Here is a 54,129-nt window from a genome sequence, read left to right as displayed (position 1 = left end):
GCCAGCCGCGCCGGGCTTGAAACTGTTGAGCCAGGCTTTCTGAATCATTGTTCGGACGCGCCGAGGGCACGCCCGCGGCGCACCCTTTCACTTTGACGGAGGTTTTCGCCATGTACCGTTCTCTGTTTTCCCGAGACATCTTCGCGGAGATGGATCGCCTGCAACGCGATGTGCAGCAGGCCTTCGACCTGTCTCCCACGATCCGCGGCTTCGCTCGCAACGGCTTTCCTGCACTGAACGTGGGCAGCACCCCGCAGGCCTTGGAGATCTACGCCTTTGCGCCGGGCGTGAACCCTGCCTCGCTAGAGGTGAACCTGGAGCGTGGCCTGCTGACCATCGCCGGCGAGCGCAAGAGCACTTTGCCTGAAGCCGGGGGCAAGTCGGCCGTGCACATCAACGAGCGCTTCGAAGGCGCATTTCGACGCGTGATGATGCTGCCCGACGACGCAGACCCCGAGGCCGTGCAGGCCAGGCTGAAGGACGGCCTTTTGCACATCACCGTGCAGCGCCGGGCCTCTGCACAACCACGCCGGATCGCCATTCAGTGACGACGAACGCAACGAACACAAGGAGATCTCATCATGAGCAACACCATCCAGAACTCGCCCGACCAGGTCGCACAGGAGATGACGGCGCAGAACGGGCAATCCCGCTACAGCGACGCGGCGCTCACGCCCCCCGTCGATGTGATCGAGGACGAAGGCGGCATCACGCTTTATGCCGATCTGCCGGGTGTCAGCCGGGACAAACTCAATCTTCATGTGGAAGCGGCAACGCTCACCATCGAGGCCGAGTCGGCGTTGGCGGTGCCGCAAGACTTGAAGACGAGCCACACCGAGGTAGGGCTGGGGCGCTTTCGCCGAGCCTTCACGCTCAGCAAAGAGCTGGATACGCAAGGCGTGACGGCCGAACTCGCGCAGGGCGTGCTGAAGCTGCGGATTCCCAAGGCAGCGCATGCCCAGCCACGGCGCATTGACATCCACGTCGCCTAGATGCGGAGGCGGGCGACCACTTGGCTGCCCGCCCACTGCCTTGAAGGTTGAGAGTTTCCCCCTGCAAACCCAAGGAACTTAGAAAAAGGAGTTGATCATGTCTTCACGGTTTGGCTCTTCCCTCGCGGGGAACGAAGGACGGATTCGCACCGCGATGAGCCGAGGCGCCAGCAAGCCCTTCATGAGCGAAAAACAGATCGAGGCGTACCTTATCGCCCGGGATCTGCTGCGCGCTATCCAGCGAGCTTCGTCGGCTTCGCAGCACGGCCAAGCGTTCAACTTCCTCGCAGGCACCCAAGGAGATCATCCCTGCCCCCCGCACTCGCAGGGCGGCCGCGTCAGCAGTCCGAAGATACCCGACCACTGAAGGGTTTCCTGTGCACATTGTCCACTGCGGTGCGCATGTTGTCGTGCGTCCCGCAGCGCGCCAGACCGCCCAGCGCTGCGAACGACCTCGTGTGGGCATCGAACAGCATCTCGTGTCCTTGGCTCGGGCACACCCACCAGCCAGAACATACTGTCGCAGTACCGGCGTCCTCACGCCCCCGCGTTCCCTTGATCGCCAAAGTCAACGGCCCCTTCGGTACAAGGGCATCCTTTCAGCGCAGCCATCAGGGCACACGACTGTCGACTTCGACTCGCGCCGCATGCCTGTACCAGCCTCTCAAGGAGCGATTCGAGGTCGCGTAACTCTGCCATCTTGGTGCGAACATCCGCAAGCTTCTGCTCGGCCAACGCTCGTGCCTGATCGCAGTCTTTCTCTTCGTCCAGCCTCAGCAAGCTGAGGATTTCATCGAGGCTGAATCCCAGTCGCTGGGCGTGCCTGATGAATCGAACGCGCCGCAAATCGCTTTCGCCATAGCGACGAATGCGGCCAGCCAGCCTCTCCGGCTCGGGCAACAGACCTCTGCGTTGATAGAACCGGATGGTCTCCACCCCAACGCTTGCCGCCCCCGCAAAAGCACCAATGCTCAGGTTACTGGTTTCCTTGTCCATGAGGCTTGACTCCGTACCTAAGTACGGATTTAAGCTTACATCAAATGCAAGCCGTTTAGAAAACAAAATGCCTCATGTACCCGGCTTTCCCCCAAGTTGCATGGCGACGGACATGCCTATGCATTCTGTGCATGGACCTGTGGCCCACCTGGGCAATTCTGTGCAACAGAATGCCGGCGAAGAGTTGTGGCCGCTGTACGAAGGGCAGCCGACCGTACTCACCACGCCGGTCAAGCGATATACCTCTGTGGCCGACCTTGACGTTGATCGCTACATCGGGGTCGCAGTGGAAGCGTTGGTTAAGACTTCCTCTGACTCGAATGATGGGTGGCCACTACGTGTCCTCACCGAGGATCAGGGAACGCCCACGACGATGTATTCGGTGTTCTTGCACCAGGCCTCCGGACTGATGGAGCGCATCGCCGATTTTTCGCTCTGTCGCCAAGCCGTTGAGTACGCAGAGACGATCATGGCCTTTCAGCTGGAAAGGGGTCAGCGTTGGGCAAGAAGCGGTCGGATATTCGATCTCTATTGTTTGACCAATCGCATAAGAAATCCGCTTTTCCTCGGGCGCTACTCCCAGCCGGGTGCACTGCGATGGGAGGAGGATCCGGCCAATGCCATGGTCTTCAACGGAGTTGCAGGCCGGGGCGAGACCCCCTTCGTTGTCTGGGGAAATCAACGCTTGTACAAGCAGTCTTGGCTTTCTGCGCAAGTGTTGTACACACGAAACCCGCCACGAAAACGCTAAGAAACCTGACTGCCCGATCCCTTGGAGTCGGGCGAGGGAGTACGCATTCCGCACGCAGGCATGGCTTCGATTCGCCCCCGCGTCCCAACCATTGCTCGACGAAGTTCCACACTGCCGGCCGCCACCGATCGGAACAATCAAGACCAGCGGGTCAAACAGAAACGAGCCTGATCATGGCAGGCTCAACCAATACTGAAGAGATTTCAAATTTTCCGGCCCGGATCTTGACCGCCGGGGTTCGCTCAGATGGGGACGAAGGAGTCAAAAAAGAACTCGAAGCGAGCGGCTATGTGGTCGACAGATATGCGAATGATGTTGCTGTCCGCAGGCAAGCGACTGCAGGCAACTGCTCGCTGGTTATCCTCGACGCAGCGCCATCCGATAGGGGGTACATCGTGCTCCTGCGAGCAATCAAGCGCTCTTCAACGGTTCCTGTGCTCGTTCTTTTTAAACGCGGCAAGATCGCCGACCTTCTCGAGGCTTTGAACGAGGGCGCAGACAATTACTTGGTCAAGCCTGTTGCGATCTCGAAGCTTTTGTTTTGCGTCGAAGAGCTCATGCAACGAACGAAAGCAGCAAATTCGACCGTCCTGAGACTCGCCGATCTTGAGCTTGATTGGTCAAGTCGAAAATGCTTTCGAAATGGCTCCGACTTGAGCCTGAGTACCCAAGAGTTCAGCATGCTGCGCACGCTATTTCTCCGCCAGGGGCAAGTCGTCTCTCGCGCTGTATTGGCTCAGGAAGTGTGGGGAAGGAAATTCGACGAGAAGTCCAACATGGTCGAAGTTGCTATCGCGCGCCTGCGCAAGAAGCTTGACGGCTCGTTCGAACTGAAGCTTGTGAACACGGTGCGTGGCGAGGGCTATTTCCTGGGGCCCAGGTCTGACATCCCAAGCGGCGCCTCGGACCATCTATTTGAAGAAACGCGATCTCGGGACGGCGACGCAACGGCCACGCAAGCGACCCTCATTCGGGTTTCGCAAGATTTTGACCCGCCTCGTGGCATCGAAGCGTTTGCGCTCGAAACTTAGCGAGGCGCAGTACTTGCAGGTGATCCATTTCATGGCGTGTCTCCTTTCGTGGCCAACGGGCCTCCGGTCGAGACCTCCGCAGTAGAGTCCGCAACCTCCAGCCATTTCGGCCCCTCCCCGGTGGCCAGCCACCTGGCATTCACCCCAAAGTAGTCGGCAATAGCAAACAGCTGCACCGGATCAGCGCTGTGAGTTCGACCTGAGCGCCAGTGGGTGACCGTCGGACGGCTTACGCCGCAACGGCGTGCAAGGTCAACTTTCCACCCGCGGTCCAATTCGTCAGTGAGTGCCTTGAAGCGTTCCGTAAAATTGCTGCTCATCGCTCTTTTGGCGGTCTGGGACAAATGCGATAGATACTCCATTTTGTGTCCTCGTTTTGCCATGATCAAACAATCGAATTCAGAATTCACGCTCATGCGAAGCAGCCCGTTGGCCTGCCGACACCACTGAACAGCCGTATCGACAAATTGGTTCTGCACAACTGAATGCACCGGATCGCCGAACGGACGCCCCAGACGCTGGCAGCCTGTGTGAAAAGAGACAGACGATAAATCGATTCGCTGATGTCGGACGCTGGATCGAGCATCAATTTGGAAGGCGTAGACCAGGGTGGCACGCGCTCTGTGACCTCTGGCAACGAACCTCACACAAAGTCTGTAGGCCCAACCTGCGCGCCAAGCGTTTGAGCCTCATCCGGGCAGTTCTTGCCCTGCAGGAGTAAAAGTGAACTTCCATCGTTCCGTCTATTTGAAATACGTTGCTGGCGGCTTTTTGCTGACTGCAGCGCTGTTCGGTGGCACCGCAGCCGTCGCCGGCGTAAGTTGGTCCATCGGCGTGGGCGTGCCCGGCGTCGTGGTCAGTGAGCCGCCCCCCGTGTACTACGAGCCTGCCCCGGTATATGCCCCGCCAGCTCCGATCTACTATCGGCCGCCGCCTCCGGTCTACTACCGTCCACCCCCGCCCGTCTACTACAGGCCGGCACCCGTTTACTACGACCCTCCGCCCCCCGTCTACTACGGGCCGCGCCATCATCACGGACACAGGGATTGGGATGATGACAGGGACTGATGTCACTGTGGATCATTGAAAAGCTGCACGCCGCAAGGCTCATTCGCGCAATGGTGCACTGAGCATCGGCCTCGGGTGGATCTGCGCGAGACCGAAAACTGAATTCGGACAAGGGTGCCGCTCCTTCGGACTCATTTTTTTCGACGCCGGCCCAACATGACATGGATCGGCAGGGCCGCGGCGGAGATAAGCCCCGCCATCAAGTGGATCTTCTTGATCCAGGGGGCGTCCTTACAGCGTGCGCCATCGCACCTGCGGTCTGGCAGCTTTATCGCGGCTCCATTTTGGGCGCACGCGACCTCGCCCCACGCTGAACGAGCATGACGGCAACTTGGAAAACTTTTGGCAGATTAGACTGCTGCCATGCAAGACATCATTGCCGGCTTTCTTCGCTTCCAGGCGGAAGTATTCCCCACTCGCAAGGAGCTCTTCAGGGAGTTGGCAAAGAGCCAGACCCCGAAGGCGTTGTTCATCTCGTGTTCGGACAGTCGGATGGTGCCCGAGCTCGTCACGCAACGAGAACCGGGGGATCTCTTTGTCATGCGCAACGCAGGCAACATCGTTCCTTCCTTCGGTCCAGAACCCGGTGGCGTCTCGGCAACCGTTGAGTTCGCTGTATCGGCATTGAAGGTCAGCGACATCGTCATCTGCGGGCATTCTGATTGTGGCGCCATGAAGGCGATTGCAACCTGTGCCTGCCTGGACACGATGCCTGCTGTGAAGTCTTGGCTGCGCTACGCCGACGCAGCGCGCATGATCAACGAAGCAAAACCGCACGCGGACGAACGCTCGCGCGTGGATGGCATGGTGCGGGAAAACGTACTCGCTCAATTGAACAACTTGCGAACGCACCCGTCGGTTGCGCTGGCACTTGCCCAGGGTACGCTCACGCTGCATGGCTGGGTCTACGACATTGAAAGCGGCTCGATCGACGCGCTGGACATGGGGACGAATCGTTTTGTGCCGTTGGCGAACCATCCAGCGGCTGGAAAGCCTGATAGCGCCTGACTAGGGGCCACCAGATCTCGTGCGGCAATGAGCGCGAACGCCTTTGATTCTGGCGCTATGGTGAACGCCAGCTGACCCGGTGGCCAGCCGCTGTTGCATCGTGACGGGCATCGTCCTCGGTGTGCAAATAGATGCTGGTCGTGCTGATGTTGGCGTGGCTCAGGTTGTCGCGAACCACTCTCAGGTCGGTCCTACCGCCCCGACCATGCGACAAACCACAGCCAGAGCCACCCCGCGACCGCCGACAACGTGAACATCAGCACGAGTGCCGTCGACGCGCGGCCGAGCCAGCGCGCACAGACGCTGATCTAGTCGTCGCTCCGGGTGCGGCACTCTTGCCAGACACCCAGCGGCAACATGTGCCATACCAGCCAGGACAGGCCCACCAGCAGCACTACGTCGTCCAGGTAGCTCGGCATCGGCAACACTTCTGGAGTCCAGTCCACGGGACTCGCGGCGTACACGAGAACGAACAGCCAGATGGCCTTTGCCACGCGCGGCGTTTCACGGTGCAAGCTGCTCAAACACAGCGACAGCAAGGTTCCTGCGCAACGGCGCGGCCACGCAGTGGGATTCATGGATGTTCTCTCCTTACCGAAGCCACAGCCACAAACCGACCCCAAATGCGATCCATACTGCGACAACGAAGGCGATACCCCATGGGCTGCGCGGCTTGCCTTCGCCACGGCGCATCCAGTCGTCCGGCTGCACGCGGCATTCGGCGAGCACGTCCTTGGGCATCAGCCGGATCGCCAGCCAGATCAGCCCGGGCAACAGGAGCGCATCGTCCACGTACCCCAACACCGGGATGAAGCCTGGGATCAGGTCGATCGGGCTGAGTGCATAGGCAACGACAAAGGCCGCCAGCGCCTTGGGCAGCCACGACGTGCCCGGATAGCGGCACGCCAACCACAGGGTCACGGCGTCGCGCTTGACGCGACGGGCCCACTGGCGGATGTTTTGCTGGATCGTCAACTGTGACTTCCTTGTGGATACGGACGGGATCGGCTTGTGTCGCTTGATTTTTATCGATACATTGATGATGTAACGACCGCTACATTATTAATGAATCAAGAAAAAAGACCCAGCTGGCTCCTATTGACCTACAAGGTGCCCGCTGAACCTTCCAAGTTCCGCGTGGCCATCTGGCGCCGCATCCGAAGCCTGGGCGCTGTCTACTTGCAGAACAGCATCTGCGTGCTGCCGACCACGACCGAGCATCAGCGCCAGTTCCGCATGGTCCAGGCCGACATCGACCGCGCCGGCGGCGAAGCGGTGATCTTTGAAACCATGGCGCTCGACGCGAAGCAGGAGGAGCGCGTCGTGACCTACTTCAAGCACGACCGCGATCAGGACTACGAGGAGTTCCTGGACAAGTGCGTCGACTACAAGAAAGAAATCGAGAAGGAGGTCATGGCCGATCACTACACCTTTGCGGAGGTGAAGGAGAACGACGAAGACCTCAAAAAACTCAAGAACTGGCTGGAGCGCATCAAGACGCTGGACTTCTATGGCGCGCCAGCCCGCGCGACGGCGGAGCAGCGTCTTGTCGAATGCGAAGAACTGCTCGAGGTCTACGCCAACGAGGTGTTCGAGCGTGAGCAAGGCGCGAAGGGCTCGCCGCTTGTGAAGCCAGCCGCGGCGAAGAAAACAGCCGCAAAGGCCGCCTCGAAACGTACCGGCAAGCGAAGCGGCAAACCATGAAAACCAGCGATACCTCCCTGCTCAAGATCCCCGCGGGCATCTGGGTGCTTGGGTTCGTCAGCATGCTGATGGACATCTCCTCGGAGATGATCCACAGCCTGCTGCCACTGTTCATGGTGTCGACCCTGGGGGCCAGCGCCCTGGCGGTTGGTTTGATTGAGGGGGCGGCCGAAGCCACGGCGCTGATCGTCAAGGTCTTCTCTGGAACGCTGAGCGACTACCTGGGCAAACGCAAGGGATTGGCAGCCTTCGGCTACGCCTTGGGTGCCCTGTCCAAACCGCTGTTCGCGCTGGCGCCAACGGTAGGCCTGGTCCTAGCGGCCCGATTGTTGGATCGTGTGGGCAAAGGGATTCGAGGTGCGCCGCGCGACGCATTGGTGGCTGACATCGCGCCGGCGCATCTGCGGGGCGCGGCCTTTGGGTTGCGCCAATCCATCGATACCGTGGGGGCCTTTCTCGGCCCGCTCCTGGCAGTAGCCTTGATGCTGCTCTGGGCGAACGACTTCCGGGCCGTGTTTTGGGTGGCGGTGATTCCGGGCGTGATGGCGGTCGCGCTGCTGGTCTTTGGCCTTCGGGAGCCAGAACGGCATTCGACGGAAAAACGGATCAACCCCATCCGCCGAGACAACCTGAAACGCCTCGGTGCCCCGTATTGGTGGGTGGTCGGCATTGGTGCGGTATTTACTCTGGCACGCTTCAGTGAGGCCTTTCTGGTGCTGCGCGCACAGCAGGGCGGCATTCCGATCGCATTCGTGCCGCTCGTGATGGTCGCGATGAACGTGGTCTACGCCTTGACGGCCTATCCGTTCGGCAAACTGTCTGACCGTGTCAGTCATACCGGACTGCTGGCGGGGGGTCTGATCGTGCTCGTTGTAGCGGACCTAGTGCTCGCCAGCAGCGCCCAGTGGTGGGTTGTTCTCTCGGGCGTCGCGCTGTGGGGCATTCACATGGGCATCACCCAAGGGCTGTTGGCCACCATGGTGGCGAATGCTTCGCCTGCCGATTTGCGTGGCACCGCCTATGGCTTCTTCAATCTGGTCAGTGGCCTGGCAATGCTCGTCGCCAGCGTGGTGGCGGGAGTGTTGTGGGACCAGGTGGGTGCGTCGGCAACGTTTTACGCGGGCGGGGCCTTTTGCTTGCTCGCGCTGGCAGGGCTGGCAAGGCAGCCCATGCCACAGACAGAGAGAAAAGTCGGGCGTGGTTCCTGAAAAGCACCCAGAGGTGCACCTACCCGGCTCGCCCCTCGGTCATTCGACAGTCAGGACTACGATCTCAAAGCATCTCAACAACACGTCACGCTTTTCAGCAGCATCGGAATCAGTCCGAGGATGGCGACCAACGCCGTCATCCGCATCGGCCTCAGCCTATGGGGAGCGGGACACACTGCAGAACGCAGACGCATTTAGAGCGGCTTCGACTTCCCAGTTGCTCAATCTTTGCGATTTTCACGCTCGCTCTCTTTTCGCCGCAGATCGGATTTCTTCAGCAGATCGTCCACAAGTGTGCGATTCGACGGGTCACCTTTGTCTGAAGATGGTCGCCGCGCCCATCGATGAAAGTGGGATGCCAGGCGGCGAAATGCCTGTGACAGTGCGCCAAGGAGCAATACGGTTGACTTCATTTTCATCCTTCTGAATAGGCAGATACCGAGCTCTCGCGTTCATTGCGATCGGACTTCGCAGGCAGAGATGCGCACGCCGCTGCCTGTGCGCGATTTCATGGCCCAGTGGCCAGCGCACGAGCGGACATCAGAACAGGCTACGGCGAGCGCCAACCAACCCGGTGCCCGGCCGCCGTCGCATCGTGACGGGCATCGTCCTCCGTGTGCAAATAGATGCTGGTCGTGCTGATGTTGGCGTGCCCCAGGTTGTCGCGAACCACTTTCAGGTCGACTTTTTCGCTCAGATGGCTTCCGGCAGTGTGCCGAATCCAGTGCGTCGACGCCTGCTCAAGGTGGGTCGCTGCAGCCTCGAAGTCGGAGCCCCGCAACCGCAGCGCGGCTGCGGCCGCGTGCATCACTCCCTTGACGAGCTCGTGAATGGCGCTTCGTGCCATCGGCTTGATCGGGGCGATCAGCGTCATCAACAGCGGTGTGCCTTCTCCCTCCTGTGGAAGCGGGCTCAAAGCATGTGCCTTTCGGTAGCGCATCAACTCGGTCACCAATTCTCCCGTGGCCGGCACCAGGCGGGTCTTGTTCCCTTTGCCGGTGATTTCGAGCCACCAGCGCTCGCGTCCGTCGGCGCCCCGACGGCCGAAGAACCCGCCCATGCGGGCGTTGCAGATCTCGGACACGCGCAGCCCGCCGACGTAGAGCAGTGAGAACAGCCATCGGCAGCGCGAAGCGTGCAGCCTTTCACGGTCGCTGCCCCGAGGCATGACTTCGATTGCAACCTTCACTGCGTTCCAGTGTTCCTCCGGCAGAAAGCGGCTCACACGTGGGGCCGCCTGTCGGCGCTTGCGCCGGCTCAGCGCCAACGGATTACCGGCCAGGTGTCCGGCTTCTACGAGCCACGAGAACATGGCGTTGAGGATCGACAGCGCCTGGCGCAGACTCGAGGGGCCCAGTGGGCCGGCAAAGGGCCGCCAACGAGGCGAGTTGCGCGCCGGCTTCTGGCCCGGCGCCATGACCCAGCGCTCGGCCGGCTGCGGATCGCCGAGGAAGCGCTGGTAGAGCAGCAGATCCTCGTGTGTGAGGTCTGAGAGCGCTGCGCCGCGCTGCAGGACGCACCACAGCAGAAGGCGTTCGGCTTCCTTGCGATAGCTGGCGAGCGTGGCGGGCGAGTCGGCGTAGCGGGCCAGCCAGGCCAGAACGGCCGAACGGTCGTCAACCGCGGCCAGCTGCGATCGCGAACCGACGCGATTGCGGCCGCGGCTGCCATCGAGGTGGGCCGGCACCATCATCTGATCCAGGCTGACGAGGGCATTCATTCAGAGCTACGCGCAAAAGGAGAACATCGCCAAGTCTATGGACATTAGATTACTAATGTCCATAGACTGAGCGTTAATTCAATAAATTCAACGTATTACGTTGTATTATTTATTCATGAACACTGAAATCGAACTCCAGAGCGACATCGAGGCCCTCCGGGGGCGATTTACGGAAACGAAAGACCTCTATCGCGAGGTTTGCGCGTTGCTGTTCTTCCGCTATGGCATCACTCCCACGGCCAGCAAGCTGTACCAGTTTGTGCGCAAAGGCTCGATGAACGCGCCGGCGGAGGCGCTGGCCAGGTTCTGGGAAGACCTGCGCAGCAAGGCGCGTGTCGAAATCGACCATCCGGATCTGCCGCCCGAACTCAAGACGAGTGCAGCGGCAGCCATCGCCGATCTATGGCGGCAGGCCACGGCCGCCGCGCGCCACGAACTCGCCGCGCTGCGCCTCGAGGACCAGGCCGCGGTCGAGCAAGCCCAGGGCGAGGAAACTCGGGCTCGCCAAGCGGCAACTGAGGCGCTGGCCAGCGCCGATACCCTGCGTCAGCAGCTGAGCGCGGCCCAGGAATCGCTCCAGCAACGGCAAACGGACCTGGAGGCAGAACGGCGTGCCCATGCCGGCGCCGTGGCCCGGCTGCAGGAGTTGCAGCGCCACCTCGAGGAGGCGCGCAATCAGCAGGAGCGGGTTCGAGCGGATTTCAGCGCCGAGTTGGCCAAGGCACGAGAGGCCGTGGACGTCGCGAACGGCCGCTCGGATGCCGCCGAGCGACGCACGCTGCTCGAGATCGACCAAGAGCGTCAGGCCCGGATCAAGGTCGACAAGCAGCTCGAGGCGCTGCGCGGCCAATTGGCGCAGACCGAGGGCCGTCATCGCGAGGGCATGCTGGCTCAGGCCGACGCGATCGCACGGCTGCAGGTCAAAGCCGATGCAGCCGAAGCTTCGCAACGGGAACTCACCACCAGCCACCGAAGCCTTGCCATCGAGCTTCAGGCCGCGCGGGAACAGCTTGCCGCAAGCCAGCAGGAAGCGTTGCAATATCGAGCTGAAGCGCAAACGCTACGCGCCCTGCTGGATCGGTTGTCGCCAGCGCACCCAGCACCGCAACAGGAAGTTCCGGCTTTGAAGGCTTCGAAGAGCAGCGCTCGCAAGGCCCGATGACGCCCTGGCCTTCACCATGAAAAAACCGCCCTCGGGCGGTTTTTTCTTCCCAAGCAGAAGCCAAGCGAATGACGCCACAAGGGAGGAGTGGTGGGCGCAATCATAAGCGTTTCAAACCCCAGAAACCTTGAGCTCCAGAAAGGTGAATGGGGCAGGCAGAGAGCATCACGAATCCGCAGCTCCGGCCGCCTTGCGCAGGGCACGCAGTTCCAGCCGCGCAGACTCGCGGATCTCATCCCGGTCCAGCTCGACAGCCGTGTCATCGACCCAGGTTTCCCAGAGGCTTTCGAGCCAGGCCTGCCGGGTGCTGAACCCTTCGACAGCATAGTCGAGCCAACTGGCGTACCCGGCGGGCGGTGGTAATGGCTTTTGAATGGTGAAAAGGAATTCTCCTTGGTGACTCGGAACAAGGCTGAGATCATCCGGCACGACAACGATGACAGGCAAGTGGAATTTGCGCATGCCGTGATCGCTGAATCAACCGACAAAGGAATATCAACGCGATGATCGGCTGGTGGATAGTTGTGGCGGCTCAGACCCCTGAGGAACGTGATCAGGCAATCGACACCAAACTGGCGCTGCTGGCGAATTGGGAGGTTGGGCCACGCGGAATCGATTGGCTGCACCGACTCGTCAAAGCAGGCAAGGCCAGCCAATTGGCTTTCAGTGGCTACCCGAACCGCTTTACTGCGCAGGCGTGCGATGTCCTGCCGCTGCTTGCCGGCGGTCCGCCGGCACACCAAGGCCCCGCCATCATCGGCGACGACTACGTCATGCCGGCGAACTGGAAGGGCAACCTGATCTTTCACCAGGACAAAATCGCGGCCTGCCCATCCGACCAGCTACTGACCATCGACGCTTGGGATCTGTCCTGAGGCCTCTCGCAAGCCCATGAAATGACGCCCAAGTGCAGCGTTCTTGACCAGCACATTTCACTCCCCGACCTCATCATGGCCGACCAAGCGCGATGCAACAGTGTCGTGACGTGGTGGAGTAATGAATTCGGAGAATCACGATCCATTGTTCTCAGCCGGGCGCAGCGACATGGTTGAATTTGAGGAGTTGGAGGCGCGGTTCGCTCTGGTGCCCCATCAACTCCTCTTCCATTTGACTTTTGATGGATGCCGAAGCCGACTTCATCGTGCCCTCAAGGCGCAGGCCCGCCTTTCGGGCCAAGGCAATCGGGATCGCGCTGTGCACTGCCTGCGAACCGCCAAGCCGCGACCCGCTCGTTGAATGCCACCAGCGGGACATCCGTGATCCACGGATTGGCGATCGATGCGTTGGACGGCCCGATCAGCCAGGTCGTGCGGGGCTGGCAGAGCGCTTTGGCCAGTTGGGCACGCCCGACCAACGTGTGCGCGGCGCGCGCCGGATCGAAGCGCGCCGCATCGGTGATTTCCTTGCGCCAATCGTCGTGGGCGTTGATGTTCGCAGCCTGCCAGTCGCTTGCGATGCGCACCGGCTGGCGAAATCGCCAATAGAACGGAATCTCATAGAAGTAGCTGTCGAGCATCAGCACCTGATCGCCAGGCGCCACGTGCAAGCTGGCAGGCAGCCGAAGCCGGGCTCCGGGCGGCGTGGCCATTGCCGCGATGGCGCCGACGAGCACGATGCACAGGCCGGCAGCGACCGCAGCGGTTGCGTGCACACGGCTGCGCAGTTGCCCGTCGGGCCTTCCCGCGGACATGCGCCGCGCGATCAGGTAGGCCATCGGCGCGAGCGCGGGCAGCACGTAGCCGATGAGCTTGGAACGCGGCAGCGAGAAGAACACCACCACCACGGCGAACCAGATGATCATGAGCCAATCGATGTCGGACAGGCGCCGTTGTGCCGGTCCCGGCGCAATGAGCTTCGGCCTCGGCACCAGCATCCAGGCGAACCATGGCATTGTGAGCACGGCGAGCACCGGAAGGTAGAACCACACGGCTTGCTGGTTGTTGAAACCCGATGAAGCGAAACGTCTGAAGTGCTGGGTGATGACGAAGTAGTCGAAGAAGTCCGGAAACTTCAACTGCATCGCCACGAACCACGGCCCGGCGACCGCCAGCAGCACCACCCAGCCCGGCAGCCACAAGGCAAGGCGCAGCGCCGCCGGCCGGCGCGTGGTCAGGCACCAGAGCACCAGCACCAGACCGGGCAGCAGCAGCCCGATCAGCCCCTTGGCCAGCAGGCCCATTGCCGCAGCAAGGAACGCCCCGGCCAGCAGCGTGCGCCAAGGTTCGTCGCGTTCGCGCGCGAGGATCGCCCCGGTCCCCAGCAGAACCGTGGCCGCGATGCAGCCCGCCACCAGCATGTCGAGGTTGGCGAACTGCGCGCCCAGAAAGAAGAACGGCGTGGTCACCAGCACCAGCGTGCTCAGTTGCGCCAGCGCCGGCGTGGACCAGCGTCGCAGGAACAGCAGCAGTGCACCGACCGCGAGGCCCGCGCCCAGGATCGACGGCACCCTTGCCACGCCTTCGTGCGGTCCCGCAACCGCCATCGCGGCCGCACTGATCCAGTAGAACAGCGGCGGCTTGTGGAAGAACGGCAGGCCGTCCAGGCGCGGCACCAGCCAGTCGCCCGAGTGCAGCATCGACAGCGCTACACCCACGTAGCGCCCCTCGTCGGGTGCCGTCAGCGGCCGTATCCACGCCGTCAGTGCGAGCCACGCCACGCAGATCACGACCAGCCAGGCCGCGCGCAGCGGTGGCCACGCCGAAGTCGAGGGTCGACGGGCTGCATCGGGCGTTGCCAGGTCGCCGTTGGCGAGCCAGGGAGGTGTTGGGTGCTCCGTCGTGTTCATGACGGCCTCCAGTTGGAGGGGCCGGCCCGCTTGCGGCGGGTTCGCGTTTGCCGACGAATTGCAGTGCCATCCGAATGCCTCCATTGGACAGCCGCCAGTACGCCGGCCAGGAACAGACCGAGCAGGAGCCCTGCGGCGATGTCCAGCGGAAAGTGCACACCGACGTAGACACGCGACCACGCGGTAAGGGTTGCCAGGACAACAAGCACCCATCCAACGCGGCGCAGTTCACCCCGCATCAGGAACGCAGCCGCAACGAAGAACATGACCGTGGCATGGGTGCTTGGCAGAGACCCGCTTGCGTCATGACTGATGTAGCCCGGTTCCAGGCCCAGGACGAACGGCCGCTGGAAGTTCAAGGCCGACGCCAGAGCGTGCGACAACAGCGACGCGGCGACTGCGCCTGCGATCACGACGAACAGATGGGTCCGCTCGGATGGCTTCTTCCATCCCGCCCAGAGCAGGACCGTTGCGCTGACGGGACCGCCCCAGAGGGCCATCACGCGCCCGGCAAGAAGTACCCATGAATCTGGATCTTCCCCTGCAGCGATCCAATGCAGCAGCGCAACGTTGAGTGTGTTCACGATGTGCCCCGCCTCTTGGCTTTGCTTGCCTGTCCAGGCATGCGGCCGATGAAACGGGCGTGCGCGTACGGGGTGCTCGCCGAGCACCATGAAATCGAAGTCATATCAACCTTTCGGCCAGGAACAAGAAGGCCGGCCGCGCGAGCGCGCAACCGGGGGTGACGTCAGGCGACGTCGCTTGTCAGGCCGTCAAGGGAGGTGCAGTGGGTGGCGGTTGAGTCCGCCAAAGCGCAGTCGGAGGGGGAGCCCCTCCGGGGTATGGCACGAGCTCGCACATGGCGCGCTGTGCGGGTAGAAAGAGCCGCATCAGAACCACCACCAGGGGCAGCACCAGGAGCACGAGAGCCATCATCGTTTCGATGCCGTGCTGGAATGCAATCGGCGTGTCGACATGTGCGCCGGCCGGAACGTACAGCGTCGTCTCCAGCTCCTTCTTGTGGTCCGCCCGGTCGTCGGGCGAGAACAACGCCATGGCTTCCACATTGCGCACACGAAACCCTGGCTCGTCTTCCCATCCGTCCTGTCGGAAGTGGATGAACAGGAACGGTTGCAGCATCGATAGCACCACGCCAGCAAAGCACCACCACAGGTAATATGTTGCAGAAAGACGACGAAGATGGGCGATGCTCACGCAAAAATTCTATCTTTTCCTTGCTGTGCTTGGCTGACCATGCCATTCAGCTTTGGCCTGCAGTTGAAAAAATACGGCCGACTCGAAAACATGGAGAGCCGATCACGCGAGCTATGGCGAGGGGCCGGTTCCGCGTGTCCAACATGAGCAGTCGTTCTTTTCTTAATGACCTAAAACTGGCCTTATCCAGGCTTGACCTCGAATCACGGCAGACCCGGTCGTCTTAGAAAAGGAAAGTAAAGCACGCTTAGCCTTGCCCGCCATTTCCGGCGGCGACGGCACGGCTCAGTACGAGCTAAGTCTGCCTACGTAGCTTCTCCCTGTGCAAATCCCTGCACTTTTCTGGAGAGACATCATGTCCCGCTACACCAAACTTTCCCTGCTGGCTATTGCCATCGCTGCAACCGGCGCGGTCGCTTATGCCGCCAAGGGCGGGATGGAAAACGACGCCCTGGCGATTACCAAGGCCAAGATTCCGCTCACCCAGGCTGTCACCGTTGCCGAGCAGCATGCCAATGGCAAGGCATCGCGCGCCGAGTACGAAAACTCGAAGCAAGGCTGGGTCTACGACGTGGAAGTCGTCAGCGGGGCCAAGGTCTTCGATGTCCGGGTCGATGCCGACAAGGGCGCCGTCATCTCGTCTGCCGAGGACAAGGCGGATCACGATGACGACCACGACAAGCAAGACTGACCGCCTGCCAGTGTGGCCGGATCGCGCGTGACGCTGTGATCCGGCCCGGAGACTTCATGGAACACCTCAACCAAACATTCTTCCTGTGGCTCAACGCACCCGAACACCCGAACGCTCTGGTGGTGACGCTGGCCACCTTCTTTGCGGAATGGTTCATCTGGGCCGTCCCGATCCTGATCGGCATCGGCTGGCTGCGCGGCAACGAAAACACTCGCAAAGCGCTCCTCGTCGCTACCGCGTCCGGCCTGCTCGGGCTGCTGACCAATCAGATTATCGGCCTAGCTTGGTCGCATCCCCGGCCTTTCATGATCGGACTGGGTCATACGCTCATTCCCCATGTTGCCGACTCGTCATTCCCCAGCGATCACCTGACGCTGTGGTGGTCGGTTGCCTTCAGCTTTCTGCTACAGCGAACAGTACTAAAGGCTGGTGTCGCTTTGGCTCTGTTTGGCCTCCCCATCGCCTGGTCACGCATTTACCTGGGGGTTCACTTTCCGCTGGACATGCTTGGTGCCATCGCGGTCGCGGCGCTCAGTGCCGTGCTGACGTTGCACGAAGCACGGTGGTATCTGGGGCCGATCTACCGGCTGGCGACCCGTATCCATCGCCTGTTGTTCGGCAGGCTGATCGCGCTGGGATGGGTGCACGAGTGAGCCTATGGATGGGCTAAGTCTGCTTGGTCAGACTGACGTCAATCCCTTTCACCTCGGCAGGAGAACACCATGAACAATTTGCCCACGGTCAGAGCAAGCGACTGGCTCAACAAAGTCCCTGAAGTCACGCTGTCGTTCTGGATCATCAAGATCATGTCCACGACGGTGGGCGAGACGGGGGCTGACTTCCTGGCGGTCAACGCGGGTTTTGGCCAAGGCTTGACGCGCACCGTCATGGGTGTGTTGCTCGCAGTCGCCTTGTTCACGCAACTGCGTACCCGCCGCTATACCCCTTGGATTTACTGGCTAACGGTCGTGTTGGTCAGCGTGGTCGGTACCCAGATCACCGATCTGTTGACCGACGGCCTGGGCGTCAGCTTGTACATCAGCACATCTGCGTTCGCCGTGGCGCTCGCCGCGATCTTCTTTGTCTGGTATCAGGTTGAACGCACCTTGTCTATCCACGACATTGTGACGCGCAGCAGGGAGCTGTTCTATTGGTCAGCCATCCTCTGCACGTTTGCGCTGGGCACTGCTGCCGGCGATCTGGCGACCGAGGCACTGGGCTTGGGCTTTACCTGGGGCGCAGTCGCCTTCGGCGCGCTGATCGGCATTACCTATGCCGCCTGGCGTATGGGTGGGAACGCCGTGCTGACCTTCTGGATCGGCTACATCCTGACCCGCCCCTTCGGCGCTGCCCTCGGCGACCTGTTGACGCAAGCCAAGACTTACGGTGGCCTCGGAATGGGGGCCATGTGGACCAGCGCGCTGTTTCTCTCGGTCATCGTCATGCTGGTAGCCGTTGCTCAGATAGGCATGAACGCAGGCCGCTCCGCCCAATCCGCCGAGTAACCCTCTTCCCAATTTCCAAGGAGAAATCATGCCCAATCAGCACTCTATCGGCCGCCTTATCGCCGCCGCGTCGGCGGTGGCGCTCGTGGCTCTGTCCACTGGCTGCTCCAAGCCTGCCGACCAAGGCGGCACGAGCACCGCCCCCGCACCGTCTGCCAACGCCAGCACGGTATCGCAAGGCAAGGCTGTCTCCAAGCTGGGCGACCTGACCGCATTTCGCAGCATCGCTACTGACGTGGCCACCATCGTAGACAAGGGAGATCTGCCCGCCGCCAAGACCCGCATCAAGGATTTGGAGGTGGCCTGGGATTCGGCCGAGGCCGGACTGAAACCGCGTGCTGCCGACGACTGGCACGTTCTCGACAAAGCCATCGACCAGGCGTTGTCGGCGTTGCGTGCCGATACGCCAAACCAAACTGACTGCAAGGCTGCGATGGGTGCTTTGCTGAAAACCTTCGACACGCTCGAAGGCAAAGCCTGATCCGTGGGAGTGTCCAATGAGAACATCCACTGAACACGCCTTGGCCAAGGTGCCCGAAGTCACGCTGGCTTTCTGGCTCATCAAGATTGCCGCCACGACGCTTGGCGAAACAGGCGGCGATGCCGTCTCGATGTCCATGAACCTGGGCTATCTGGTCGGCACCGGCATCTTCGCGGTGATCTTCCTGGCTGCCGTCGTCGCGCAGGTCAAGGCCAAGGACTTCCACCCCTTTCTGTACTGGACAACCATCATCGCCACCACCACGGTCGGCACGACGTTGGCCGACTTTGCGGATCGTTCGCTCGGAATCGGGTACGCTGGCGGTTCGAGCTTGCTGCTGGCCTTGTTGCTCGGCTCGCTCTTCGTCTGGCATCGCACCCTCGGCTCCGTGTCGGTGAGTACCGTCAGTTCGCCCAAGGCGGAAGCCTTCTACTGGCTGACGATCATGTTCTCCCAGACGCTGGGTACGGCGTTAGGTGACTGGATGGCGGACACAGCGGGCCTGGGCTACACCGGCGCGGCCGTTGTGTTCAGCGGGCTGCTCGCCCTGGTGGTGGCGGCCTACTACTGGACGGGCGTGTCCCGCACACTGCTGTTTTGGGCGGCGTTCATCCTGACCCGCCCGCTGGGTGCCGTGGTCGGCGACTTTCTGGACAAGCCGCTGAGCGCGGGCGGTCTGGCGCTGAGTCGCTATTCGGCGTCGGCCGCGCTGCTGGCCTTCATGCTGACCGCGATCCTGCTGTTCAGGCAAAGGGCAGCCCGAACTGCGCATTGAAAATACGGTCAGCCCAGCCAATATGGAGGAAACAATGTCATGAGAAAAAGTCCTGATCAGTATGACAAATTAAGCAAAGCCTTTCATTGGATTACGGCGACGATTGTTGTTACAGCATTCGTGTTAGGGCCTGGCGACTTCGGGCGAATAGTTGATGGTGGAGTCGATCCAGCCACACGAAATGACATCGTTTGGCATGAATCTTTGGGTGTCGCCGTATTTGTGCTCACATTCTTGCGCTTGATTTGGGTTGCAGTACGTCCTGGTGCTCCACGACATCAGATGCCTACCTGGATGCTTGGCCTTTCCCGATTGGTGCATTTTGCGCTGTGGGCATTACTTCTTTCGCTGCCGATTTCTGCGCTGCTGGCTCTGGGAAGTGAATCTCATCCTTTGACGTTATTAGGGGGAATGCGAATTAACGTGTTCCCCTTTGTTAGGAATTCTTATTTTTCCAACCTTGCAGATTGGGGCGAGATTCACAAACTGCTTGGTGATGTCATCATATGGTTGGCAGGCATTCATGCACTAGCTGCCATATATCACCACATCAGACTAAAAGATAAAGTTCTTGTCTCGATGCTGCCGTAATGTGGGCGTAATAATTCCAAGAGGAGAGGGAATGCGGGTATTGCTGGTCGAAGACGATCCCATGATCGGTGAGGCGATCCACGGCGCATTGAAGGATGCGTCTTATGCCACCGACTGGGTGAAGGAAGGGCAGACCGCCCTCACGACACTGGGTTGCCAGCACTATGACCTGGTTCTGCTCGACCTGGGCCTGCCAGGCAAGGATGGACTGGAGGTGCTGTCTAGCATCCGCGCCAAGGACAACCCGGTTCCTCTACTCATCATCACGGCGCGTGATGGCCTGGATGATCGTCTGCGCGGCCTGGACGGCGGAGCCGACGACTACGTGTCCAAGCCCTTTCAGATGGCAGAACTTCTGGCTCGGATGCGCGCCGTTCTGCGGCGCAAAGGCGGCACGGCTACGCCAGTGCTCACCAATGGCGTGGTGTCGCTCGATCCGGCCACAAAAGAAGCCAGCGTTAACGGTGGCTACCCGGTGCAACTGTCCAACCGGGAGTTATCGCTGCTGCAAGCTTTGCTGATTCGGCCGGGAGCCATCCTTTCGCGCAGCGAACTGGAAGATCGCATCTACGGCTGGGGGGAAGAGGTTGAAAGCAATGCGGTCGAATATTTGATCCATGCACTGCGGCGCAAGCTCGGCAGCGAAATCATCAAGAACGTCAGGGGGGTCGGATGGATGGTCTCAAAAGGCGCTTGAACGAATCAGTTCAGCTCAAGTTGTCCTTCACCCTGTCGCTGGCAATCCTCGTGGTGGCCATCGTGGCAGGCGCATTCTCGTTCCTGTCCGCTTTCGACGAGGCCCACGAGCTACAGGACGACGTACTGCGCCAGGTCGCGCAGCTCATGGATCATCAGCGCCTGTCGCCGACCACGCCGACCACCGATACCCGTCTCAAGGATGCCGATGAAGAGTCGCGCGTGATCGTCCAGCGCTTGGGCGAGGCCAATCCCTCTGCGTCAAGTGTGGATACAGGCGGAACACTCCCGCTCCCGACAACCCTGGCCGATGGGCTGCATACGCTAGAAGTTAGCGGCGAGGCCTTCCGCGTGCTGGTCATGACCACAACTGCCGGCGAACGCATCGCCGTGGCGCAGGAATCCGGCTTTCGCAATGAAATTGCCCGTGATGGGGCGCTACGTACAGTGATGCCTCTCCTGATTCTCGCGCCAGTTTTGCTGCTGATCGTCGCCGACTTGGTACGCAAGATGTTCCGGCCAATTGCTGCGCTATCAAAGGAAATCGACCTGCGTGGCAATCAGGAATTGCACCCCGTCGAAGACCGTCACCTTCCGCTCGAAGTGCGCGCGTTCGCCGTGGCGATCAACCGCCTGCTCTCACGTGTCGGCGAGTCGATGGAATCGCAACGTCGCTTTGTGGCGGACGCCGCGCACGAGCTACGCTCGCCGCTGACCGCGCTTTCGCTGCAAGCGGAACGACTGGCAGAAGCGGAAATGTCCGGCCTGGCACGCGAACGGCTGACAGTGCTGCGCCAAGGCATCGAGCGTGGCCGGAGCCTGTTGGATCAACTTCTGACCTTGGCCAAGGCGCAGTCGGCCACCGACTTGCCGCAGTCGCCGGTATCTGTCCAGGGCATCTATCGCCGCGTGCTGGAAGACCTCATGCCGTCAGCCGAAGCCAAGCACATCGACATCGGTGTCGAAGGCACGCAAGACGCCAAAGTGTGGGCGAGCGAATTGGACATGATCGCTGTGGTCAAGAACCTGGTCGATAACGCGATTCGCTACACGCCAGAGGGAGGGCGGGTCGATCTTTCGGTGGATGTGTCGGACGGGAAAGTCGAACTGCGCATCCAGGACAACGGGCCAGGCATCCCATTGGCCGAACGGGACCGCGTTTTTGATCCTTTCTACCGCACGCTGGGCAGCGAGCAGATTGGCTCGGGCCTGGGGCTGTCTATCGTGCAGACGACTGCCAATCGCATCGGTGCGCAAATTGATCTCGATTTCTCAGATCAAGCGAAGCAAACCGGCTTGAGCGTCACCGTCCTCTTTCCGGTCCTCACATCGCCTCCAGCGACCTAATTGCGTCCAGCTAGGCTACGCACCAACGCAACGTCAGGGGAGAGGGCACAATTTCCCGACGCTAACGGCGATTTGATCCTGTCGTACACGTTCAGCGAAACCGACCTATTGGTCAAAGTCAGCGTGCGCGGCTCGACTTATGCACTCGACGGCCTACTGTACTGCGAGTCCGACTTGCAGCTCGAAAAGCACTACACCGATACTGCGGGCTTCACCGATCATGTCTTTGCGCTCACACGCTTGGCCGCCTACCCAGAGGTCGGCGACCATGACGCCTAGGGGGCCTGCGATGCAGGGACTCGGCAATTGACCTGCACGTGCCGCCGAAACTGCAAATCCCAAGCCGAGCTCAAGCGCTTACTTTGAACCAACCAGCGGATGAACAGCAAGCGCATTTAGCGGAATGCGAAGGTAGGCGACCCCGTTATCGTCCGGGGGCGGAAGCTGCCCGCCGCGCACGTTCACCTGAATCGACGGAAGGATGAGCGTCGGAACATCCAGGGTGGCGTCACGAGCCGTCCGCATGGCGACGAAAGCGTCCTCGCTGACGCCGTCGTGTACGTGGACGTTATGGGCGCGCTGCTCCGCGACAGTGGTCTGCCAGCGTGGCGATCGAGATGCGGGCGGATAGTCGTGGCAGACATACATCGCAGTCTCGGGTGGCAGGTCCAGCAGTCGGTGCATCGAAGCGAACAGCTGGCGCGCATCGCCGCCGGGAAAATCCGCACGTGCGCTGCCAACGTCGGGCATGAAGAGCGTATCGCCGACAAAGACGCAGCCGTCCACTAGGTAAGCCATGTCTGCTGGAGTGTGGCCCGGCACCAGCAACGCAGTGGCCTCTACCTCGCCAATCTTGAAAGTCTCTCCGTCCCCGAAGAGGTGGTCGAACTGGGTGCCGTCCGGCAGGAAGCTGCGCTCGAGGTTGTAGAGCTTCTTGAAGGTCGCCTGAACGGCGCGGATGTTCTCGCCGATGGCGATCTGGCCGCCGACCTGCCCTTGGACGTAGCGCGCCCCGGACAGGTGATCGGCGTGCGCATGGGTTTCCAGAATCCAGTCGACCTGCAGGCCCTTGTCCCGCACATAGGCCAGCAGTCGATCAGCCGAAGCCGTGCCCGTGTGCCCCGACTTGAAGTCGTAGTCCAGAACAGGGTCGATAACAGCAGCGCGCTGCATTGCATGGTCCCAGACGACGTAAGAAACCGTCCAGGTACCGGGATCGAAGAAGCCTTGGGTCGTCGTGCGGGTCGCCATGAGGTGTTCCGTGAGTGCGATGTTCAATCGATTGACTAATATTATATATTTCAACATAATATGTCAAACAAAACTATTTCATCCTTTCCATGAAGCCTTCGCCCCTCGTCATCGATCCCGAAGCCCTGCGCGGCGCTGCCGGCAAGGCGGTCGGCGCCCTCAAGGTGCTCGCCAACGAAGATCGTTTGCTCTTGCTGTGCCAACTCTCGCAAGGCGAGATGTGCGTGAGCGACCTCGAGCAGGCGCTGGGCATTCACCAGCCGACCCTTTCGCAGCAACTCGGTGTGCTGCGCAACGAGGGGGTGGTCCAGACGCGTCGCGAGGGCAAGAGCATCTTCTACAGCGTGGCCGACCCGTCGACGCTCGAAATACTCGAGCTTCTCTACCGTCTCTACTGTCCAAAGGAAGAATGATGTCCATCGACTGGAACCACTTCACGCCACTCGCCGCACTGGCCGGTGGCGTGCTCATCGGCATCGCGGCGGCGATGTTTGCATTGCTCAATGGCCGCATCGCCGGAATCAGTGGCGTGCTTGGTGGCCTGCTCAGGTCGGTCAAAGGCGATCGCGCCTGGCGCATTGCCTTCGTCCTGGGTCTGATCGGCGCGCCCGCAGTCTACTTGCTGGTGACGGTGCTGCCCAAGCCACAGATTGATGCCGGTTATGGCGCGCTGATCTTGGCCGGGTTGCTCGTGGGCATTGGTACGCGCTACGGCTCCGGTTGCACCAGTGGCCACGGCGTCTGCGGCCTCTCCCGCATGTCGCTTCGCTCGCTCGTCGCCACTGCCGCATTCATGGGCGCTGGCTTCGTCACAGTGTTCGTCACGCGTCATCTACTCGGTATCTGAGGAGACTTTCATGATTGTTTTCGCCTCGCTTCTCGCCGGCCTGGTCTTTGGCCTCGGCCTCATCTTGTCCGGCATGGCCAACCCGGCCAAGGTGCTCGGCTTCTTGGATCTCGCCGGGAACTGGGACCCCTCCCTGGCCTTCGTCATGGCGGGTGCCATCGCTGTGGGCGCGCTCGCCTTCGCGCTGGCCAGCCGCCGCGCCGTGTCCTTCCTGGGCGCCGAGATGCGACTGCCTTCAGCGCGCCACATTGACCGCCGCCTGGTCCTCGGCAGCGTACTCTTCGGCATTGGTTGGGGCGTCGCCGGCTTCTGCCCAGGCCCGGCCCTCGTGTCCCTCGGAATGGGCGGGGTCAAGGCGCTCGTCTTCGTGGCCGCGATGCTGGTGGGTATGGGCGTTTTCGAGGTTTTCGAACGCCGCAAGCGCGCGCTCGCGCCTCATCCTGTCTGATGTCGGCCGATGACGAACATGGCGATCTGGCTTGCTGTGCTGGCCACCGTGGCCATCCTAGCGTCCTATGAAAACCAGGAGTGCTGGGCCTATGGTCCCGGATGAAGTGTCTGGCACGCTGCGGACGGTCGCTGGTATACCCTGAACTCAAACCGCTGTGAAATGCACCGAAACCGAGATCACCCCTTGAGGGCCATGACGTACGACCAGGCCAGACGTGCCAGCACCGCGAGGGTTCACGGTCACAATGAGTCGGAGCCGCCCGGGTTTTCCAAGACATAGAGGGCCGACGTACGGGAGCTATCGCAGGGGGCGATTCCGCGTGCCGGGTGCCCGCATAAGCCAGTCCTTCTTAATGACCTAAACGCTTATGAGCTAAAACTGGCCGTATCCTGGCTTGACCTCATGTGAGCACGGTGTGGCGCCTCAAGAATCACAGCACGCTCTGCAAGCCGATTCCGTCGAAGAAATTTCTGGCACTGCCCCGGCCCTCACGCTCCAACTGCTGTTCCAGGAGAGCCTGTTGAGAGAGTTCATCGCAACGATCCCCGTGCGCATTGGCCATCCTCCTGTCTCTCCAGACGGCTGAATTCTGGGTCGACGGTCCACTCGTCGACCTGACTAATTCACGCGTCCCAGTGTGTGACATTTCGTGCAATTCTTCACATTTGGATGCAAAAGAACAGGCGCCTTTTCGCGAAACCTCTCATTCGGCGAAGTCGGCGCGCATCATCCGCTCCCTCCCGTGCTCCGGGTCCAGGCAGCGGCAACCTGCCGACACCCAAGTGGCACTCAACCAGCAAAAAGATTGGCTCGCAAGAGCCGTCGATCAGCTCCGAGAGGGTATTTGTCATGAAAAGAATCCATCTCTCCGTACGGAGAGAATTTCTTGGCACTTGGGTGACCGTTGCGGAAAAGATCCGTGCGCGAGACAGGCGCGGCACCTCGCGCGCGACGATCGCGGCCGCCGCCACGTTCCTTGGCGCGGCCAACATGGCATGGGCCGGCCTGAGCGTCAACGACGGATCGCTTTGCCTGGCGCAGAGCGGGCCTCCCCAGACCTGGACCTGCCAGGTCCCCAACCGCACGGGTGGCTTCGCCATCATCCAGGGCCTGCCCGATGACGGGTCGGGTGCGTCGCCGAACTGGCCCGCCGTTGCGACCGCGGCTGCGACCCAGCTCGGAGCCGGTGCGCTGCTGATCGGCAACACGGCCACCGTTGCGACTGCTCCAGGAAGCATCGCCGTGGGCAACGGCGCCAAGGCAACCGCGGCCAACGCCCTCGCCCTCGGCAACAACGCAGTGGCCACGGCCGCCAACGGCGTAGCGCTGGGTGCGAATTCGACGGCCGACCGCGTGGGCATGGCAGGCCAGAAAGAGTTGTTCTCGAACACGGTGGTGAACTCGACGCAGGGCGCTGTGTCGGTGGGCAGCGCAGGCAACGAACGCCAGATCACCAACGTCGCGGGCGGCACGCAGGCCACCGACGCGGTGAACGTGCGCCAACTGCAGGCCGTCCAGCAAAGCGCGGTTCGCTACGACACCAACGTCGACGGCTCCATCAACCACAACAGCGTGACGATGGGCAATGGCGGCTCCACCGGGCCGGTGGCGGTGCACAACGTGGCACCGGGCGTCGCCCCCACCGACGCAGTGAACGTGCAGCAATTGCAGAGCAGTGCAGCAAGCACCACGGCATACACGGATGCCAGGGTCAACCAGCTGGGCCAGTCGATCGACGACATCGGCAAGAAGGCGTACGCCGGGGTCGCCGCGGCCCTGGCGATGGAAAGCGCGCCCTACATTCCGGGCAAGGTGACCTATGCAGCGGGAATGGGGCACTACGAGCGGCAAACCGCGGTGGGAGTCTCCCTGCGCAAGACCGCCGACAGCGGCCGCTGGAGCGTGACCGGTGGCGCATCCGCGACCGGGCGCGGAACCCTCGCCTTGCGTGTCGGCATCGGTGGCGTCTGGGACTGAGCATTGCCAGCGTCACTCTGATCATTTCCGATCAACCAGCTTCACGACCGAACTCATCAATCTCCGCAAGGCTTTCGCGACGTCGCTGTGAGCCAGTGGCCCCAAAGAAAAAGGCCCCGCAGGGCTTTTCTGGCATCCATTGCTGGATAGCCTGGCGAGCTTCTGTTACCCCTGCGCCGCAGGACCCCTAAAGGCAGCACGTCCGTATTGCACTCGCTCTCGAAACGTCTTGCCGGCATTTTACGGGTGAACGATGGAGGTCAATCGTCTCAGCCACGGCATTCCATTCTCACGACGCATCGCCGTCCCCTCCAACGCACGGCGCACGGAGTTGGACGCTCGGCCAAAGCAGCCCTGGCCTTGTCGATTAGCAACGGCCTTTCTTAGCCTGTCCCGGAGGGCAATGATGGCCGCCGGGACGGTCGCCGTCGCCGTCGTGGTCGTCGTAACGGTCATGCTCACGTCTTTCCCGGCGTTCTGCGCGGCGCCAGTTGCCCTCCCTCCAACGCCAGCCACCATCGTCGCGCACCCATTCACCCGGCGCATAGGCGTAGTTCGGCCGTGCAGCAACAAAATACCCGGGATGCCACGCGTAGGCGCGCTCGTTCCATTGCCAATAACCCGGCACCCAGACCTGACCAGGCCTGGGGCGTGGCAGACTTTCGTAGCGAGGGGCCGGCGGGGGCAGTTGCACGATGCCAGGCACGTTGATGTTGACGGATACCTGTGCCAGAACGGGCAAGGCCGATGCAGCCAACGTGGCGGCCAGCAGAATGTTGGTGATCCTCATGAGAGTCCCGTGGTTGTTGTGTGTGAACCCTAACAACGCAGCGGAACAGAAAATGAAGACGGGCTAATCCGTGCAACTGCGACTTCCGCCACAAATCAAGCTGCAGAAGGGCCCATGTACCTGGATCGGATGCGGGTCGCCAGCACCTGCGCGATACGCGTTGGCCCGGCGCCAAATTGGTGGGCCACGCATGGTGGCTGTACGCGGCTGTCGCGCTACCGGGCCCCCCACAACCGGCAGCCAGTCGGTTTTGTTCGAAGCCCTTTGTCGCGTCCAGTCACTGCAATTGAGCTCCGGCTGGTGCGGTGCTTTGCATGTTCGCCAGGGTCGTAGCGGCCTGCTGTTGGCGTTTGCCGGTCACGAAGAATCGCTTAGCGCCGTTTTCACTGGCAAAGTAGTTAGCGCATGTGCGCCGCACGCCGGTGCCATCGCTCAGGTAGTACATGATGCCGCCCAGCATCGGCGAATAGGATTTCGTCGTGCTCACACGCACGAGGTAGGTCATGTACTCGGTCACCGTGCTTTCATTGCCGTTTGCGTCGACTACGTGAAAGCAGCCGGTCACGATGGTCACCCTCTCATAAGTTGCCACTGTTACCTCCAGATGAAGAGCTCGTTCAAGGTCAGGGGTCCTTGCGTGAATGGATTCGGCAGCCCTATCAGGGCAATCCCAACAACGATTCAAAGCAGGCCAGAGTTGTCGCCTAGCCCACCACCAGGCCAAGGCGGTCGCAATGGAGCTTAAGGCCGGCAAAGATCGTACGGGCGTTCGGATGATGGACATCGGGACCCGGCAGGTAGATTCGAGGGCGAGTGGTCGGCATGGCGTTCACGGCTCCAGTGGTGGCGGACGTCACGCCGCCCGCCTTGATGGAGCGACCTCAGGCGCGCGCTGCAGCAGCGCTTGCGCATATCGCTCGATCGCGAACTTGAACGTCCCCCGGAAATTGATGTGCCCGAAGTGCACCGGACCGATCCGGCGCAGCCAGGCATCGTCAATGGCCATGGCGTCCTTGCGCAGGCGCTCCACCACGTCGTTCATGCGGTGTGTATTCCAGGCCAACACGATGTTGGTGAGCAGCGCGTGCGAGCCCGAGATGGCCTTCATCTCGTCGCCCCGACGGCCGCGCTCGGTGGGCAGCTTGCCGGTGTAGACGGCGCGCTGCAGCAGGTGGACCGACTCGCCGCGGCTGAGCAGCGTATGAATCTCGCGCCGGAAGTCCTCGATGGTGATGTAGTCGCAAAGAAAGATGCTGCGCAGCAGCCGGCCCAGGTGGTCGGCGGCCTTGTAGGCCGGATCGCCCTTGGCTGCGCTGCCAAGGTAGCGCAATGCGAGATTGGCGTCGATCTTGCCGATGCGCACCGAGGCGATCACCCGCAGCAGTTCGTCCCAGCCGGCACGTATGGCCTTGAGCGATACCCGTTTGACTGTCACCCGCTCGATGCCTTCGGGAGCTTCGAACCCGGTCGGCAGGTGCAGCTTGCGTTCGGAGAGGTCCCGCAGTCTGGGGCACAGATCGAAGCCGAGCAGTTTGGCGACCGCCATGGCCGGATTCGTATAGCCGTGGGTGTCCACCGCCAGCAAAGACAGCCGGATGCGGTCCTGGCTGCGGTTGTGCTGCTCGACGCCGTTGACTGCCACCCCGGCCTGGCGCTCGTTGTGCACGATGGGCTGGTCGTAGCTGATGCCCCAGCGATCCAGGATGTGGGTGTAGATGCCCACGGCAAAGGTGCGCCGGCGCGGATCGACACGGGCGTTCCACAGGTGGCGTGAAGCATCCAGCGCCATCATGTCCGAAGAGGCCTTCTCGCCGCTGCCCCAGTGTGCGGCCATCGGAATGCGGCCCTGGAATTCGACCACCCGTTCATTCGCGCGCCGCAGGCGGCCGTGGGTCTCCAGTGCGCGCATCGCCACGGAGACCTTGGGCATGTCCAAGCCCGGAATCATGGCAGCCACGCTCTTGGCATCGATGTCCGTGCCGTGGGCGAGCAAGGCGGCGTACAAGGCAAGCAGTTCGGCCACGGTCTGGGCCCGGTGACCCAGCAGCGCTTCGCTGAAGTTGCACAAGGCATCGATCTCCAGTAGGAGGTCAGGGAACTGCACATCGCCGATCCATTTGTAGATCAACTCGCGCATGCGGCGCGGCTCGCCGTCGTCGGGCAACGCACTGACCGGAGGCAGGTGCAGCATGCCGTCGGCGCCAATCTCGACCTTGCCTTTCTCGCAGGCTTCAGCGACTGCGGCGACGCCGGCGCGCAGGTTGTCCTGCAGCCGCTCGAGCAAGTCGTCGACCTTGGCTGGCGCGCCGAGCAAGGCGATGTACCTGTCCCGGTTCCGGGCCCACTCCTCGGGCGAAATGAGCATCTGATCGCGTGAGCGAAAACTCAGGGAATGGTCGATCCAGGCCGCGCCGCTACGCAAGCTCTTGCGCATGGACATCATGGTGCAGGCGGCGAAGGCCTGCAGGCCGCGCTTGGGATCGGCATCGCGCACCAGTTCGCGCCAGGCGGGGCCGACGTCGGGCAAGCTGAAGTCCGCCGGCAGTTCACTGGCCTTCGTGTCCCGAAGCTCGCGCCAGGCGGTCCATTGCTGGAAGCCCGCGTCGTTGGACTGACCACCGAACGCCAGGCCTTCCATGCCGCCGAGGAAGGCGGCAACGCGCTGGTGGTCCGCGGACAGCGCCTGGCGCACCTGAGAGGAAAAGCTCTTGTGCGGAACGTCCAGCAGTTCGCTCAACAGCCGATCGGCTTCAAGGCCTCGCGCTTGCCAGGTCTTGGTCGTGTCGCGCAGGACTTCGCGAGCGATGGTCGCTTGTTGACGCGCCACGGTGTCGGGCTTGCCCCGGATGGCCAGGGCCTTTTGCGCGGCATCCCGAAACAGCTTCTGGCTGCGCCGGCTGCTCTGATGCATCACCACGTCGGTGAATTCGAGCAGGCTCACATGCAGGAAGCACACGAGCTCAATGGTCTGACGCGATTCCTTGAGTTCACGCGTCTTGGCCGGACGGCGGCCCTGGACCTGCTGGGCATAGGCCCGCTGCTTGGCCAGAGCAAGTTTCTCCAGGGCCCATTCGTGCACGGCCAAGGACTTGAGGTAGCGGATCTTGTCAAGGGTTTCGGCGAAGGTGCTGGGGCCGTCCCGTTTGGGTGGGGTCTTGAGCCATTCGAGGTGAGTGGCAATGCCGTCAGGGCGCAGGCTGTAGGCGGAGTCCCGGCAGCGTTTCAGTGCTGGCGTCGGCACAGCGGCGGTGATGGTTTTGAGGATCCCGGCCTCGACAGTTGCGAAGGCATCGCGTGCCCAGTCGCGCACTCGGCGTTCCCCGGGAATCAGGATGCGGTGATCGTAGAGCCAATGGTTGGCCGCGGTGACCAGATCGTCGGCGTGCGAGGCCTCGGCCGCTTGCAAGTGGAGCAAAGCCGTGACTTCGGCCTCTGCGGCCCCGCCCAGGTCGCTCAGGCCCAGGTGGTTCCGAGTCCACAATTGATGCTCATACAGAGTCGGGCGGCGTTGATACAGGCTGCGCAGGCTGGCAATGGACAGGGCCGGCGTGGCAAGTTTTTGGGAAACGTACGCCAGCAGGTTGCGTGGTAGCGCCGCGAAACGATCCAGTGGGCGGCCCGACGCGCGCAAGAACAGAAGTTGAAGTGCGGCGGCACCCCGATGTGGCACCCTGAAACGCTCTCGGATGGCCTCGACGTCTTCAACTGTGAGTTGAAAGAACTGCTCGAGATCGAATTCCGTCAGTCGACTGGGCAAGCTCTCCCGGCCGACGAACCGATAGGCGTACGTGGACATGAACGACATCTCCTCATGAACTCAGGGAAATGTACAACGCCTGAAAGAAGCCACGAATTGCACAAAAAGCGCCAGTTCAGATCGCCCAGAAGCCGCATCAAACAAGGCTTTGATGGCGAACCGTGTCAATCTGCACGGAAAGCACGATTACCCCCTGTAGAGCGCATAGGCCAGGCCGCTGCGTGCAGTGGGCAGCGGCGGCCCTGAAGTCCAGGTGTTGCTCGCCGGGTCATAGATATCGTGGAGATCGGTTCGATCGCCCGGCCCGGTGAACCGGCCACCGATGACGTGAATCTTGCCCCCGGCAGCAATCACTGCCGCGTGATCCCGCGCCTTCGGCAACGGTGCCAAGGCCGTCCACGTGTTCGTGGCCGGGTCGTAGACCTCGTTGGTCGGGACCGTGGCGTTGGCGGGGTTGCGCCCGCCGATCGCATACACCTTGCCGTCGAGCACCGCCACGCCCACGGAGCCGCGACCGGCGCTCATCGGCGCGAGCGTTCGCCATGCGTCTGCGCTCGGGTCATATTCGAGGACCGTTGCCTGCCCGTCCTTGTGCACCGCGCCGACAAAGCCACCGACGGTGACGATCTTTCCGTTCACCACCGCGACACCCAGATGGTCGAGCGCGCGCGGCATGGGGTGGCGCACGCGCCAGGTGTCGGTGGCGATGTCGTAGGCCTCATTGAGAGCCACAGAGGTGCCATCGATCATCCCTCCGAGGGCGTAGAGCTTGCCGCCGACCTCCGCCAGCGAAAGCTCGGCGCGGGACGTGATCATCGGCGCCTTCCGGACCCAGGTGCCCACGGCCGGGTCCGCCTGGCAATGTCCGGCCAAGGCGACAACGCCAAGCACGATGGCCATGGTGCGTGTGACGAGAAATCCGAGCATCTGCATAGGCGTTTCCTGTTTGATCCACTGCCCCGTTCCAGGTCGACACCTTCCTCTATCGCGGCTGCAACATCAAGTCGACCTGATCGATCCAATGCCGGAATGCCGCCATCTGATCGGTGACGAAGCGGCGCGTCGTCTCGTCGATGCAAGCTCCGTCCGGCCCGAACTTGCTCGCTGCGTGGGCGATGAAGACTTCGGGCTTCGACAGGACCATGGCGTCCATGAAAAGCAGCACCTTGCGCAGCTCGTACTGCACGCGGGCCCCGCCGACCGGGCCTGGCGCTGCGCTCAGGATCGCAACCGGCTTGTGGCGCAGTGGCTGGTCGGTGCCGCGCGATACCCAGTCGAGCATGTTCTTCAGCATGCCGGGAATCGAGAAGTTGTATTCCGGCGTTGCAATGAGGATCGCGTCCGCGCGCCGGATGCGATCGCGCAGTGCCTCGACCGGCGCGGGGATTGCATGAGCGAGCACGTCGGCGTTGAACGGCGGAATGTCGCGCCAGTCGACCACGTCCAGCGTCATGGCTGCCGGCATGCTCTGGCCGGCCAGGCGCAGTGCCATGCCATTGAGCGATGCGCTGCGCAGGCTGCCGCAAAGCCCGACGACATCGATGGGGCGCAGGGGCGCCACGGCCTTGGCATCGGCGCTCATTGCCGGGGAATCCCGGCTTGGGCGACGACTTCGCTCCAGCGTTTGATTTCGCGCTCGACCATCGATTTCATCTGGGCCGCAGAGGACGGGGCGGCCTCGCTGCCCAAGGATGCCAGCATCGCCTTGACGCCGGGATCGTCAAGCACCAGGCGCACGCTGCGATCGAGCAGTTCGACCACCTGCGGCGGCGTACCGTGGGGCGCAGCGAGTCCCAGCCAGGACCGGATCTCGAAGCCCTTCAGCACGCTCGCGACGGCAGGCACCTGCGGCATCGACGGCCAGGGCTGCGCGCTGGTGACCGCCAGTGCGCGCAGCCGGCCCGACTGGATGTGCGGTGTCGCAACGGTCAGGGTGTCCGCAAGGATATCGACGTCGCCGGCAATCACCGCCTGCACGGGTGCGCCGCCGCCGCGATAAGGCACGTGCAGCAGCTTGACGCCCGCGCTGACGCCCAGCAGTTCGCCGACCATGTGCTGCGTCGAGCCCACACCGACCGACGTGAAGGTGACCCGGTCCGGCGTTTGCTTCGCAGTGGCGAGGAGTTCGGCGAGATTGCGGGCCGGGTGGTCTGCACGCACGGCGACGACGAAGGGAAAGCTCGTCACGGTCGAGATGAATGCGAAGTCCTTCACCGGGTCGTAGGGCAGCGTCTTGCGCAGCACGGCCGACACCGTGTGCGCACCGGTGAGCATGACGATGTTGTAGCCGTCGGGCCGGGCCTTGGCCACGAAGTCGGTGGCGATCAGGCCGCCCGCCCCGCTTTTGATTTCGACAACCACGGGCTGCTTCAACTTCTCCTGCATCTTCTGGGCGAGCAGGCGTGAAACGACGTCTGCATTGCCGCCCGCGCCGAAGCCGTGGTTCAACTGGATCGGGCGGCTGGGGTAGCCGTCCTGTGCGCGCGCCGAAGGCAGCAGCGCGAGCGCAGCAGCGGTGGCGACGAAGCTGCGCCGGGTCGGGGTCTTCATGGTTGTCTTGTCTCCTGTCGTTGTTATGTGTTGCCGGCCTTGAACCCCTTCCAGGCCGTGTCGTAGTCCGGCTGGAGGTTGGCGGCAGAAAGCGCCTGCACCGTGGGGCGAAACACATGGCGGCTCTCGAACATGAAGGCCAGGGTGTCGTCCAGGCGATGCGGCTTGAGTTCGGCGGTGCTGGCACGCTCGAAGGTGGCGGCGTCGGGGCCGTGCGGCAGCATGCAGTTGTGCAGGCTCACGCCGCCAGGCACGAAGCCTTCGGCCTTCGCGTCGTAGACGCCGCGCACCAGCCCCATCAGTTCGCTCATCACGTTGCGGTGAAACCACGGCGGACGAAAGGTGTCTTCGGCCACGAGCCAGCGCGGCGGGAAGATCACGAAATCGCAGTTGGCGACGCCGGGCGTGTCGCTGCCGGAAGTCAGCACGGTGTAGATCGACGGATCGGGATGGTCGAAGCTGATGGTGCCGAGGGCCATGAAGTGCGCCAGGTCGTATTTGCAGGGCGTCAGGTTGCCGTGCCACGCGACCACGTCCAGCGGTGTGTGGGCCTGCCCGCCTTCCCAGAGATGGCCCATGAACTTGTTGACGATGCGCACGGGGCCAGCGTCTTCCTCGAAGGCCGCGACGGGCGCGAGGAAGTCGCGTGCATTGGCCAGCCCGTTCGATCCGATCGGCCCGAGTTCGGGCAAGCGAAAAGGCGCGCCGTAGTTCTCGCAAACGTAGCCCCGGGCCTCGCCCTGCGGCAGCGCGACGCGCCACCGCATGCCGCGCGGCACCAGCGCGATCTCGCCGGGGGCGACGTGCAGACGCCCCAGTTCCGTGTGGAGCAGCAACGCGCCGGACTGCGGCACGATCAGCAGCTCGCCGTCCGAATTCACGAGGTAACGCCGGTCCATCGAGCGGTTCGAACGATAGATGTGCACCGCCGAGCCGACCTGCGCGTGCGGATCGCCGTTGCCGGCGATGGTCAGCATCCCGTCGATGAAATCCGCGCCTCGGTCCGGCATCGGCCAGGGGTTCCAGCGCAGCCGGTTGGCCGGTGTCTCCGCTTCGGTGAACGGACCGCTGCGCCAGCCGCCGTCGTCGATGCGGGCGAAGGCTTCATGCATGGCGCTGGGGCGCCTTCTGTACATCCAGGTGCGCAGGTTGTGGTTGCGCGGTGCCGTGAAGGCCGTGCCGGACAGCAGCTCTGCATACAGCCCCAGCGGCGCCTGCTGCGGCGAGTTGCGGCCCACCGGCAGGGCCCCGGGGATTGCTTCGCTGGCGAACTGGTTGCCGAACCCGCTTTGGTAGCCGAGCGTTGTGTCGTCCTGCGCGATGTGTGCTGCCATGCGGTCTCCGTCTTTCTTGTCGTCAGTCCTGCCACTGCGGTGTGAAGAAGGTCGTCGGAATCAGGATCTTCGATTCCTGGCTCTGCAGCAGCGGGAGCATTTCCGTCACGTAGGCTTTCCATCCGGCATCGGCCATCAGAAGCTCCCGTCGCTCAGCGCGTTCGTTCATGTCGAGGTAGGCCCACATGTGGATCACCTGGTTGAGCGCGCCGGTTTCGGTGCGGTAGTAGCCGACCATCCGGCCGAGGATGCGGCGCTGTATGGCCAGGCCCTTGGCTTCGTACAACGACAGGTAGGCCCGCCACTGGCCGGGATGGGTGGTGTAGGTGCGTTGTTCCACGAGCATGGTGTATCGAGCCGCCCTTTACAGGCTGTGCCCTCCGTCGATGACGATCCGCGTGCCCGTGGCCGTGCGCAGATGCGTCACGCAGGCCAGCACCGCAAGCGCCACGTCTTGCGGCGTGACGATGCGCCCGAGCGGTGTGGCGGCGGCCTTCTTCAGCAGTTCGTCGCGGTTGCGGCCCTGCACGAAATCGGTGTCGACCGCTGCGGGCGACACGCTGACGAAGCGCACCGGCCCGAAGGCCCTGGCCATCGACACGGTCATCGTGTCGAGTGCGGCCTTGGCTGCGCAGTAGGCGATGTTGCTGCCCAGCCCGGTGAATGCGGACACGGACGACACGTTGACCACGACCGCGTCGGTGGACGCTTTCAGCAGCGGCATGAGCGCACGCGTGATGGCGTAGGGGCCGCCCACGTTGGCGGCGAGTATGTCGTCGAACAGCGCCGGCGCCAGCGCGTCCAGGTCACTGTGCATGATGCGCCGCGTGAAGCCGGCCGAGTTCACGAGCACGTCGATGCGGCCGAAGTCGCGATGCAGGATGTCCGCCATTACGGCGTGCGCCGCACCATCGGTCAGCGGAATCTGCAATGTGCCGTGGCCGACGCCCGGCAGTTCTTCGCACAGCGCCTGCGCACGCGCCGCGCCTTCGTTGTAGCCGATGACGACCGTGGCCCCTGCGTGCGCAAATGCGCGCACGCAGGCCGCGCCGATGCCGCTGCTTCCCCCGGTGACGATGGCGACCTTGCCTTGCAGCGCGCAAGCGCCGTCCTGTGCCGTGCTCATTGAAATCTCCCGCGATGCGCTCGTTTCTTCATGAATGAATGCCCTTGGTCGTTGCGTTCCACGTGCGAGCCCTTCTGCTTTGAACGAGTGCTGTCCGATAGACGGGGCATCGCTATGGCTCCAGCGGGAATTGTTTTCTAATGAGTCGCTTCAAACCAGTCGTTTGTCCATCAATCGAACATGAAAACGCCCTCCGATGCAGGCTCGCTGAAACGAGGCGTGGTAATTCTCAAATTGCTGGCCACTGCAGGCCCGCGCGGACTGGCGCTGACCGAGTTGTCCGAGAAATCGAAGATCCCGCATCCCTCGGTACACCGCATCCTGGGCCAGTTGGCAGCGGAGCGGCTGGCAGTCTTCAACGACGAGCTGCGGCGCTACAAGCTCGGCCCGCTGGCGTTCGAGCTGGGCGTGGCCAGCTCGACCATGCACGACATCCGCGACCTGTGCGAGCCCGCGATGGACACGCTGGCGCGAGAGACGGGCGATACCGTCTACCTTGTCGTGCGCAGCAGTTTCGATGCGGTCTGCATGCATCGCCGCGAGGGCGCGTTTCCCATCCGCGCGCTGGTGCTGGAGGTCGGCAGCCGAAGGCCGCTGGGCGTGGGCGCGGGAGGACTGGCGATCCTTTCGGCCATCGACGACGAAGAGCGCGCGGACATCATCGAGCGGGTCGGCCCGAGCCTCTCTGCCTTCGGGAAATTGTCGACGCAGGATCTGGCGGAAGCCTGTGTGCAGGCACGCGCGCTGGGTGCCGCGGTGATCCAGAACCGCGTGAGCCTGGGCGTCAAGGCGGTCGGCGTGCCCTTCAGGGATTCGATGGGGCAAGCCGTGGGCGCACTGAGCGTCGCGGCCCTGTCGCAGCGCCTGAGCCAGCGACGCATTGCCCAGGTGGCCGACATGCTGCGCAGTGCCACGCAGTCGGTCGAGATCCTGCTGCGCAAGCGGAAGGCCTGAGACAGCGACAGCAGCCGCCTCTTCAGCCGCCGCCGTGCTGCCGCAGGAACGCTTCGATTCGCGTCACGAGGTAGGCCGGCGTTTCGAGCATCGGGTAGTGGCCGCTGTTCGGCAGCAGCTCGATCTGTGCATGCGGGTACATGCGGGGAAAGGTGGCTTGCACAAAGTCCGACGACACGCCCGCGTCGTGCTCCCCCACCAGCACCAGCAGCGGCGCACGCAGTGCTGCGGCCTTGTCGGAGAAATCGGTTTTCGAGAAGGCGTGAAAGTAGTTCTCGAAGGCCACCGTGTCGGCCGTGCTGCGTTGGTGGGCCAGGATCGACCGGGCCAGGGCAGGCGTCAGGCGCGAGCCCAGCGAAGTCTCGATCACGCCCAGCGCCGCCTGATCGCTCTGGCCTGCGGACGCAAACACCGCCGCGACTTCTTCAGGCAGCGGCACGCCGGAGGCCGGCACCGGTGTCACGCACACCGCCGCCTGAATGCGGTCGGGTGCATCGATTGCAATGCGCTGCACCACCATGCCCCCCATGGAGTGGCCGAGCAAGGCAAAGCGCTCCCACCCCAACCGGTCGGCCAGCCCGAGCATGTCGGCGGCAATCTCCGCGATGGTGTGCTCGCCCTGGATGGTGCGGGAGGCACCGTAGCCGCGGTAGTCGGGGAAGACATATGTGAACCTCTCCTCGTCCAGCAGCGGATAGATCGGCGCCCATATGCCATGGTCGCCGAACCAGCCATGCGCGACCATCACCCGCTGGGGGCCGCTGCCCCGGATCTCGTGGCCCAGACTCATGTGCGTTCTCCTTTGCCTGTGTGCGTGTGCGCGCGTGCTGCTTCAGTCGATCTTGATGCCTGCGGTACCGATGACCCTGCCCCATTTCGCCGACTCGTTCGCGATGATGCCCGCGAACTGGGACGGCGTGCCGCCGATGGCCTCGACGGTCTGGTCGTTCAACTGCCGGCGGACTTCAGGGTCGGCCAGCACCTTCTGCAATTCGGAAGACAGTCGCTCGACCACGACGCCCGGCGTGCCCGCAGGCGCATGCAGGCCGAACCAGAGCGCCGAGTCGAAATCGGCGATGCCCGATTGCGCAAAGGTCGGCACCTGCGGCAGCGTTGCGATGCGCTGCCGGCCGATGACCGCCAGCGCCTTGACCCGTCCGGCGTTGACCTGCGCCAGCACCGGCGCCGCCGGCGTGAAGGCCAGGTCCACCCGGCCGGCCATGACATCGGTGAGTGCCTGCGCACCGCCCTTGTAGGGCACGTGGGTCAGGCGCACCTGGGCCACCTGGTTGAACAGCTCGCCATACAGATGGGTGAAGGTGCCGTTGCCCGACGAGCCGTAGCTGAACTTGCCGGGTGCATCCGCTGCCGCAGCGACCAACTCCTTGACGGTGCGGCTGGGCAGGTCGGCGCGGGCGATCAGCAACGCAGGCGCCTCGGCGAGCAGCGTGACCGGCGTCAGGTCTTTCGTGAAGCTGAACCGGAGATTCGGGTACAGGCTGGTGTTGATGACATTCGCGGTGGTGCTCAGCAGCAGCGTGTAGCCGTCCGGCGCGGCATGGGCCACGGCTTCGGCGGCGATGCTGCTGCCCGCGCCTGGCCGGTTCTCGACAATCACGGGTTGCCCGAGGCCTTGTGTCATGCGCGGACCGAGAACGCGTGCGATCAGGTCGCCGGTGCTTCCGGCCGGGAACCCGACGATGATGCGGATCGGCTTTTCCGGGAAGGTGGCGGACACGGCGGTGGTGCATGCGCTCGCGAGTGCGAAGGCTGCGGCCAGAGGCGCGAGAAGAGGCGCAAGAAATGAGAGGCGCATGGCGATGTCTCCTTGTTATGTTCCCCGGGCGCGCCGCTTCGGCGCCGCCGTTCAGCACGAGCCCAGCACGTTGGCCAGCAGGCCCGCCCCGTAAAGCACCGCATTGGATTCATAGTGACGCGGTGCGGTCGCCAGGAACTGCTTGACCGCCTGCACGGCTGGCGCGGGGAAGGACAGCAGGCGCTGCACCAGCGCATCGCCTTCCGCCTGCAGGCGCCCGCTCTCGACGATCCGACCCACGATCCCCGCGGCCAACGCCTCGCGAGCGCCGATGGGCTCCGCGCCGAAGACCAGATGCGCCAGCGCCTTGGCCGGCATCCGGTCCAGCAGCGGGGCCATGGCGATGCATGGCGGAATGCCGCGTTCGAGTTCGCGCAACGCGAAGCTGCTGCCTTCCTCGCACAGCGTGAGGTCGCACCGGGCGGCCAGCACCAGGCCGATGCCCCAGGCGCGTCCGGCCACCAGACCGAGCACGGGTGCGCGGCAGCGGCCGAACGCTTCGTACAGCGCCTGAATCGGCCCCGCGTCATCGCGCAGCACGTCCGCTGCATTGACCCCGGCACCGGGCGGCGGGGGCGCCATGTCTCGGCCGAGGCAGAAGTCCGCACCTTCCGCGCCCAGCACGATCACGCGGCTCTCGCGCACGGCATCCAGCGCTTCGGCCAATGCCAGTGCCATGGTGTTGGTCAATCGGTTGCCGGCCTCTGGGCGCCGCAGCCGGATGGTGGCCACATCGCCTTGCACCTCGCGGCCGATCCAGGAAGATTCGGAAGTGCTCATGGCTTTTTCTCCTGCAGGCGCTCGGCCATCCAGTCGCAAACGAGGCTCAGTGCCGGCTCCGGCCGGTCGAGGTTCACATGGGCTGCACCGCCCTCCTCCTCGGTGAACACGCGCAGTTGCTTGTGGCGCGAACTCACCGCCTCCAGCAGTCGCTGCGCTTCCGAAGGCGGTGCGTGCCGGTCGTTGGCGCCGTGCACGATGAACAGATCGCACTCGATGCGGTCGGCCACGCCTTCCAGGCGGAAACTCTCCAGCTTGCGGAATGCGCTTTCCCAGTCCGGCACGCCGAGTATTCGCAGAATCTGCTTGCCGGTGGTACCCAGCGGCGCGTTGTTGCCCAACTGGGTGGCGCCCTGCCCCGGCACGTAGCCGACACGCCGCACCATGCACGCATGGGTGTCGAAGACCGCGCCCATCACCGCGCAGGCCTTGATCCGTTTCTCGAATGCGACGGCGCGCGGTGCGTAGTAGCCACCCCAACTGGCCGCCACCAGTCCGATGCGTGCAGCGTCCACTTCCGGGCGCTGCAGCAGCCAATCGACGCAGGCCGTCACCGGTTTCTCGAAATCGTGGCGTGCGGTGAGTCCGTGCACGCGCAAGGCCGAACCCTGGCCCGGACCGTCGAAGGCGAGCGTGGTGATGCCGCGGCGCGCGAGATTCAACGCCACGTAGAACATCTCTTCCTTGTTCGCGTCCAGGCCATCCGACAGAAGCGCCACCGGTCCCGGGCCGCGACGGCCCACGGCGGGTACGAGGTAGGCCGGGATCACGCTGCCTTCGAAGGGAATGTCGACCAACTCGATGGCGGGATCGCGATGCTGCGCGAAGGTCGCGAAGCAGGACAGGTGCCTGGCATAGGCCTGCTCGGCGCGAGGGTCGTCCGGGTCCAGCAGCCCTTCGGCCCACTGGTGATAGACCGAGGCGCGCAAGGAGAAGTCGCTGGCACTCACGCGGTGGCCACGGGCAAGCGCGTCGGCCGCAGATTGCTCCAACTGGCGCCCCAGCTCTCCCCATGTGCGATGCCAGGCCTCGACATCGCCGGAGGGCTGCACGCGCGCAGCCTCCCGCAGACGGGAACATGCCCAGTCGATCTCTCCGAACAGTCCGCCTGCGGCGATGGCGCGGAGCACGGCAAGAGACCAGCGGTAGTTTTCGGGGAAGTAGAAGAACATGGTCTTTCGAGCTTGGGTGGCGTCTGTCGGGCAGATTGTTCGCGCACCTCTCTTTCGAGGCCATGGGTTTGTCCGATAGATGAACATGAGAATCGCCAACGGGTGCGCGTGGAGGCGATCTCCTCGGAAAACCGCGACGAACCAGCGGGGATGGCGAAGCGCATCGATATCTGCAGCGTATGAAAAACCAGCTGAAAAAGGTATTTCCGAATATAAAAAGCCTTGCCTACGATGCCCGCATGACAAGCAGAGACAAGCTGCAGGAGCACCCTGCATCGATGGGCTTCGGCATCCGCATGGCACGCACGCCCAGCGTCCTTCCCGTGTTCACCACCAGGGCCGTCTTGCGCGCAAGCGCTTGGGTGGCAGCGAGCGGGCTGTGCGCCGTGCTCGCAGCCTGCGGAGGTGGTGGCAACGGTGGCGGCGGCTTCCTTCCGATCCTGCCGCCCGCGCCCGCCCCTGCGCCGGCCCCCCCGGCACCACCAACTGCGGGACCCACGGCCGAGCAGCTCAAGAGCACATGCAACACGCTCAACGGGCAGGTCATCGAGGGTGTGTCGATCACGAAGACCACCCGCTTCGAGGCCAAGGCGCCGCTCTACGCATCGGGCTTCTGCCAGCTGCTCGGCACGCGCGCACCGTTCCTCGACATCGAGATCGACGTGCCGGACAACTGGACCGGTCGCTACTGGCAGCAAGGCGGTGGCGGTTTCGACGGACGCATCCCCTCGGCGGTGACGATGGACACGGGCGGCGCCGTGATGGCAGTCGATGCCACGCTCGCACTCAAAGGCGCGGTGTATGCGGCCTCCAACGGTGGCAACCGGGCCAGCGTCCCTGCGCAGGCCGCACCGGGCGTGTGGGTGAGCGGCACACCCGAAGGCCAGCAGTCGGCCATCGACTATGCCTACGCCGCCGGCGGCACCACGCTGCGCTTCGGCAAGGCCGTCGCCAAGGCCTTCTTCGGCAAGGCACCGAGCCGCAGCTATTTCAACGGTTGTTCCAACGGTGGCCGCAACGCCTACATCGCCGCACAGCGCTGGCCCGATGAATTCGACGGCATCGTCGCCGGCTGTGAAACCATGGACATGGGCGGGGCCGTCACCGGCCTGATGAACACGGCCGCCAAGGCGGCCACGCCGGCAGAGATCGGCCCGGCCCAGTACGCCGCCGCCTACACGGCGGCCGTGGCGGCCTGCGACGCAAGCGACGGCGCAACCGATGGCTACCTTGCGAACCCTGGCGCGTGCACCTTGCCAGCCGCGTCGCTGCAATGCGGCCAACCCGGTGCGAATGCCGACCCCACGCTGTGCCTGTCGGCTGCGCAGGTTCCCACGCTTGCGGGCCTGCTCGGCAACCTGACGCTGAGCACCGGCGCTACCGCCTACAGCAGCTACAGCTGGACCAACTTCGCGCCTGCGTCCACCATTCCCAGCGTGCCGGCGCTGGGCGTGACCAGCTATGGCGGCCTGGGCGGCGGCTTTGCGTTCCTGGCAACGAACGATCCCCTGTGGTTCGGTGCCCCGCCACCGGGCACGGCGCTGGCTCCCAACCTGGCGAGCTTCGACATCAACCGCGACTACTACCTCTTCAGCAGTGGCCTTCTGCGCCTGGGCGCCGACCACGACAAGAACGCCATCGCGGCCTACGTGGCGTCGGGCCACAAGCTGCTTTCATGGCACGACGCCGGGGACCCGTTGCTGTCGGTCAACGATCACGCCCGCAACTTCGCCACCATGACCCATTCCGCCAAGGGGATGGGGCTGGCCGACCCTCGCAGCAACGCGCGCATGTTCATCGTTCCCGCGTCGACCCACGGGGCGGGAGCCAATCTCGCGGAGGTCGACTGGCTCGGCGCCATCATCGACTGGGTGGAGAGCGGCAAGGCACCGGATCAGTTGACCTACAAGTTCATGGCCGGCGCCACGGCCCGGACGATGCCGGTCTGCGAGGCGCCGAAGTATCCGCGCTACAACGGCACGGGGGACGTCAACGCTGCGGCCAGCTTCACCTGCACACCGTGACGGCCGGAAGACAAAGCACGCAAAGCAGGCGGGGGACTCGCTCCTCGCTTGCATCGTCGCGAGCCGGGTCTACTCAGCGCTGCGCCCCAAGGGATTCGACACACGCCCTTCCCTCACGAGGTGCCGGGCAGTCCCGCGAACCTGCACGTGTCGAAGGCGTGCCCTTTGGGTGATGACGAACGGACACGATAGAAATGCGCCGAGCGCAATGCCGAACGCAATATCCGCCGGGAAGTGCACGCCGACGTAGATGCGCGCCCAGCCCGTGGCAACGGCTAGCAAGCCGAACACCCAGGCCGTCCGGCGAAGCGAGGCCCGCGCCATGAAGGCGAACGTGATGAAGAACATCACGCTGGCATGTGTGGAAGGCATCGAGCCATCGGCAGTGTGCAAGATGTACCCAGGCACGAGGCCTTGTGCGAAGGGACGCTGGAAGCCGATGCCGGCCGCAATGAAGTGCGAGATGACCGAGACCCCGATCGCAGCCATGGCCACCGTCAATATGTAGGCCCGATCCGAAGGCTTCGCGAATGCGGCCCAGCAAAGCACTGCGGCGCACAAAGGGCCGCCCCACACGGCAACCACGCAACCCGTGAGGAGTGCCCACGAGCCCGGGTCCTCACCTGCCACTATCCAATGAAAGAGTTGAAGGTTGATTTCATTCATGGGTCCGGTCCGCAATGAAGATGTCGCGACGAAGACTCCCTCGAAAAAAGTCTATGTCTCGCACCTGCAGGGCACCTGACCTGCGGCTCAGGAAGCCGGGAATTTTGTGAATGCAGCGTAAAGCTGCGGACAAGGAAGGAAAGCGTGGGTCGATATGCAGGCGGCGCGCACGACGGTGCCTGATCGCAGGCTTATGCGGCTGCGTCGGCGGGCGTTGGTGCATGCACCGGTCGCCGACGCCAGGCATCGATGCTCCAGGGGCCTGCACCGGCGGCGGCGATGAACAGGAAGACGAACGAGAACAGCACTGCCGCCTCTCCCTGGTTGAGCGAAGGCGTCAGCACGAAGCCCTTGGACGCATGGCCGATGAAGTACGCGAAGGCCAGCTGGCCCGAGAGCACAAACGCGACCGGCCGCGTGAACAGGCCGATCAGCAGCAGGATGCCGCCGAAGAACTCCAGCACGCCCGCCGCGCCCAGCAGCGAGACGAGTTGGAGGTTGTCGAAGAACGCCACGTGCGGAAAGCCGAAGAGTTTGGCCGAGCCGTGCTGGATCAGCAGGTAGGCCGAGACAATGCGCAGCACCGAGAGAGCGGGCGGAACCAGGCGGTCTGTGTTGGGAATGGTCATGGCGATGAGAGCTTTGGAAGGTTGAATGAAAGAAGAAAAGGCTTTGAAATTCTGTGGTGGCGCCCCGCGCATTCAAAGTTCGAAATTCGTGCTTCGACCCTCGTTTTCTTCAGACATGCCCGCTTCATCCGCCGGATGCGACGACCGCGATCCCCCTGAACTGTCCCGGCTTCGCCGGCGCCGCGGGCCTTGGATAGCGCTCCGGCGAAAAGCGGTGCATCAGTTCGGCCTCCCGAACCGCCGCCAGTTCGAAGTTGGCGTGCTTCACATGGCCGTAGCCGCGGATCGCGAGTGGCACTGCGGCGATGTGCGCCGCGAGCTTCTGGTTGCCTGGTGAAAGCTCGGCCACCAGTTCGTCGAGGCGTGCATCGAACTGGTCGATGAGCGAGCGCTCCAGCCGGCGCTCCTGTGTATAGCCGAAGACATCCAGCGCGGTGCCGCGCAGGTGCTTGCCCAGCGCCAGCCACTTCATGGCCGGAAGCATCCATGCCCCGAGCCGGATCTTGGCGGGTGGCTGTCCGTTCGTGCCGCGCGCGAGCAGCGGCGGCGCCATGTGGAATTCGAGCTTCAGCTCGCCTTCGAACTGGTCGTGCAGCTTCTGCAGGAACGCGCCGTCGGTGTAGAGCCGCGCCACTTCGTATTCGTCCTTGTAGCTCATGAGCCTCAGCAGGCTGCGCGCTGCGTTGCGCGTGAAGGGCAACGCAGCGTCGCCACCGGCCAGGGCCGCTTCGCGCGTCTGCAGGGCGCGGATGCGGGCCTCGTAGCGGTCGGCCCAGGCGGCGTTCTGATAGCCGGTGAGATGCCGGCGCGCGTCCGCCAACAGGGCTTCCAGCGGGCGTTCGTCCGCCTGTTGTGCCTGCGTGTCCATGGGCACTGCGCGCAACTGATCGAGCGCCGTGGAATCGCCCGCCGCAAGCCGCCCGAGCGAGAACGCCGACTGGTTTGCGGCCACCGCCACACCGTTGAGTTCGATCGCATGCATCAGCGCTTCGAGGCTGAGCGGCACCAGCCCGCGCTGCCATGCATAACCAGCCGCGACGATGTTCGCCGCCAGCGTGTCGCCCAGGAATTCTTCAGCGAGGCTCTGCGCGTCGAAGGTCTCGACCTGCTCTTCGCCGGCGACGAAGCGCATCTTCTCCAGCAGCAGGTCCACGTGCAGATCGGCATCCGGATTGCGCAGCGATTCGGCCACCGGAATCTCGTGGATGTTCGCCAGGATGCGCGTGCGGCCATGCCGTACGGTTTGCAACGCATCGGCCGATGCGCCGACCACCACGTCGCAGGCCAGGATTGCGTCGGCCTGCTGCGTGTCGATGCGCACCTGGTGCAGCCGGTCGCGCGAATCGGCCAGGCGCACGAAGCTCAGCACCGAGCCGCCCTTCTGCGCAAAGCCCATGAAGTCGAGCACGCTGGCGGCCTTGCCTTCCAGGTGCGCGGCCATGGCGATGACGGCACCGACCGTCACCACGCCGGTGCCGCCCACGCCGGTCACGAGCAGGTCGTAGGGCGCGGTCCACACATGCGCGGTGGGGTACGGCAATGCGGCCACGCGATGCAGGAACGCGTCGCGCCCCGCAGCCAGCGCACCGCTCTTGCGGCGCAGCTTGCCGCCGGTCACGCCCACGAAGCTGGGGCAGAAGCCCTTGGCGCAGGAATAGTCCTTGTTGCAACTGGTCTGGTCGATCTTGCGCTTGCGCCCCATCGACGTTTCCTGCGGCAGCACGGCCACGCAGTTGCTTTGCACGGTGCAGTCGCCGCATCCTTCGCACACGGCCTCGTTGATGAACAGGCGCTTGGGCGGATCGACCAGCTCGCCCTTCTTGCGGCGGCGACGCTTTTCTGCGGCGCAGGTCTGTTCGTAGATGAGCACCGTGACGCCCGCCATCTCGCGCAGGCGGCGCTGCACATCGTCGAGCGCTGCGCGGTCGTGGAACTCGGTGCCTTGCGGAAAACGATTCTTGATGGCGTCGTACTTGTCGATGGCATCGCTGACGACGACCACCTTGCGCACGCCCTCGGATTCAACCTGCCGCGCGATCGCGTCCACGCTGATCACGCCGTCGATGGGCTGGCCGCCAGTCATCGCGACCGCGTCGTTGAACAAGATCTTGTAGGTGAGCGTCGTCTTGGCCGCCACCGCCTGCCGGATCGCGAGGTAGCCCGAGTGGTAGTAGGTGCCGTCGCCCAGGTTCTGGAACACATGCGGTGTCTTCGTGAACATCGCGTGCGAGATCCAGTCGACGCCCTCCCCGCCCATCTGTATCAGCCCGGCCGTGCTGCGGTCCATCCAGTTGGCCATGAAGTGGCAGCCGATGCCGGCGCGCGCGGTCGAGCCTTCGGGCACCTTGGTGCTGGTGTTGTGCGGACAGCCGGCGCAGAAATACGGCAGGCGCTTGACCGAATCGCTCGCGTTGCCGAGCAGCTCGGGCGGCGTGAAGTCGCGCACATGCTGCAGGTGGTCGCCCAGGTCGTGGTTGTCGGGAAAATGCGCGGCCAGCCAGTGCGCGACCAGCTCGATCAGCCGCGAGGGGCGCAGTTCGCCGAGCGCCGACACCAGCGGCCGGCCGTCGCGGTCGTGCTTGCCGACGAGCACGGGCCGCTCGTGCGCCGGCGCGTTGTAGAAGATGTCGCGCAGTTGCGTCTCGACGACCGCGCCCTTCTCTTCGACGATGAGGATTTCTTCGAGTCCCTGCGCGAAGGCCTTGATGCGCGTCTGCTCGAGTGGAAAGCTCAAGCCGATCTTGTACAGCCGCACACCGGCGCGGGCCAATTGCTCCGGCGAGAGTTCGAGCCGGCGCAGCACCTCCATCAGGTCGTGGTGCGCCTTGCCGCAGGTGACGATGCCCACCTTTGCGTGCTCGCTCACGATCACATGGCGGTCGATGCTGTTGCGGCTGGTGAAGGCGGCCACGGCCGCGAGCTTGTCTTCGAGCCGCGATTCGATGCGCAGCGACGGCAGGTCGGGCCAGCGGTAATGCAGGCCGTCCGGCGGTGCGCGGTGGCCGGTGGCGGTGCTCACGGTGTCCGCGTCTTCCCAGGCCATGACGCGCGCGTTGACCGCGTCGAGGTCCACCGTGCCCGCGCTCTCCACGATCTCGGACAGCGCCGCCATGCCGACCCAGGCGCCCGAGTAACGCGACAGCTCGTAGCCGTACAAGCCGAACTCCAGGTACTCGGCCACGCACGAGGGCTGCATGACCGGCATGCGCCAGGCCATGAAGGCATGGTCGCTCTGGTGCGGCATCGACGACGACACGCAACCGTGGTCATCGCCGGCCACCACCAGCACGCCGCCGTGCGGTGACGAGCCATAGGCGTTGCCGTGCTTGAGCGCATCGCCTGCGCGGTCCACGCCGGGGCCCTTGCCGTACCACATGGCAAACACGCCCTCGACGGTGCGCTCCGGGTCCGACTCGACGCGCTGCGTGCCCAGCACCTGCGTGGCCGCCAGCTCTTCGTTGACGGCCGGCACGAAGCGGATGCCTGTTTCCTTGAAGCGTTCACCCGCCTTCCAGATCGCCTGGTCGACCATGCCCAGCGGCGAGCCGCGGTAGCCGCTGACGAAGCCCTGCGTGTGCAGGCCTCGCGCTGCATCGCGCCGGCCCTGCATCACCAGCACGCGGATCAGCGCCTGCGTGCCGGTGATGAAGACCGAGCCCGAGGGGGCCCAGAGGTTGTCGGAAAGCTGGTAGCCGGGCCGTCTGAGTGCGGCTGTGTCATGTGGGGCGTTCATGCGCAGAATTGTTCTGCGATGCCCTGCGGAAGTGCTTCTTCAATACACTAGCGCAGACCCTTGTTTTAAGAACAATCTTCTCGAAACCCGCCATGAACGTCGATTCGGTTTCTCTTGACGAGCATTGCCTCAAGATTCTTTCTGCGCTGCAGCATGACGGCCGGCAGACGGTGCAACAGATTTCCGAGGCCGTGGGGCTGTCGCCCACGCCCTGCTGGAAGCGCATCAAGGACATGGAAGCCGCCGGCGTCATTCGCGGCTACACCGCACTGGTCGACCCCGAACAGGTCGGCCTGCATGTGTCGGCCGTGGCCGAGGTGAACCTCGACCGGCACAGCGAAGCGATGGTGCAGCGCTTCGAGGAAGCCGTGGCCGCGAGCCCGCAGATCATCCGCTGCGTGTCGGCCACCGGCCCGGCGGATTACATCCTGAACGTGACAGTGCCGGACATGAAGCACTACGAGCGCTTTTTGCACGAAGTGCTGTTCAGCCTGCCCGGCGTCACGCACGTGCGTTCGAGCATCGTGCTGCGCGAGATCAAGTCGGAAACGGCCTTGCCGCTCGACCATCTGCTGCCCGACAAGCCTCGCGCGGTGGGGCCACGACGGCGCTGAACGCATCGGCAGCACGCGCGGAGGCCGCGACGGATAAGATGCAGCGCCCCTGCATGCTTTATCAAGGGGGGACATCTCGATCTACCGTGCCCGCACCATGGCTACGCCCCTCCCCAGCATCCGGTACCTGAACACATGACCAAAGCGCGCGCCGTGCCCATCCCCAGCAACAGCGTGCTTGCGCCGCTCTACGCGGGCGCAGACCTTTTGGACGCCTATGCAATTCAACTGCCGGCGGGGGCCAGCAATGACCTGGAGGTGCTTGCACGCGCCGCGTTGGAGAAACAGGCCTGGTGGATTCGTGCGCTCACAGGGGCCCGCGACGTGGTGATGGCGACCGTCGGCGTCAAGTCGTCGCGCGCCGTCGGTCTTGCCGCCGCGGCGCGTGGACCGGTGATCGGCTTCTTTCCGGTGCTGTCAAAGAGCGCGACGGAATTGGTGCTGGGCGAGGATGATCGGCATCTCGACTTCCGCGTCAGCCTCCAACTTCATACCGATGCAGCCCATGGGCGCGAGCTGGTCGCGGGGACGGTGGTGCATTGCCACAACCGACTGGGGCGCACCTATCTTGCGACGATTGCACCGTTTCATCGCGTGATCATGCGGGCGAGTCTGGAACGGGCGGTGAGAACAATGAAGATTCAAGTAGATGTGGCGTGAGGCGAAGCCTGGCCATTCCCAGCCACCACCAAGCCCAGCTGCATGGCGAGGCCCAGGCGATCCACCATCGGCCAATAGGCGGCAATCTTTCCATCCTGCACTTGGTAGATCACGATGGCGGTCTGCTGAACAGGCTTGTGGGTCGGGGCCGCTCCAGCCCAGACCCCAGAGTGCGTGCCACGCATCGTCCAGCGGACGACCACTCGATCGCCTTGCGCGATGATGTCTTCGATCTTGAAGGCCAGGGGATCAAATGCCGCGTGGAGCGGGCGAATGATTTCCAGGAACCCTTCCACTCCCTGTCCGCCGGGAGTTTCAAGCGAAGGGGCGATGAGAGCCTCGGCCATCGAATAGTTCTTCTGGTTCAGGCACTCTTCATAGAGCTTCATGACCACGGCTGCGTTGGCATGCGCCTTGTCCAACATCTCTTCGAATCGGCTCATCATTGCGCTCCTTGCTTTCGATAGCGGGGACTATAAGGTGGCCACGAGCGCGACCATCGCCTCAGGCGCCGTGGGGTTAGGCGCCAGCGGGGCACCACCGGTGCTCCGACCGGCTGCGCCTCGAAGCTGTTGCGGTAGCTGCCCTTTTCGAGCTCCCCAACGCCCAACTGCTGTACCCCCGACTTGCGTCGCAATCCAAGGTCCGTCCTCTCTCTTTACGTCGCCTCGAAGAAAAGTCTCACAGCGTCGGAACAGATTGATCAATGTGCCATTGTCAGAGCGTCGAGCCGTAGTCACTGCCCTCGGTGACCGGCATTACCTCGCTGTGCTTCAATTGGCAGCGACTACCCTTCAGTGCAGGCGTGAATCACTATTCTGCTTGAGCACACGGCGCACCACCAGACGTACGGCCGGGGCCAGACGGCGAAGCCTCCGTTCGGTGCTCGCGTGCCCAGTCCGCGAGGTCCTTCGGGTAGACCAAGTGGTCTCGGTAGCTGCTGTCATCCATGTCCCAGAGCACGGTAACGAGTGCTGCTTCAAAGGCCCAATAACCGAAGTAGGACGAGCCCTCACCGTCTTTGTGTGTGTCGTGCCAATAGCACTCTTTCATGTTTTTGTACCAGCCATCCAAGAACTCCTGCATGCGCGCCGGGCGGTCTTCCTCTGATGCAACGGTCACCTTGGCCAAGGGCTTGTACGCCGCTGGGTGCAGCAGCACGCGCTCTGCGGGCACGTTGACTCTCGTCAGTTTCTCGACGATGGATTCGAACAAGCCATCGCGGCCTCGGTTGAATTCGGCCTGCTGATCCAGCCAGCCGATGATGATGGGTACCAGCTTGTCGTGGCCCAGCAGGCGACACAGGGACAGCAACCACAGCACATAGACGTAGGCCTCATGCTGGGTGATGGTTAGTGTGTGGGCTTCGTGCGGGGGCGGGTTATCCAGTGGAATGTAACGGTCAAAGGCAGCAATGACCGCGGGTAACTCCGCTACCAGTTCGTCGACTGGGTGACCGGCTGTGTAGCGGAGGATCAACAATTCCAGTGAACTCGTCGCCACACTCCAGGCAAATGAACTGCGGGCAGCCACCACTATTTCCGAGTTGTCTATCTCCGGCGTATACCTTCCGATTCGGTATGTCAGATCATCGTCGCGCTCCAATGCGCGCGCTTCATCCATACATCGCTGCCTGTGTATGCCTTTGAATGCCACGATTTCTCCTAGAGAGTCTCATCGCCTGCGCTGGGTTCGGGCTTCCGGGATTTGCCTGTGCGGCGCCACCGCGCCCAAGGCCGGACGTCTAGGCAGTTGCGGCCACCTGCACCACGGCGTAGTCCACTGGTTGTAGCCGCTGCCCGAACATCTCGCCCGTCCACCGTCCACCGTCCACCGTCCACCGTGCATTGGGATGATGGCCCTGCACGGCGGCGGCCATGCCCCGGTCATGTAGCGATAGTAGGCCATGTGCTCCCGGTGTCGCGCACACTGTCTGCCGCGCGCTCCTGGGCGTCGACGCCGTTGAATACGCCTCCTCGAACCTTGTATCTCAGAGCTTCGGTGCAGATTGATCAACGTCCCATTGCCAGAACGTCGAACCATAGTCACTGCCCTCGATGACGGGCATCATCTCGCCGTGCTTGAAGTAGCGCCGACTTCCCTTCAGTGCAGGCGTGAACCACCATCCTGCTCGCAAGCACAACTCGCCACCCGGTGTGCGATCCGGGCCGGACGGCGGCACCTCTGCTCGGTGCTCGTGCGTCCAATCCGCGAGGTCCTTTGGGTAGACCAAGTGGTCTCGATAGCTGCTGTCGTCGATGTCCCAGAGCACTGTGACCAATGCGGCCTCAAAAGCCCAATACCCAAAATACGACGAACCTTCCTTGTCGGTGTGCGTACCGTGCCAATAGCAGTCCTTCATGTTCTTGTACCAACCATCCAGGAACTCCTTGATCAGCGCAGGCCGGTCCTGCGCATCGGGAGCGGTGGCTTTGGCGAGCGGACGGTAGGCAGCAGGATGCAGCAGCACGCGCTCCACGGGCTCTTTTTCGCCCGTCAATTTCTCCACCACAGCCTCGAACAGGCCGTCACGACCCCGGTTGAACTCGGCGTTCCTGTCGATCCAACTCATGACCGTTGGAATCAATTCGGAATGATCGAGCAGACGGCATAAAGCCAGCAGCCACATCACGTAGACGTAGGCTTCGAGTTGGGTGATGGTGAGCGTATGCGCCTCTTGGGGCGGTGGATTGTTCAGAGGGACATACACACCGAACGCAGCAATGACAGAAGGTAGTTCGCGCGACAGCTCCAAAATGGAATGCCCTGCTGTATAGCGGAGGATCAGCAGTTCGAGCGATTCGGTCGCCACCTTCCATGCATAGCTGCGACGGGCGCCTTCTCGCAGCGCCACGTTGTGAATCTCCTTTCCAAAATCTTCGATTCGATCCTTTAAATCTTCCTCGCGTTCGACAGCCCGATCCTCGGCCAAGAATCGCTGCCTGCGAATGTCGCTGAATTTCATGTATGCCTCAGTATGTTGAGTCCTGCGCAGGCGCGGTGGACTTGCGGGGTGTTGGGATTTTGCTATCCAGATCCATTCCAGATACCACCACGTCAATCAGCACATATAGCTTTGTACCGCTCCCAGAAGGTCCTGGCAGGCACACAAAAATCCAACGCGCGTAGCCCTGATTTGTGATCTCTTTTTCCTTGCCTTTCCGAAACTGCTGGTTCGCAGCGCGCGGGTATTGGCGTTCAAGTGCTTGGGGAATTCGCTTTTCAGTCCAGTCTGTCCCCATCTGCTGCCCATCACACGTATTCTTGAGCCGGTACGTGGTCTCCTTCTTGATCCCGTCGGTGTTCTTTTCATCAAATGCCTTGGCAATGTGCTTGGCCTCGAACACCACGAACTTTGGATAAGTGTTGACCGGTGGCTTGCCAGTGAAGTCATATCGCGCCTGAGGAGGCTTGCCTGTCGGCGGAATGAAGATCAGCTTGCCCGGCTTAGGCACTGTCACCGTCGCAGGCATCGGGTTGGGCTGATCGAAAGGCGAGCGCTTCTCAAACAGTCCATCCAGCCCTTTGCCCTTGGGCGGATCAATCAGTCGAGCATATTGCAGCGCCTGCTCCATCAGCACATAGCCGTCTTCCTCGCACTCGGTTCCGTTCTTCTTGTTCTCCTCGCTCTGCGGCTTGCAATCGTTGTTGGCCGTGTCCGTTACAGCATCGGCTTTGGGGAGAGCATCCGGAATCGGAAGTTGATTCTTCTTTTCGTACTCGGCACGCCAGCGCCGCAGGTCTTCGTCCTCGGTGTTCTTCTGGAATGCATTGCTGGGGGTCAAGACGATCACCAGCACGAACAGCACGATCGCCGCCGGCTCGGCCAGCAATGCCAACGCACTTCGGCCGGCAACCCCCGCGCCGGGCCCCCCCAAAGGAGGTGCCTCTACCGGAGGCACGAGGCGCAACGGTGGCCTCGCCCTGGGCATATAGGGCTCGTTGGCCGGAGGCACATCCGTTATCGGTGCATTCGGCAAAGGCTGCGGGTTGGCCTGCGCCAACAATACAGGTTCGCCGTAGGCTGCTGACTCGATGCCTTTGACCTGCTTTTGCAGAATCCCCTTCCAGGTATCGATCTCGGCCTGCGCCTTCTTCTTGCCGCCCGCCCAGTCGAAGCCCTCCACGTACTTGCGCGCATCCCCGTAGCTCTGGCTGTGCATGAAGGCCTGCACTTCGCTCCAGGGGCGCCCGTCTGCCGCCATGCCGAGCAGGGTGCAAGCCGCGCCGTAGCTGGGCATGAAGCCCGAGAAGTAGTACGCAAGCTGGTCAGACACCTGCGAGCGCTCGCCACCGCTGAGCACGTAGCCGAGAAAGTCGCGCGTCAGGTGCAGGAAGTCGTCGTCGTTGTGAAACCCTTTGACCCGCGACAGCCACTGCCCCGCAATGGCCTTGGCTGCATCCGTTTGCCGAACGAGCTCCATGGGATAGAAGAGCCCCAGAAAACGCTCGATCTCCGCCGCCGCCATACGGACTGCATCCGACAGGTTCGGCTTGACCTGCTGAATGGGAATGGTGCGAGAAATCACGACATCAATCCCTTCACCAGTGCAATGGCTGCATCGGCATCGCTGGCCGCACCGAAGCGATCATTCGGCCGCTTCGATTCGCCATCCCACTTCCGCTCGTCCTCCCCCCAGATGACCTTTGCCGATCCCGGTGGCACACCGTCGTGCCGCGCGAAGCCGTTGCCATCGAGCTTGCCGCGAATGACCGTGCCGTTGTCGAAGATGAGTTTGTAGGCAGCCCCCTTGACCGGCTCCAGATCGTCATAGTGATGATTCAACTCGATGAAGTGCTGCGCCTCATTGATCGCCCCGGTGGGCAAGTGCGGCAACTCCGCCGGACTCCCCTTCGGCCCCACAAAACTCTTGCTCGTCCCCTTCACATCCAGCAACCCCGGCATCTTCAGCGTGATGTTCGCCCCATCCAGCTCGATGCTTGTCTGCCCGCCCTTGAGCGTGATCTTCTGCTTGGCCAGCACGTGGATCTCGTCATTGCTGCTGGTGACCGTGAAGCCTTCCTTCGCCAGCCATTCCAGTTCGTCCGTGTGCGCCTGCACGCTCACCGGCCCCTCTTGTGCGATGACCTGAATCCCGCCTTCATGGCTGTAGAGCCCCACGGACTTGCCCGCCGCAAAGCTCACGGTCTTGCCCGCTGCCATGTGGGCCTGCTCCTGCGCCGTCCAGTGGATCGCCTCGCCCGCATATACCGTGGCGCTCGCGGGTGTGGCCATGTTCAGGCTCATGTTCGCGTCCAGCACCATCAGCGG

General features: G+C 63.0%; 59 protein-coding genes and 2 pseudogenes (1 of these 61 only partly in view). 28 read left to right on the top strand and 33 right to left on the bottom strand.

Annotated elements, in window-relative coordinates; genetic code table 11:
• Nucleotides 1-110: 110 nt before the first annotated feature.
• From H7F35_RS29210 to H7F35_RS29200, 3 genes are all read left to right on the top strand, one after another.
• Complete coding sequence (locus H7F35_RS29210; RefSeq protein ID WP_187109995.1) at nt 111-548, top strand: Hsp20/alpha crystallin family protein; 438 nt, start codon at nt 111-113, stop codon at nt 546-548.
• Between the two features lie 78 nt (nt 549-626).
• A complete protein-coding gene (locus tag H7F35_RS29205; protein WP_261803718.1) occupies nt 627-992 on the top strand; it encodes an Hsp20/alpha crystallin family protein in 366 nt (121 codons plus the stop codon).
• 97 nt (nt 993-1,089) lie between these two features.
• Entirely contained in the window at nt 1,090-1,359 is a 270-nt protein-coding gene (locus tag H7F35_RS29200) for a hypothetical protein (RefSeq protein ID WP_187114521.1), read from the top strand.
• A gap of 170 nt (nt 1,360-1,529) precedes the next feature.
• Here the strand turns inward: H7F35_RS29200 and H7F35_RS29195 are convergent, their stop codons facing one another.
• Nucleotides 1,530-1,988: a MerR family DNA-binding protein gene (locus tag H7F35_RS29195; protein ID WP_187109993.1), complete on the bottom strand. Its 459-nt coding sequence runs from the start codon at nt 1,986-1,988 to the stop codon at nt 1,530-1,532.
• Nucleotides 1,989-2,148: 160 nt separating this feature from the next.
• On the opposite strand from H7F35_RS29195, the gene H7F35_RS29190 reads away from it, so the two are divergent.
• Together H7F35_RS29190 and H7F35_RS29185 are read left to right on the top strand one after the other, a co-directional pair.
• Nucleotides 2,149-2,739, top strand: a complete 591-nt coding sequence (locus H7F35_RS29190) for a hypothetical protein (protein WP_187109992.1) — start codon at nt 2,149-2,151, stop codon at nt 2,737-2,739.
• A 173-nt stretch (nt 2,740-2,912) separates the two neighbouring features.
• On the top strand, nt 2,913-3,770 hold the full coding sequence (locus H7F35_RS29185; RefSeq protein WP_187109991.1) for a response regulator transcription factor: 858 nt from the start codon (nt 2,913-2,915) through the stop codon (nt 3,768-3,770).
• Between the two features lie 29 nt (nt 3,771-3,799).
• Here H7F35_RS29185 and H7F35_RS29180 read toward each other — a convergent pair whose 3' ends face one another.
• The gene (locus H7F35_RS29180) at nt 3,800-4,186 is read right to left on the bottom strand and encodes a helix-turn-helix domain-containing protein (RefSeq protein WP_187109990.1); all 387 of its coding nucleotides are present in this window, start codon (nt 4,184-4,186) and stop codon (nt 3,800-3,802) included.
• A 307-nt stretch (nt 4,187-4,493) separates the two neighbouring features.
• On the opposite strand from H7F35_RS29180, the gene H7F35_RS34935 reads away from it, so the two are divergent.
• Nucleotides 4,494-4,838 (top strand): hypothetical protein, encoded by a 345-nt coding sequence (locus H7F35_RS34935; protein WP_410010737.1) that lies wholly within the window; start codon nt 4,494-4,496, stop codon nt 4,836-4,838.
• A gap of 363 nt (nt 4,839-5,201) precedes the next feature.
• Nucleotides 5,202-5,846: a carbonic anhydrase gene (locus H7F35_RS29175; protein WP_187109989.1), complete on the top strand. Its 645-nt coding sequence runs from the start codon at nt 5,202-5,204 to the stop codon at nt 5,844-5,846.
• Nucleotides 5,847-5,901: 55 nt separating this feature from the next.
• Here the strand turns inward: H7F35_RS29175 and H7F35_RS35185 are convergent.
• From H7F35_RS35185 to H7F35_RS29165, 3 genes and pseudogenes are all read right to left on the bottom strand, one after another.
• Nucleotides 5,902-6,039 (bottom strand): annotated as a pseudogene (locus H7F35_RS35185) (integrase); the annotation flags it as partial.
• Between the two features lie 115 nt (nt 6,040-6,154).
• Complete coding sequence (locus H7F35_RS29170; RefSeq protein ID WP_187109988.1) at nt 6,155-6,424, bottom strand: YkvA family protein; 270 nt, start codon at nt 6,422-6,424, stop codon at nt 6,155-6,157.
• A gap of 13 nt (nt 6,425-6,437) precedes the next feature.
• Nucleotides 6,438-6,821: a YkvA family protein gene (locus tag H7F35_RS29165; RefSeq protein WP_187109987.1), complete on the bottom strand. Its 384-nt coding sequence runs from the start codon at nt 6,819-6,821 to the stop codon at nt 6,438-6,440.
• A 36-nt stretch (nt 6,822-6,857) separates the two neighbouring features.
• On the opposite strand from H7F35_RS29165, the gene H7F35_RS29160 reads away from it, so the two are divergent.
• Nucleotides 6,858-7,550: a Chromate resistance protein ChrB gene (locus tag H7F35_RS29160; protein WP_222621982.1), complete on the top strand. Its 693-nt coding sequence runs from the start codon at nt 6,858-6,860 to the stop codon at nt 7,548-7,550.
• Nucleotides 7,547-8,758: an MFS transporter gene (locus H7F35_RS29155; protein ID WP_187109986.1), complete on the top strand. Its 1,212-nt coding sequence runs from the start codon at nt 7,547-7,549 to the stop codon at nt 8,756-8,758. The genes H7F35_RS29160 and H7F35_RS29155 overlap by 4 nt, the downstream gene beginning before the upstream one ends.
• A gap of 221 nt (nt 8,759-8,979) precedes the next feature.
• On the opposite strand, the gene H7F35_RS29150 is transcribed toward H7F35_RS29155, so the two are convergent.
• Complete coding sequence (locus H7F35_RS29150; protein WP_187109985.1) at nt 8,980-9,171, bottom strand: hypothetical protein; 192 nt, start codon at nt 9,169-9,171, stop codon at nt 8,980-8,982.
• Nucleotides 9,172-9,308: 137 nt separating this feature from the next.
• A complete protein-coding gene (locus tag H7F35_RS29145) occupies nt 9,309-10,478 on the bottom strand; it encodes a tyrosine-type recombinase/integrase (protein WP_187109984.1) in 1,170 nt (389 codons plus the stop codon).
• A gap of 115 nt (nt 10,479-10,593) precedes the next feature.
• Here H7F35_RS29145 and H7F35_RS29140 point away from each other — a divergent pair, with 115 nt between their 5' ends.
• Entirely contained in the window at nt 10,594-11,640 is a 1,047-nt protein-coding gene (locus tag H7F35_RS29140) for a DNA-binding protein (RefSeq protein ID WP_187109983.1), read from the top strand.
• Between the two features lie 165 nt (nt 11,641-11,805).
• Here the strand turns inward: H7F35_RS29140 and H7F35_RS29135 are convergent, their stop codons facing one another.
• Nucleotides 11,806-12,102 (bottom strand): hypothetical protein, encoded by a 297-nt coding sequence (locus tag H7F35_RS29135; RefSeq protein ID WP_187109982.1) that lies wholly within the window; start codon nt 12,100-12,102, stop codon nt 11,806-11,808.
• Nucleotides 12,103-12,143: 41 nt separating this feature from the next.
• On the opposite strand from H7F35_RS29135, the gene H7F35_RS29130 reads away from it, so the two are divergent.
• Nucleotides 12,144-12,515: a hypothetical protein gene (locus tag H7F35_RS29130; RefSeq protein WP_187109981.1), complete on the top strand. Its 372-nt coding sequence runs from the start codon at nt 12,144-12,146 to the stop codon at nt 12,513-12,515.
• A 272-nt stretch (nt 12,516-12,787) separates the two neighbouring features.
• Here the strand turns inward: H7F35_RS29130 and H7F35_RS29125 are convergent, their stop codons facing one another.
• The 3 genes from H7F35_RS29125 to H7F35_RS29115 all read right to left on the bottom strand — a co-directional run bounded on the left by H7F35_RS29125 (nt 12,788) and on the right by H7F35_RS29115 (nt 15,640).
• Nucleotides 12,788-14,425: an ArnT family glycosyltransferase gene (locus H7F35_RS29125; protein WP_187109980.1), complete on the bottom strand. Its 1,638-nt coding sequence runs from the start codon at nt 14,423-14,425 to the stop codon at nt 12,788-12,790.
• Complete coding sequence (locus H7F35_RS29120; protein WP_187109979.1) at nt 14,422-15,009, bottom strand: phosphatase PAP2 family protein; 588 nt, start codon at nt 15,007-15,009, stop codon at nt 14,422-14,424. The genes H7F35_RS29125 and H7F35_RS29120 overlap by 4 nt, the downstream gene beginning before the upstream one ends.
• A gap of 181 nt (nt 15,010-15,190) precedes the next feature.
• Nucleotides 15,191-15,640 carry a hypothetical protein gene (locus H7F35_RS29115; protein ID WP_187109978.1) on the bottom strand — a complete coding sequence of 150 codons (450 nt, stop codon included), beginning with the start codon at nt 15,638-15,640 and terminating at the stop codon, nt 15,191-15,193.
• A gap of 355 nt (nt 15,641-15,995) precedes the next feature.
• On the opposite strand from H7F35_RS29115, the gene H7F35_RS29110 reads away from it, so the two are divergent.
• From H7F35_RS29110 to H7F35_RS34645, 9 genes and pseudogenes are all read left to right on the top strand, one after another.
• Entirely contained in the window at nt 15,996-16,331 is a 336-nt protein-coding gene (locus tag H7F35_RS29110) for a PepSY domain-containing protein (protein ID WP_187109977.1), read from the top strand.
• A 56-nt stretch (nt 16,332-16,387) separates the two neighbouring features.
• Nucleotides 16,388-16,984 (top strand): undecaprenyl-diphosphatase, encoded by a 597-nt coding sequence (locus H7F35_RS29105; protein ID WP_187109976.1) that lies wholly within the window; start codon nt 16,388-16,390, stop codon nt 16,982-16,984.
• A gap of 69 nt (nt 16,985-17,053) precedes the next feature.
• Complete coding sequence (locus H7F35_RS29100; RefSeq protein ID WP_187109975.1) at nt 17,054-17,836, top strand: hypothetical protein; 783 nt, start codon at nt 17,054-17,056, stop codon at nt 17,834-17,836.
• Between the two features lie 28 nt (nt 17,837-17,864).
• Nucleotides 17,865-18,317 (top strand): hypothetical protein, encoded by a 453-nt coding sequence (locus H7F35_RS29095; RefSeq protein WP_187109974.1) that lies wholly within the window; start codon nt 17,865-17,867, stop codon nt 18,315-18,317.
• Nucleotides 18,318-18,333: 16 nt separating this feature from the next.
• Nucleotides 18,334-19,092: a hypothetical protein gene (locus H7F35_RS29090; RefSeq protein WP_187109973.1), complete on the top strand. Its 759-nt coding sequence runs from the start codon at nt 18,334-18,336 to the stop codon at nt 19,090-19,092.
• A 39-nt stretch (nt 19,093-19,131) separates the two neighbouring features.
• On the top strand, nt 19,132-19,683 hold the full coding sequence (locus tag H7F35_RS29085) for a cytochrome b (RefSeq protein WP_187109972.1): 552 nt from the start codon (nt 19,132-19,134) through the stop codon (nt 19,681-19,683).
• Nucleotides 19,684-19,714: 31 nt separating this feature from the next.
• Nucleotides 19,715-20,380, top strand: a complete 666-nt coding sequence (locus H7F35_RS29080; protein WP_187109971.1) for a response regulator transcription factor — start codon at nt 19,715-19,717, stop codon at nt 20,378-20,380.
• Nucleotides 20,356-21,726: a sensor histidine kinase gene (locus H7F35_RS29075; protein WP_187109970.1), complete on the top strand. Its 1,371-nt coding sequence runs from the start codon at nt 20,356-20,358 to the stop codon at nt 21,724-21,726. Before H7F35_RS29080 ends, H7F35_RS29075 begins: the two co-directional genes overlap by 25 nt.
• 108 nt (nt 21,727-21,834) lie before the next feature.
• Nucleotides 21,835-21,978, top strand: a pseudogene (locus tag H7F35_RS34645) (Tn3 family transposase); the annotation flags it as partial.
• A gap of 105 nt (nt 21,979-22,083) precedes the next feature.
• On the opposite strand, the gene H7F35_RS29065 reads toward H7F35_RS34645, so the two are convergent.
• Complete coding sequence (locus H7F35_RS29065; protein WP_187109969.1) at nt 22,084-22,977, bottom strand: MBL fold metallo-hydrolase; 894 nt, start codon at nt 22,975-22,977, stop codon at nt 22,084-22,086.
• A gap of 89 nt (nt 22,978-23,066) precedes the next feature.
• Here H7F35_RS29065 and H7F35_RS29060 point away from each other — a divergent pair, with 89 nt between their 5' ends.
• From H7F35_RS29060 to H7F35_RS29045, 4 genes are all read left to right on the top strand, one after another.
• Complete coding sequence (locus H7F35_RS29060; protein WP_187109968.1) at nt 23,067-23,390, top strand: ArsR/SmtB family transcription factor; 324 nt, start codon at nt 23,067-23,069, stop codon at nt 23,388-23,390.
• Nucleotides 23,390-23,824, top strand: coding sequence for a YeeE/YedE family protein (locus H7F35_RS29055; RefSeq protein WP_187109967.1), 435 nt, complete (start codon nt 23,390-23,392; stop codon nt 23,822-23,824). Before H7F35_RS29060 ends, H7F35_RS29055 begins: the two co-directional genes overlap by 1 nt.
• Before the next feature lie 10 nt (nt 23,825-23,834).
• Nucleotides 23,835-24,272: a YeeE/YedE family protein gene (locus H7F35_RS29050; RefSeq protein ID WP_187109966.1), complete on the top strand. Its 438-nt coding sequence runs from the start codon at nt 23,835-23,837 to the stop codon at nt 24,270-24,272.
• Between the two features lie 900 nt (nt 24,273-25,172).
• Nucleotides 25,173-26,252: a YadA-like family protein gene (locus tag H7F35_RS29045; RefSeq protein WP_187109965.1), complete on the top strand. Its 1,080-nt coding sequence runs from the start codon at nt 25,173-25,175 to the stop codon at nt 26,250-26,252.
• A gap of 367 nt (nt 26,253-26,619) precedes the next feature.
• Here H7F35_RS29045 and H7F35_RS29040 read toward each other — a convergent pair whose 3' ends face one another.
• The 9 genes from H7F35_RS29040 to H7F35_RS29000 all read right to left on the bottom strand — a co-directional run bounded on the left by H7F35_RS29040 (nt 26,620) and on the right by H7F35_RS29000 (nt 35,809).
• On the bottom strand, nt 26,620-27,042 hold the full coding sequence (locus H7F35_RS29040; protein ID WP_187109964.1) for a YXWGXW repeat-containing protein: 423 nt from the start codon (nt 27,040-27,042) through the stop codon (nt 26,620-26,622).
• A gap of 277 nt (nt 27,043-27,319) precedes the next feature.
• Nucleotides 27,320-27,616: a hypothetical protein gene (locus H7F35_RS29035; protein ID WP_187109963.1), complete on the bottom strand. Its 297-nt coding sequence runs from the start codon at nt 27,614-27,616 to the stop codon at nt 27,320-27,322.
• 279 nt (nt 27,617-27,895) lie between these two features.
• Complete coding sequence (locus tag H7F35_RS29030) at nt 27,896-30,838, bottom strand: Tn3 family transposase (RefSeq protein ID WP_187109962.1); 2,943 nt, start codon at nt 30,836-30,838, stop codon at nt 27,896-27,898.
• A gap of 147 nt (nt 30,839-30,985) precedes the next feature.
• Nucleotides 30,986-31,732, bottom strand: coding sequence for a Kelch repeat-containing protein (locus H7F35_RS29025; RefSeq protein WP_187109961.1), 747 nt, complete (start codon nt 31,730-31,732; stop codon nt 30,986-30,988).
• Between the two features lie 49 nt (nt 31,733-31,781).
• Nucleotides 31,782-32,381 (bottom strand): NADPH-dependent FMN reductase, encoded by a 600-nt coding sequence (locus H7F35_RS29020; protein ID WP_261803402.1) that lies wholly within the window; start codon nt 32,379-32,381, stop codon nt 31,782-31,784.
• Nucleotides 32,378-33,349, bottom strand: a complete 972-nt coding sequence (locus tag H7F35_RS29015; protein WP_187109960.1) for a tripartite tricarboxylate transporter substrate binding protein — start codon at nt 33,347-33,349, stop codon at nt 32,378-32,380. The genes H7F35_RS29020 and H7F35_RS29015 overlap by 4 nt, the downstream gene beginning before the upstream one ends.
• 23 nt (nt 33,350-33,372) lie before the next feature.
• Nucleotides 33,373-34,683 (bottom strand): homogentisate 1,2-dioxygenase, encoded by a 1,311-nt coding sequence (hmgA, locus tag H7F35_RS29010; RefSeq protein ID WP_187109959.1) that lies wholly within the window; start codon nt 34,681-34,683, stop codon nt 33,373-33,375.
• 22 nt (nt 34,684-34,705) lie between these two features.
• The gene (locus tag H7F35_RS29005; protein WP_187109958.1) at nt 34,706-35,029 is read right to left on the bottom strand and encodes an NIPSNAP family protein; all 324 of its coding nucleotides are present in this window, start codon (nt 35,027-35,029) and stop codon (nt 34,706-34,708) included.
• An 18-nt stretch (nt 35,030-35,047) separates the two neighbouring features.
• Nucleotides 35,048-35,809 carry an SDR family NAD(P)-dependent oxidoreductase gene (locus tag H7F35_RS29000; RefSeq protein ID WP_187109957.1) on the bottom strand — a complete coding sequence of 254 codons (762 nt, stop codon included), beginning with the start codon at nt 35,807-35,809 and terminating at the stop codon, nt 35,048-35,050.
• A 180-nt stretch (nt 35,810-35,989) separates the two neighbouring features.
• Here H7F35_RS29000 and H7F35_RS28995 point away from each other — a divergent pair, with 180 nt between their 5' ends.
• Nucleotides 35,990-36,763, top strand: a complete 774-nt coding sequence (locus tag H7F35_RS28995) for an IclR family transcriptional regulator (RefSeq protein ID WP_187109956.1) — start codon at nt 35,990-35,992, stop codon at nt 36,761-36,763.
• 22 nt (nt 36,764-36,785) lie between these two features.
• Here H7F35_RS28995 and H7F35_RS28990 read toward each other — a convergent pair whose 3' ends face one another.
• The 4 genes from H7F35_RS28990 to H7F35_RS28975 are packed head-to-tail and all read right to left on the bottom strand — an operon-like array spanning nt 36,786 to nt 40,531.
• Complete coding sequence (locus H7F35_RS28990) at nt 36,786-37,553, bottom strand: alpha/beta fold hydrolase (protein WP_187109955.1); 768 nt, start codon at nt 37,551-37,553, stop codon at nt 36,786-36,788.
• Between the two features lie 42 nt (nt 37,554-37,595).
• Nucleotides 37,596-38,579 carry a Bug family tripartite tricarboxylate transporter substrate binding protein gene (locus H7F35_RS28985; RefSeq protein WP_187109954.1) on the bottom strand — a complete coding sequence of 328 codons (984 nt, stop codon included), beginning with the start codon at nt 38,577-38,579 and terminating at the stop codon, nt 37,596-37,598.
• Nucleotides 38,580-38,630: 51 nt separating this feature from the next.
• Complete coding sequence (locus H7F35_RS28980) at nt 38,631-39,359, bottom strand: enoyl-CoA hydratase/isomerase family protein (RefSeq protein WP_187109953.1); 729 nt, start codon at nt 39,357-39,359, stop codon at nt 38,631-38,633.
• A complete protein-coding gene (locus H7F35_RS28975; RefSeq protein WP_187109952.1) occupies nt 39,356-40,531 on the bottom strand; it encodes an alpha/beta hydrolase family protein in 1,176 nt (391 codons plus the stop codon). Before H7F35_RS28975 ends, H7F35_RS28980 begins: the two co-directional genes overlap by 4 nt.
• A 239-nt stretch (nt 40,532-40,770) precedes the next feature.
• Here H7F35_RS28975 and H7F35_RS28970 point away from each other — a divergent pair, with 239 nt between their 5' ends.
• Nucleotides 40,771-42,555 carry a tannase/feruloyl esterase family alpha/beta hydrolase gene (locus H7F35_RS28970; protein ID WP_187109951.1) on the top strand — a complete coding sequence of 595 codons (1,785 nt, stop codon included), beginning with the start codon at nt 40,771-40,773 and terminating at the stop codon, nt 42,553-42,555.
• 69 nt (nt 42,556-42,624) lie between these two features.
• Here H7F35_RS28970 and H7F35_RS28965 read toward each other — a convergent pair whose 3' ends face one another.
• The 3 genes from H7F35_RS28965 to H7F35_RS28955 all read right to left on the bottom strand — a co-directional run bounded on the left by H7F35_RS28965 (nt 42,625) and on the right by H7F35_RS28955 (nt 47,583).
• The gene (locus H7F35_RS28965; protein ID WP_187109950.1) at nt 42,625-43,221 is read right to left on the bottom strand and encodes a phosphatase PAP2 family protein; all 597 of its coding nucleotides are present in this window, start codon (nt 43,219-43,221) and stop codon (nt 42,625-42,627) included.
• A 191-nt stretch (nt 43,222-43,412) separates the two neighbouring features.
• A complete protein-coding gene (locus H7F35_RS28960) occupies nt 43,413-43,850 on the bottom strand; it encodes a DoxX family protein (protein ID WP_187109949.1) in 438 nt (145 codons plus the stop codon).
• 124 nt (nt 43,851-43,974) lie between these two features.
• Nucleotides 43,975-47,583, bottom strand: a complete 3,609-nt coding sequence (locus H7F35_RS28955) for an indolepyruvate ferredoxin oxidoreductase family protein (protein ID WP_187109948.1) — start codon at nt 47,581-47,583, stop codon at nt 43,975-43,977.
• Nucleotides 47,584-47,675: 92 nt separating this feature from the next.
• Between H7F35_RS28955 and H7F35_RS28950 the strand changes: the two genes are divergently transcribed.
• Nucleotides 47,676-48,197: an Lrp/AsnC family transcriptional regulator gene (locus H7F35_RS28950; protein WP_187109947.1), complete on the top strand. Its 522-nt coding sequence runs from the start codon at nt 47,676-47,678 to the stop codon at nt 48,195-48,197.
• Between the two features lie 135 nt (nt 48,198-48,332).
• Complete coding sequence (locus H7F35_RS28945; protein ID WP_187109946.1) at nt 48,333-48,857, top strand: DUF2867 domain-containing protein; 525 nt, start codon at nt 48,333-48,335, stop codon at nt 48,855-48,857.
• Here the strand turns inward: H7F35_RS28945 and H7F35_RS28940 are convergent.
• From H7F35_RS28940 to H7F35_RS28920, 5 genes are all read right to left on the bottom strand, one after another.
• Nucleotides 48,839-49,300 carry an ester cyclase gene (locus H7F35_RS28940; RefSeq protein WP_187109945.1) on the bottom strand — a complete coding sequence of 154 codons (462 nt, stop codon included), beginning with the start codon at nt 49,298-49,300 and terminating at the stop codon, nt 48,839-48,841. The genes H7F35_RS28945 and H7F35_RS28940 overlap by 19 nt on opposite strands.
• A gap of 370 nt (nt 49,301-49,670) precedes the next feature.
• Nucleotides 49,671-50,480 (bottom strand): PoNi-like cognate immunity protein, encoded by an 810-nt coding sequence (locus H7F35_RS28935; protein WP_261803401.1) that lies wholly within the window; start codon nt 50,478-50,480, stop codon nt 49,671-49,673.
• 367 nt (nt 50,481-50,847) lie between these two features.
• Nucleotides 50,848-51,822, bottom strand: coding sequence for a PoNe immunity protein domain-containing protein (locus H7F35_RS28930; RefSeq protein ID WP_187109944.1), 975 nt, complete (start codon nt 51,820-51,822; stop codon nt 50,848-50,850).
• A gap of 7 nt (nt 51,823-51,829) precedes the next feature.
• Entirely contained in the window at nt 51,830-53,386 is a 1,557-nt protein-coding gene (locus tag H7F35_RS28925; protein ID WP_187109943.1) for a hypothetical protein, read from the bottom strand.
• Nucleotides 53,383-54,129, bottom strand: partial view of a type VI secretion system Vgr family protein gene (locus tag H7F35_RS28920; RefSeq protein ID WP_261803400.1) — the end only. Its footprint extends 2,169 nt past the window's final position; 747 of the gene's 2,916 nt are visible here — the last part of the coding sequence; the start codon falls outside the window, past its right edge — the gene reads right to left on this strand; it ends in the stop codon at nt 53,383-53,385. The genes H7F35_RS28925 and H7F35_RS28920 overlap by 4 nt, the downstream gene beginning before the upstream one ends.

This window comes from Variovorax sp. PAMC26660 (genome assembly GCF_014302995.1).
GTDB lineage: Bacteria > Pseudomonadota > Gammaproteobacteria > Burkholderiales > Burkholderiaceae_C > Variovorax.
Note: the sequence above shows the minus strand (reverse complement) of the source record. Positions and strands in the feature narration are given on the sequence as shown.

Excerpts from the sequence above, each read along its gene's own strand:
- H7F35_RS29105 (WP_187109976.1), top strand. The coding sequence starts at position 16,388 with ATGGAACACCTCAACCAAACATTCTTCCTGTGGCTCAACGCACCCGAA.
- H7F35_RS28960 (WP_187109949.1), bottom strand. The coding sequence starts at position 43,850 with ATGACCATTCCCAACACAGACCGCCTGGTTCCGCCCGCTCTCTCGGTG.
- H7F35_RS29015 (WP_187109960.1), bottom strand. The coding sequence starts at position 33,349 with ATGAAGACCCCGACCCGGCGCAGCTTCGTCGCCACCGCTGCTGCGCTC.
- H7F35_RS28995 (WP_187109956.1), top strand. The coding sequence starts at position 35,990 with ATGAAAACGCCCTCCGATGCAGGCTCGCTGAAACGAGGCGTGGTAATT.
- H7F35_RS28930 (WP_187109944.1), bottom strand. The coding sequence starts at position 51,822 with ATGAAATTCAGCGACATTCGCAGGCAGCGATTCTTGGCCGAGGATCGG.
- H7F35_RS29145 (WP_187109984.1), bottom strand. The coding sequence starts at position 10,478 with ATGAATGCCCTCGTCAGCCTGGATCAGATGATGGTGCCGGCCCACCTC.
- H7F35_RS28940 (WP_187109945.1), bottom strand. The coding sequence starts at position 49,300 with ATGAGCCGATTCGAAGAGATGTTGGACAAGGCGCATGCCAACGCAGCC.
- H7F35_RS29125 (WP_187109980.1), bottom strand. The coding sequence starts at position 14,425 with ATGAACACGACGGAGCACCCAACACCTCCCTGGCTCGCCAACGGCGAC.
- H7F35_RS28990 (WP_187109955.1), bottom strand. The coding sequence starts at position 37,553 with ATGAGTCTGGGCCACGAGATCCGGGGCAGCGGCCCCCAGCGGGTGATG.
- H7F35_RS29005 (WP_187109958.1), bottom strand. The coding sequence starts at position 35,029 with ATGCTCGTGGAACAACGCACCTACACCACCCATCCCGGCCAGTGGCGG.
- H7F35_RS29040 (WP_187109964.1), bottom strand. The coding sequence starts at position 27,042 with ATGAGGATCACCAACATTCTGCTGGCCGCCACGTTGGCTGCATCGGCC.
- H7F35_RS29110 (WP_187109977.1), top strand. The coding sequence starts at position 15,996 with ATGTCCCGCTACACCAAACTTTCCCTGCTGGCTATTGCCATCGCTGCA.
- H7F35_RS28985 (WP_187109954.1), bottom strand. The coding sequence starts at position 38,579 with ATGCGCCTCTCATTTCTTGCGCCTCTTCTCGCGCCTCTGGCCGCAGCC.
- H7F35_RS28955 (WP_187109948.1), bottom strand. The coding sequence starts at position 47,583 with ATGAACGCCCCACATGACACAGCCGCACTCAGACGGCCCGGCTACCAG.
- H7F35_RS29020 (WP_261803402.1), bottom strand. The coding sequence starts at position 32,381 with ATGAGCGCCGATGCCAAGGCCGTGGCGCCCCTGCGCCCCATCGATGTC.
- H7F35_RS29195 (WP_187109993.1), bottom strand. The coding sequence starts at position 1,988 with ATGGACAAGGAAACCAGTAACCTGAGCATTGGTGCTTTTGCGGGGGCG.
- H7F35_RS29140 (WP_187109983.1), top strand. The coding sequence starts at position 10,594 with ATGAACACTGAAATCGAACTCCAGAGCGACATCGAGGCCCTCCGGGGG.
- H7F35_RS28970 (WP_187109951.1), top strand. The coding sequence starts at position 40,771 with ATGACAAGCAGAGACAAGCTGCAGGAGCACCCTGCATCGATGGGCTTC.
- H7F35_RS29185 (WP_187109991.1), top strand. The coding sequence starts at position 2,913 with ATGGCAGGCTCAACCAATACTGAAGAGATTTCAAATTTTCCGGCCCGG.
- H7F35_RS29050 (WP_187109966.1), top strand. The coding sequence starts at position 23,835 with ATGATTGTTTTCGCCTCGCTTCTCGCCGGCCTGGTCTTTGGCCTCGGC.
- H7F35_RS29200 (WP_187114521.1), top strand. The coding sequence starts at position 1,090 with ATGTCTTCACGGTTTGGCTCTTCCCTCGCGGGGAACGAAGGACGGATT.
- H7F35_RS29205 (WP_261803718.1), top strand. The coding sequence starts at position 627 with ATGACGGCGCAGAACGGGCAATCCCGCTACAGCGACGCGGCGCTCACG.
- H7F35_RS29000 (WP_187109957.1), bottom strand. The coding sequence starts at position 35,809 with ATGAGCACGGCACAGGACGGCGCTTGCGCGCTGCAAGGCAAGGTCGCC.
- H7F35_RS29100 (WP_187109975.1), top strand. The coding sequence starts at position 17,054 with ATGAACAATTTGCCCACGGTCAGAGCAAGCGACTGGCTCAACAAAGTC.
- H7F35_RS28965 (WP_187109950.1), bottom strand. The coding sequence starts at position 43,221 with ATGAATGAAATCAACCTTCAACTCTTTCATTGGATAGTGGCAGGTGAG.
- H7F35_RS29055 (WP_187109967.1), top strand. The coding sequence starts at position 23,390 with ATGTCCATCGACTGGAACCACTTCACGCCACTCGCCGCACTGGCCGGT.
- H7F35_RS29210 (WP_187109995.1), top strand. The coding sequence starts at position 111 with ATGTACCGTTCTCTGTTTTCCCGAGACATCTTCGCGGAGATGGATCGC.
- H7F35_RS29060 (WP_187109968.1), top strand. The coding sequence starts at position 23,067 with ATGAAGCCTTCGCCCCTCGTCATCGATCCCGAAGCCCTGCGCGGCGCT.
- H7F35_RS28935 (WP_261803401.1), bottom strand. The coding sequence starts at position 50,480 with ATGGATGAAGCGCGCGCATTGGAGCGCGACGATGATCTGACATACCGA.
- H7F35_RS29025 (WP_187109961.1), bottom strand. The coding sequence starts at position 31,732 with ATGCAGATGCTCGGATTTCTCGTCACACGCACCATGGCCATCGTGCTT.
- H7F35_RS29155 (WP_187109986.1), top strand. The coding sequence starts at position 7,547 with ATGAAAACCAGCGATACCTCCCTGCTCAAGATCCCCGCGGGCATCTGG.
- H7F35_RS28980 (WP_187109953.1), bottom strand. The coding sequence starts at position 39,359 with ATGAGCACTTCCGAATCTTCCTGGATCGGCCGCGAGGTGCAAGGCGAT.
- H7F35_RS29180 (WP_187109990.1), bottom strand. The coding sequence starts at position 4,186 with ATGAGCGTGAATTCTGAATTCGATTGTTTGATCATGGCAAAACGAGGA.
- hmgA (WP_187109959.1), bottom strand. The coding sequence starts at position 34,683 with ATGGCAGCACACATCGCGCAGGACGACACAACGCTCGGCTACCAAAGC.
- H7F35_RS28945 (WP_187109946.1), top strand. The coding sequence starts at position 48,333 with ATGACCAAAGCGCGCGCCGTGCCCATCCCCAGCAACAGCGTGCTTGCG.
- H7F35_RS29030 (WP_187109962.1), bottom strand. The coding sequence starts at position 30,838 with ATGTCCACGTACGCCTATCGGTTCGTCGGCCGGGAGAGCTTGCCCAGT.
- H7F35_RS29085 (WP_187109972.1), top strand. The coding sequence starts at position 19,132 with ATGAGAAAAAGTCCTGATCAGTATGACAAATTAAGCAAAGCCTTTCAT.
- H7F35_RS29075 (WP_187109970.1), top strand. The coding sequence starts at position 20,356 with ATGGATGGTCTCAAAAGGCGCTTGAACGAATCAGTTCAGCTCAAGTTG.
- H7F35_RS28950 (WP_187109947.1), top strand. The coding sequence starts at position 47,676 with ATGAACGTCGATTCGGTTTCTCTTGACGAGCATTGCCTCAAGATTCTT.
- H7F35_RS29130 (WP_187109981.1), top strand. The coding sequence starts at position 12,144 with ATGATCGGCTGGTGGATAGTTGTGGCGGCTCAGACCCCTGAGGAACGT.
- H7F35_RS29170 (WP_187109988.1), bottom strand. The coding sequence starts at position 6,424 with ATGAATCCCACTGCGTGGCCGCGCCGTTGCGCAGGAACCTTGCTGTCG.
- H7F35_RS29080 (WP_187109971.1), top strand. The coding sequence starts at position 19,715 with ATGCGGGTATTGCTGGTCGAAGACGATCCCATGATCGGTGAGGCGATC.
- H7F35_RS29065 (WP_187109969.1), bottom strand. The coding sequence starts at position 22,977 with ATGGCGACCCGCACGACGACCCAAGGCTTCTTCGATCCCGGTACCTGG.
- H7F35_RS29090 (WP_187109973.1), top strand. The coding sequence starts at position 18,334 with ATGAGAACATCCACTGAACACGCCTTGGCCAAGGTGCCCGAAGTCACG.
- H7F35_RS29150 (WP_187109985.1), bottom strand. The coding sequence starts at position 9,171 with ATGAAGTCAACCGTATTGCTCCTTGGCGCACTGTCACAGGCATTTCGC.
- H7F35_RS29095 (WP_187109974.1), top strand. The coding sequence starts at position 17,865 with ATGCCCAATCAGCACTCTATCGGCCGCCTTATCGCCGCCGCGTCGGCG.
- H7F35_RS29175 (WP_187109989.1), top strand. The coding sequence starts at position 5,202 with ATGCAAGACATCATTGCCGGCTTTCTTCGCTTCCAGGCGGAAGTATTC.
- H7F35_RS29135 (WP_187109982.1), bottom strand. The coding sequence starts at position 12,102 with ATGCGCAAATTCCACTTGCCTGTCATCGTTGTCGTGCCGGATGATCTC.
- H7F35_RS28975 (WP_187109952.1), bottom strand. The coding sequence starts at position 40,531 with ATGTTCTTCTACTTCCCCGAAAACTACCGCTGGTCTCTTGCCGTGCTC.